The sequence below is a fragment of the Actinosynnema sp. NPDC049800 genome, assembly GCF_040656635.1.
GTDB lineage: Bacteria > Actinomycetota > Actinomycetes > Mycobacteriales > Pseudonocardiaceae > Actinosynnema.
Map to the genome: position 1 here is coordinate 1 of NZ_JBFAMT010000041.1, position 57,671 is coordinate 57,671.

At 75.6% G+C, this 57,671-nt stretch carries 36 protein-coding genes (1 of these 36 running past the window's edge); 16 read left to right on the top strand and 20 right to left on the bottom strand.

The window, feature by feature from the left end:
* The first annotated feature begins 268 nt into the window (after positions 1-268).
* The 6 genes from AB0I91_RS32320 to AB0I91_RS32345 all read left to right on the top strand — a co-directional run bounded on the left by AB0I91_RS32320 (position 269) and on the right by AB0I91_RS32345 (position 4,731).
* Positions 269-1,042 carry an ATP-binding cassette domain-containing protein gene (locus AB0I91_RS32320; RefSeq protein ID WP_498783247.1) on the top strand — a complete coding sequence of 258 codons (774 nt, stop codon included), beginning with the start codon at positions 269-271 and terminating at the stop codon, positions 1,040-1,042.
* Between the two features lie 178 nt (positions 1,043-1,220).
* The gene (locus AB0I91_RS32325) at positions 1,221-2,432 is read left to right on the top strand and encodes an MFS transporter (RefSeq protein WP_499640347.1); all 1,212 of its coding nucleotides are present in this window, start codon (positions 1,221-1,223) and stop codon (positions 2,430-2,432) included.
* Between the two features lie 117 nt (positions 2,433-2,549).
* Positions 2,550-2,930, top strand: coding sequence for a YbaB/EbfC family nucleoid-associated protein (locus AB0I91_RS32330; protein ID WP_498783243.1), 381 nt, complete (start codon positions 2,550-2,552; stop codon positions 2,928-2,930).
* Positions 2,927-3,250, top strand: a complete 324-nt coding sequence (locus AB0I91_RS32335; RefSeq protein ID WP_499618251.1) for a hypothetical protein — start codon at positions 2,927-2,929, stop codon at positions 3,248-3,250. The genes AB0I91_RS32330 and AB0I91_RS32335 overlap by 4 nt, the downstream gene beginning before the upstream one ends.
* Positions 3,247-4,173: a WXG100-like domain-containing protein gene (locus AB0I91_RS32340; protein WP_499640349.1), complete on the top strand. Its 927-nt coding sequence runs from the start codon at positions 3,247-3,249 to the stop codon at positions 4,171-4,173. The genes AB0I91_RS32335 and AB0I91_RS32340 overlap by 4 nt, the downstream gene beginning before the upstream one ends.
* Before the next feature lie 42 nt (positions 4,174-4,215).
* Positions 4,216-4,731 (top strand): hypothetical protein, encoded by a 516-nt coding sequence (locus AB0I91_RS32345; RefSeq protein WP_498783237.1) that lies wholly within the window; start codon positions 4,216-4,218, stop codon positions 4,729-4,731.
* A 199-nt stretch (positions 4,732-4,930) separates the two neighbouring features.
* Here AB0I91_RS32345 and AB0I91_RS32350 read toward each other — a convergent pair whose 3' ends face one another.
* The 12 genes from AB0I91_RS32350 to AB0I91_RS32405 form a co-directional block, all read right to left on the bottom strand.
* Complete coding sequence (locus tag AB0I91_RS32350; RefSeq protein WP_499640352.1) at positions 4,931-7,129, bottom strand: non-ribosomal peptide synthetase; 2,199 nt, start codon at positions 7,127-7,129, stop codon at positions 4,931-4,933.
* Positions 7,126-8,436, bottom strand: a complete 1,311-nt coding sequence (gene glyA / locus AB0I91_RS32355) for a serine hydroxymethyltransferase (RefSeq protein WP_498783234.1) — start codon at positions 8,434-8,436, stop codon at positions 7,126-7,128. Before glyA ends, AB0I91_RS32350 begins: the two co-directional genes overlap by 4 nt.
* Entirely contained in the window at positions 8,433-9,119 is a 687-nt protein-coding gene (locus tag AB0I91_RS32360; protein WP_499640354.1) for a thioesterase II family protein, read from the bottom strand. The genes glyA and AB0I91_RS32360 overlap by 4 nt, the downstream gene beginning before the upstream one ends.
* Positions 9,120-9,135: 16 nt before the next feature.
* Entirely contained in the window at positions 9,136-10,365 is a 1,230-nt protein-coding gene (locus AB0I91_RS32365) for a condensation domain-containing protein (RefSeq protein ID WP_499640356.1), read from the bottom strand.
* Positions 10,366-10,367: 2 nt separating this feature from the next.
* Positions 10,368-11,198, bottom strand: a complete 831-nt coding sequence (locus AB0I91_RS32370) for an SDR family oxidoreductase (protein WP_499618263.1) — start codon at positions 11,196-11,198, stop codon at positions 10,368-10,370.
* Positions 11,195-12,421, bottom strand: coding sequence for an MFS transporter (locus tag AB0I91_RS32375; protein ID WP_498783227.1), 1,227 nt, complete (start codon positions 12,419-12,421; stop codon positions 11,195-11,197). Before AB0I91_RS32375 ends, AB0I91_RS32370 begins: the two co-directional genes overlap by 4 nt.
* Entirely contained in the window at positions 12,418-15,390 is a 2,973-nt protein-coding gene (locus AB0I91_RS32380) for a condensation domain-containing protein (protein WP_499640358.1), read from the bottom strand. The genes AB0I91_RS32375 and AB0I91_RS32380 overlap by 4 nt, the downstream gene beginning before the upstream one ends.
* Complete coding sequence (locus tag AB0I91_RS32385) at positions 15,387-16,478, bottom strand: MupA/Atu3671 family FMN-dependent luciferase-like monooxygenase (RefSeq protein WP_499618268.1); 1,092 nt, start codon at positions 16,476-16,478, stop codon at positions 15,387-15,389. The genes AB0I91_RS32380 and AB0I91_RS32385 overlap by 4 nt, the downstream gene beginning before the upstream one ends.
* Complete coding sequence (locus AB0I91_RS32390) at positions 16,475-19,387, bottom strand: type I polyketide synthase (protein WP_499618270.1); 2,913 nt, start codon at positions 19,385-19,387, stop codon at positions 16,475-16,477. Before AB0I91_RS32390 ends, AB0I91_RS32385 begins: the two co-directional genes overlap by 4 nt.
* Positions 19,384-22,323, bottom strand: a complete 2,940-nt coding sequence (locus AB0I91_RS32395; RefSeq protein ID WP_499640360.1) for an amino acid adenylation domain-containing protein — start codon at positions 22,321-22,323, stop codon at positions 19,384-19,386. The genes AB0I91_RS32390 and AB0I91_RS32395 overlap by 4 nt, the downstream gene beginning before the upstream one ends.
* Positions 22,320-25,256 (bottom strand): non-ribosomal peptide synthetase, encoded by a 2,937-nt coding sequence (locus AB0I91_RS32400; protein WP_499640362.1) that lies wholly within the window; start codon positions 25,254-25,256, stop codon positions 22,320-22,322. The genes AB0I91_RS32395 and AB0I91_RS32400 overlap by 4 nt, the downstream gene beginning before the upstream one ends.
* Positions 25,257-25,333: 77 nt before the next feature.
* Positions 25,334-25,576, bottom strand: a complete 243-nt coding sequence (locus AB0I91_RS32405; RefSeq protein ID WP_498783216.1) for a phosphopantetheine-binding protein — start codon at positions 25,574-25,576, stop codon at positions 25,334-25,336.
* 288 nt (positions 25,577-25,864) lie between these two features.
* On the opposite strand from AB0I91_RS32405, the gene AB0I91_RS32410 reads away from it, so the two are divergent.
* Positions 25,865-27,346 (top strand): amino acid adenylation domain-containing protein, encoded by a 1,482-nt coding sequence (locus AB0I91_RS32410; RefSeq protein ID WP_499640364.1) that lies wholly within the window; start codon positions 25,865-25,867, stop codon positions 27,344-27,346.
* A gap of 210 nt (positions 27,347-27,556) precedes the next feature.
* Here AB0I91_RS32410 and AB0I91_RS32415 read toward each other — a convergent pair whose 3' ends face one another.
* Positions 27,557-28,129 carry an LOG family protein gene (locus tag AB0I91_RS32415; RefSeq protein WP_498783213.1) on the bottom strand — a complete coding sequence of 191 codons (573 nt, stop codon included), beginning with the start codon at positions 28,127-28,129 and terminating at the stop codon, positions 27,557-27,559.
* Between the two features lie 17 nt (positions 28,130-28,146).
* Positions 28,147-29,442: a Zn-dependent hydrolase gene (locus tag AB0I91_RS32420; RefSeq protein ID WP_498783211.1), complete on the bottom strand. Its 1,296-nt coding sequence runs from the start codon at positions 29,440-29,442 to the stop codon at positions 28,147-28,149.
* Between the two features lie 208 nt (positions 29,443-29,650).
* Between AB0I91_RS32420 and AB0I91_RS32425 the strand changes: the two genes are divergently transcribed.
* The 5 genes from AB0I91_RS32425 to AB0I91_RS32445 are packed head-to-tail and all read left to right on the top strand — an operon-like array spanning position 29,651 to position 34,705.
* Positions 29,651-29,848, top strand: a complete 198-nt coding sequence (locus tag AB0I91_RS32425) for an MbtH family protein (RefSeq protein WP_230572455.1) — start codon at positions 29,651-29,653, stop codon at positions 29,846-29,848.
* Positions 29,849-29,851: 3 nt separating this feature from the next.
* On the top strand, positions 29,852-30,889 hold the full coding sequence (locus AB0I91_RS32430) for a cysteine synthase family protein (protein ID WP_499640366.1): 1,038 nt from the start codon (positions 29,852-29,854) through the stop codon (positions 30,887-30,889).
* Positions 30,889-32,424: an argininosuccinate lyase gene (locus tag AB0I91_RS32435; RefSeq protein ID WP_498783208.1), complete on the top strand. Its 1,536-nt coding sequence runs from the start codon at positions 30,889-30,891 to the stop codon at positions 32,422-32,424. The genes AB0I91_RS32430 and AB0I91_RS32435 overlap by 1 nt, the downstream gene beginning before the upstream one ends.
* Complete coding sequence (locus AB0I91_RS32440; protein WP_499640368.1) at positions 32,421-33,623, top strand: ATP-grasp domain-containing protein; 1,203 nt, start codon at positions 32,421-32,423, stop codon at positions 33,621-33,623. The genes AB0I91_RS32435 and AB0I91_RS32440 overlap by 4 nt, the downstream gene beginning before the upstream one ends.
* A 14-nt stretch (positions 33,624-33,637) precedes the next feature.
* On the top strand, positions 33,638-34,705 hold the full coding sequence (locus AB0I91_RS32445; protein WP_499640370.1) for a GntG family PLP-dependent aldolase: 1,068 nt from the start codon (positions 33,638-33,640) through the stop codon (positions 34,703-34,705).
* A 118-nt stretch (positions 34,706-34,823) separates the two neighbouring features.
* On the opposite strand, the gene AB0I91_RS32450 is transcribed toward AB0I91_RS32445, so the two are convergent.
* The 6 genes from AB0I91_RS32450 to AB0I91_RS32475 form a co-directional block, all read right to left on the bottom strand.
* Positions 34,824-36,047, bottom strand: coding sequence for an MFS transporter (locus AB0I91_RS32450; protein WP_498783202.1), 1,224 nt, complete (start codon positions 36,045-36,047; stop codon positions 34,824-34,826).
* Positions 36,040-45,093, bottom strand: coding sequence for an amino acid adenylation domain-containing protein (locus AB0I91_RS32455; protein WP_499640372.1), 9,054 nt, complete (start codon positions 45,091-45,093; stop codon positions 36,040-36,042). Before AB0I91_RS32455 ends, AB0I91_RS32450 begins: the two co-directional genes overlap by 8 nt.
* Positions 45,094-45,118: 25 nt before the next feature.
* A complete protein-coding gene (locus AB0I91_RS32460) occupies positions 45,119-48,373 on the bottom strand; it encodes an amino acid adenylation domain-containing protein (protein ID WP_499640374.1) in 3,255 nt (1,084 codons plus the stop codon).
* Positions 48,373-50,754 carry a lantibiotic dehydratase gene (locus AB0I91_RS32465; RefSeq protein ID WP_499640376.1) on the bottom strand — a complete coding sequence of 794 codons (2,382 nt, stop codon included), beginning with the start codon at positions 50,752-50,754 and terminating at the stop codon, positions 48,373-48,375. The genes AB0I91_RS32460 and AB0I91_RS32465 overlap by 1 nt, the downstream gene beginning before the upstream one ends.
* Positions 50,751-52,997 (bottom strand): lantibiotic dehydratase, encoded by a 2,247-nt coding sequence (locus tag AB0I91_RS32470; protein WP_499640378.1) that lies wholly within the window; start codon positions 52,995-52,997, stop codon positions 50,751-50,753. Before AB0I91_RS32470 ends, AB0I91_RS32465 begins: the two co-directional genes overlap by 4 nt.
* A gap of 102 nt (positions 52,998-53,099) precedes the next feature.
* Entirely contained in the window at positions 53,100-53,330 is a 231-nt protein-coding gene (locus tag AB0I91_RS32475; RefSeq protein WP_498783193.1) for a phosphopantetheine-binding protein, read from the bottom strand.
* 187 nt (positions 53,331-53,517) lie between these two features.
* On the opposite strand from AB0I91_RS32475, the gene AB0I91_RS32480 reads away from it, so the two are divergent.
* The 4 genes from AB0I91_RS32480 to AB0I91_RS32495 all read left to right on the top strand — a co-directional run.
* Complete coding sequence (locus AB0I91_RS32480) at positions 53,518-55,668, top strand: AfsR/SARP family transcriptional regulator (protein ID WP_499640380.1); 2,151 nt, start codon at positions 53,518-53,520, stop codon at positions 55,666-55,668.
* An 86-nt stretch (positions 55,669-55,754) separates the two neighbouring features.
* On the top strand, positions 55,755-56,366 hold the full coding sequence (locus tag AB0I91_RS32485; RefSeq protein WP_498783189.1) for an LOG family protein: 612 nt from the start codon (positions 55,755-55,757) through the stop codon (positions 56,364-56,366).
* Between the two features lie 64 nt (positions 56,367-56,430).
* Positions 56,431-57,396, top strand: a complete 966-nt coding sequence (locus tag AB0I91_RS32490) for a GHMP family kinase ATP-binding protein (protein ID WP_499617918.1) — start codon at positions 56,431-56,433, stop codon at positions 57,394-57,396.
* 152 nt (positions 57,397-57,548) lie between these two features.
* Positions 57,549-57,671, top strand: partial view of a hypothetical protein gene (locus AB0I91_RS32495; protein ID WP_499617919.1) — the 5' portion only. It continues 147 nt past the right edge of the window; only the first 123 of its 270 coding nucleotides appear in the window; the start codon lies at positions 57,549-57,551; the stop codon falls past the right edge of the window.

A 57,671-nucleotide genomic window follows, 5' to 3' on the forward strand; every position in this document is an offset into this window, starting at 1 on the left:
AACAGCGCGTCGTGCAGCGACAACCCCGTCGCCTTTCCATTCCGTCGGCGCGGCAGGGGCCAGGCGGCGAGGGAACCGACGGCGGAGTGGTCACTAACCGGCGCTCTACGGCGCGTCCCTCAGTCATCGCTTCACGGTTCCGGGGAAGCCGGGGGCGGCAGTGTCATGGGAGCCCTCGAAGGGCGGCCACACCGGGCCGTCACCCCGACTTCCGCCTGGTTCCTACCACAAGCGCCACCCAGGCGCCCGCACGGAAGAGGGTGCACTAGTGACCACACCGGTGTTGCAGGCCCGCGGGCTGGTGAAGCGCTACGGCCGCGTGACCGCGCTGTCGGGCTCGGACCTGGAGTTGCTGCCCGGCGAGATCCTGGCCGTCATCGGGGACAACGGGGCCGGGAAGTCCAGCCTGATCAAGGCGCTGTCCGGCGCGGTCGTGCCGGACGAGGGCGAGATCCTGGTGGACGGCGCACCGGTGGCGTTCACCTCGCCGATCGACGCGCGGGACGCCGGCATCGAGACCGTGCACCAGTCGTTGGCCGTCTCGCCGTCGCTGGACATCGCGAGCAACCTGTTCCTGGGTCGTGAACGCCGCCGCAAGGGCGTGCTCGGCACGGTGTTCCGCATGCTCGACCGCAACGGCATGCGCGAGGAGGCACGGCGGCAGCTCGACGCGCTGGGCATCATGACGATCCAGAACCCCGGCCAGGCCGTGGAGACGTTGTCCGGCGGGCAGCGGCAGGCCGTCGCGGTGGCCCGGGCCGCCGCCTTCGGCAGCAAGGTCGTCATCATGGACGAGCCGACGGCGGCGCTTGGCGTGCGCGAGTCGCGCGCCGTGCTGGACCTGATCCTCCACGTCCGCGACCGCGGCCTGCCGGTCATCCTGATCAGCCACAACATGCCGCACGTCTTCGAGGTCGCCGACCGGATCCACATCCAGCGCCTCGGCCGCCGCAAGGCCGTGGTCGACCCGAAGACCATCTCCATGGCCGACGCGGTCGCCATCATGACGGGAGCGATGGAGCCGCCTGACCAGGCTGCGTGACGTAGTTCGACCCTGACGCCGCCGCGTCCGCGCGGCGGCGTCCCCTCCTGCGCCAGGACTCACCGGGCGAGCGTGCGTCATCAGCTGCCGGGGTTCTCCGAACGTGGCCGGCGATTCGGTCGTTGTGACCGATCCGCGGTTCCGCGAATTGTCGGTGGGTGCCGGCAACGTGCGGTCCATGCCCCGGCTTGTGCCCGCGCTGCTGCGCGACCCGGCGTTCCGCTGGTACTTCATCGCCCGGACCTCCTCCCACTTCGGTGACGGCCTCATCGGCATGGCGCTGGTGTTCGGCTCGTTGCGGCTCGGCGCGTCGCTGACCGAGGTCGGGCTGGTGCTGCTCGTCGGCCGGTTGCCGGTGGTGGTGTTCACGCTCGTCGGCGGGGTGGTGGGCGACCTGGTGTCGCGTCGGGCCGTCATGCTCGCCGCCGACGTCGTCCGCTGCGCCTCCCAGGGCTTGACGGCCGTGCTGCTGATCACCGGTGCGGGGACGCTGTGGCACCTGGCCGCGTTGCAAGCGGTGGCGGGCACGGCGAACGCCTTCTTCGCCCCCGCCGCGGCGGGCTTGGTCGTCGACGTGGTGCCCCAAGAGCGGCGGCGTCAGGCCAACGCCTTGGTCAACGCCGCCCAGAACGCCGCGACGCTCCTCGCCCCGGTGGTGTCCGCGGTGCTGGGAGCGGGCGTGTCCTTCGCCGTGGACGCGGCCACGTTCGCGGTCAGCGCCGCCGCGCTCGTCGCGCTGAAGGTCCCGGACCGGCCGGTGCCCCCACGACCCGCGCTGCTCGACGCCGCGCGGCACGGGTGGCGCGACTTCCGCGCCCGCCCCTGGTTGCAGGCCATCACGATCCAGGTCGCCGTCATCAACGGGGCGTGCATCTCCCCGTTCCTGGTCCTCGCTCCCGTCCTCGCCGATCAACAACTGGGTGGTGCGCTGGCATGGGGGTTCATCGCCAACGGCTACGCCGTCGGCGCGTTGCTGGGCAGCGTCCTTGCCCTGCGTTGGCGACCGCGACGCCCGCTGGTGGTGGCCTGCGCCATCCCGGTCGCCTTGGCCCCGCTGCTGGCCCTGCTCGCCGCGGGGGCGCCGGTACCCGTGCTCGTCGCGGCGGCCGTTCCCGCCGGGGTGCAGGCCGGCCTCTACGCGGTGCTGACCCAGACCGCGCGGCAGGTGCACGTGCCCGCCGACCTCGTCGCCAGGGCCACCGGCTTCTCCTCCGTCGTCGGCCTGGCCGCCGCGCCCGTGGGCATGGCCCTGGCCGGACCGGCGGCCGAGCTCGTCGGCACGGACGCCGTCCTCCTCGCCGGCGCGGCGATCGCTGTGCTGAGCGCGCCGCTGGCGCTCACCGTGCGCTCCGTCCGGCAGCTGCCGGCCGAGCCCGAACCCGCCCGCTGACCAGGACGGCGGGACGGGCACGCGAGGCGAAGCGCCGTGGCCGGAACCGGTCAGGGGCAGTCCGTGCGCAGTGGTGTGGCCGGATACTCCGATCAGAGTCGATCACGGGGGGTGGGCATGGACGCGTTGCTGCCTTCCTCGGCCAACTCCGGGTACGTGCGGTTGGCCGAGGAGTTCCGCAGGATCCGGGAGGTGCGCGCGCGGAGCCGGGCGACGGCCTGGTCGGACGACGGGTTGGTCGAGGCGACGGTCGACGCGGGCGGGCGGCTGATCGGCCTCCGCCTGGACCCGCGGGTCCACCGCGATCCGGACTCGGCCGCGTTGGCGCGGACCGTGCTGCAGACCGTGCAGGCGGCGAACCGGGAGGCCACCCGGGCCGCGTTCGAGGTGGTGTCCCGGTTCCTGCCCGCCGATGCCGACCCCGACACCGCCGACCTGAGGTTCGACCTCGCGTTGGCCGAACTGGATCGCCGGATACGACAGGGGGAGCAGCGATGACCTCATCGGCCGACGGCGCGCAGATGGAGACCGCGGGCGTGGAGCAGGCGATGTCCCGGATGGACACGGCCGGGCAGGGCGCGGTCACGGCCTGGTCGAGCGCCGCGACCACCATCGGCAGCCTGGAGGGCCAGTTGGGCCGGGGCGTGCTCGGGCAGGCGTTCATGGGCAGGTACCGCGTCGGCGCCGAGCAGGTCGCGCGTGACGTCTCCCGGCACGTGCCCGCGTCGGAGAGGCTGGCGGGTGCGGGACTGGCGAGCACCGCGGACTACGTGCAGGCCGACACCACCGGCCGCGACCGGTTCGAGGGACTGGCATGACCACCCCGGAGCCGAGCGGTCCACTGTGGGCGGAGGTCAAGGCGCGCTACGACCCCTGGCCGCCCGACGACGAAGTGGTGGCGCAGCAGCTCGGCGCGGCCTGGCGCGGGGCAGCGGGCGCCGTCACCGACGCCGGCGCGGAGGTGACCACCTCGGGACGGGCCGCGCACGCGTCCTGGCAGGACACCGGCGGGGAGACGGTGGAGGGGCAGGCGGCGGCGGTCGGCTCGACCTTCGAGCAGCTCGGGCAGCGGCAGCTCCAGCAGGCGGTGCTGGCCGAGGACTACGCCACCAGCCTGATCCGGACCAAGCAGGGCATCCACGACGTGGTCGCCGCGTACTCGCCGTTGTACGAGGCCGCCCTGATCAGCCCGCACGACCCCGGCGACATGATGGTCGTCGACTACGTCAACCGGATCGTCGACGCCGCCGGCGAGGCGATCCTCCGGCTGCTGACGATCGAGTCCCACGGGCCCGGCATCGACCCCGAAGGCCGGCTGCCGACCCCCGAGTCGCTGGCCACCGGCGGGCCGATCATCGGCGGCGACCTGAACTTCTACTTCGATCACGGCACCTGGAAGGCGTTCGACGGCACGGTCGAGGGCGAGTACTCCGCCGGTCTGCACCTCACCGGCGCGATCAACCAGCCCAGGTCCGAGGACCCGTTGATCGACCTGGAAGCGCAGTTCGGCGTGCAGGTGAGCGGCCCGGAGCTGGAGCACTCGCTCGGACCGCTCACCGTCTCCGCCCAGCCCGAGGTCTACGTCGGGCCGGGCGCCAAGTTCGCGCTCGACGTGATCAACGAGAACGGCAAGGTCGGCCTGGGCTTCAAGGTCGGCGCCTCCGCGATCGCCGGCGGCGCGCTGAACGGCGAGCTCGCGCTCGACTTCGGGGAGATCGGACGGAGCCTCTTCCCGTTCTGACCCGCGGCGGCCGGAACCGACTCGACCCGAACGGAGTGACCCGTGAACGGAGAACTGTCGCTGCCCATCGCGTTCCGGCTCCCGCCGGGCTGGCTGCCGGTGCCGCCCGACGAGGTCGGCGCCGGTGGGGCGGCGTTCGTCGCGATCGCCACCGCGACCCACGGCTCCGGTTTCACCGCCACGATCGTCATCGACGAACCCGACGCGGGGTGGACGCCCGCCGAGCTGGCCGACCTGTCCGCCGCCGCCCTGCCGACCGCGACCGTCACCGACCGCGTCGACGGGACCGGTCCCCACGGTCCGCGGCTCACCCAGTCGCTGCGCCTCACGACCACCGCCGGGCAGGAGGTCGTCCGGGTGGAGGAGTACCTGACCCTGCCGGACGCGGCGGACCCCGGCCGGCGCGGCGTCGTGCGGTTGAGGTGCACGGCCACCCGTGACCAGGCCGACGACGCCACCGCCGACCTGGCCGAACTGGTGGCCGGCCTGCGCCCGACCGAGGTCCCGCCGGTGCCGGCGCCGCTCCCGGGCCCGGCGAGGACCGCGCCGGAAGCCTGACCCCCGCCCGCGCGGGAAGCCTGACCGTGACCGCGCGGAGAAGCCTCACGCGGCTCAGCGCCGGTGATTCCGGAAAGGCATTTGGTGGGCGTCGGTCGGACCTTTGCTCTGTTAGTGGGATCCGGTGTCGCCCACTGATTCCGGTCGCGGGCGAGAAGCGTGATCGGCTGCCCATCGAGCGCCACCGACCGGCGGCCCGTCACCCCCGGCCGTCGCGCTCGGGCAGGGAGCGGAGGTGGTCGGCCAGGGACGCGACGGTCGAGTGGGCGAACAGGTCGACCATGGTCAGGTCCGGGTGGATCTCCCGCGCCACGCGCAGCGCCTTCATCGAATCACCGCCCAGCGCGAAGAAGTCGGCGTCCCGGCCCACCTCGGCCAGGCCGAGCGCGTCCCGCCACACCTCGGCGACGCGCCGCTCGACCGGGTCGGCGGGCGCGACCGCGCCCACGGGCCACACCGGTGCCGGCAGCGCCCGTCGGTCCACCTTGCCGTTCGGGCTCAACGGCAGCCGGTCCACGGGCACGACCAGCGCGGGCACCAGCCGGCGCGGCAGCACCTCGGCGAGGGCCGCGCGCACGTCGTCAGAGGAGAACCGGGCCACCGCGTAGGCCACGAGCCGCCGGTCGCCGGACGGGTCCGCCGCCGCCGTCACCACGACCTCCCTCGTGGACAGCACCTGCCTCAGCGCGGCCTCCACCTCGCCCAGCTCGACCCGCACGCCGTTCAGCTTCACCTGGAAGTCCAAGCGGCCCAACAGCTCCAGCTGACCGTCCGCCCGGTACCGCACCAGGTCTCCGGTCCGGTAGAGGCGCTCGTCGCGCACGGGTCCGTAGCTCCACGTCACGAACCGCCGCGCGGTCTGCTCCGGCGGGCCGAGGTACCCGCGCGCCAGGCCCGCGCCCGCGAGGTGCAGCTCGCCCGGCACGCCGACCGGCACCGGCCGCATCGCCCGGTCCAGCACGTAGACGCGCTGGTTGGCCATCGGTCGCCCGTACGGGATCGACGTCCACGCCGGGTCCACCTCGCCCACCTCGTACACCGTTGAGTGGATCGACGCCTCGGTGGCGCCGCCCAGGACCGCGATCCGCACGTCGGGCGCGAACCGCCGCAGCCGGTCGGGCAGCGTCACGGCCACCCAGTCGCCGCCCAGCATGGCCACCCGGAGGTGGGGCAGCGGGCGGTCCAGCCGGTCCAGCACCAGCTCCAGCAGGGCGGGCGCGGAGTTCCACACCGTGATCGGCCGGTCGGCCAGTTCCGCCGCCCACCGCGCCGGGTCGGGACCGGTCAGCACCACCGCGCCGCCGGCGATCGTGATGCCGAGCAGCTCGTAGACGGACATGTCGAAGCTCGGCGACGACAGGCCGAGCACCCGGTCGTCCGGGCCGACGCCGAAACGCGTGTTGAGGTCCACGAGGTTGTTCAGCACGCCCCGGTGCCGCAACGCGATGCCCTTCGGGCCGCCGGTGGAACCGGAGGTGTAGATGACGTAGCAGAGGTCGTCGGGTCCCGCGCCGACGTCCGGGTCGTGCTCCGGCTGCTCCCGCAGCACGGCCGCGTCCCGGTCCAGCAGCACGACGGGCGTGTCGTCGGGCAGGTTCGCGGCCAGGTCCGCGCGGCCGACCAGGACGGCCAGCCCCGCGCCGCGCCGCATCAGGTCCAGCCGGGCGGGCGGGTAGTCGGGGTCGAGCGGCACGTACGCGCCACCGGCCTTCAGCACGCCGAGCACGGCGGGCAGCAGGTCGGGCGACCGGTCCAGGCAGATCCCCACCCGAACCCCCGGCCCGACGCCCAGCTCGCGCAACCGGTGCGCCAGCCGGTTCGCCGAGCGGTTGACCTCGGCGAAGGTCCACGTCCGGTTGCCGCGCACCACCGCGACCGCGTCGGGCGCGGCCCGCACCCGGTCCTCGAAGTGCCCGTGCAGGCAGCCGTCGGCGGGCAGGGCGACCGCGGTGTCGTTCCACTCGACCAGCAGCCGGTGCTCTTCCTCGGGCGTGAGCAGCGACAGGTCCGGTCGTCCCCGCCGGGTCGACGCCATCGCGAAGTGGCCGAGCAGCCGCCGCACGGTGTCCGCGTCGAACAGGTCGGGGTCGTACCGGGCGGTGACGCCGCCGTCGACGACGACGGTCAGCTCGCGGTCCACCCCGTCGTCCTCGACGAGCAACGCCGTGGGGCACGGCCCGGTCGCCGGGCGCGGCACTCCGGACCCGTCCACCGCCACCGCGCCCCGAGGACCGTCGAACACCACCACGTCCTGGTCGGTGTACCGGGCGAGCAGCAGTGCGAACGCGGCCATCAGCGCCTCCACCGGGTGCTCGCCGGGCAGGTCCGCCCGCAGCACGGCCGAGCGCCGCGCGGACCGGGGGCCGCGCGGCCGGTCGGTGGGCAGGGACGTGGTCATGCGGGCACCTCCGACAACTCGAACGGGACGGGGAACTCCGCGCACAGCCACGCCACCCGGGCCCGCACCCGGTCGCGCACCGCCGGGTCGAGGTCGTAGCGGCGGTCGTCCAGCGGGCGCACCGCGCGCAGCACCGCGTCCACCAGGTCGGCGCACTCCTCCGCCTCGCCCGGCCCCATGCCGCGCCGGGCCACGACGTTCGTGCCCAGCCGCAACCCGCTCGCGACCAGAGGCGGCCGGTCATCGCCGGTGACGCGGTTGCGGTTGGCGAGGATCCCGCATTCCTCCAGGGCGCGTTCGGCCACCACACCGGTCACCCCGCGCGGGCGCAGGTCCAGCACCACCATGTGGGTGTCGGTGCCGCCGGTCAGCACGCGGTGCCCGAGCCGGGAGAGCCGGGCGGCGAGCGCGGCGGCGTCGGCGACGACGCGGCGCGCCCACTCGCGGAACTCCGCGCGGCCCGCCAGGTCCAGCGCCCGCGCCTTCGCGGCGATCGCGCCGGGGTTCGGGGTGCCCTGCGTGCGCGGGAACACGCTGCGCTGCATCAGGCCCGCCAACGTCGTCGTGCCGTCCGGCGCCGGGGCGCGGTGCTCGGCGCCGATGAGGATCAGCCCGCCGCGCGGTCCGCCGAGCTGCTTGTAGGTGCTCGTCGTGGTCACGTGCGCCGTGTCGATCGGACTGGGGTGCTCGCCGGCCACCACCAGGCCCGCGACGTGCGAGATGTCCGCCAGCAGGTACGCGCCCACCGAGTCGGCGATCTCCCGGAACCGCCGGTAGTCCAGCGCCCGCGGGTGCGCGCTCGCGCCGGCCACGACGACGCCGGGCCGGTGCCGTCGGGCGAGGTCGGCGACCTGGTCGTAGTCGACCCGCCCGGCCGCGTCCACGCCGTAGCCGACGGCCCGGAAGTGGGTGCCGGTCACGGACGCGGCCGAACCGTGGGTGAGGTGCCCGCCCGCGTCGAGGTCCATGCCCAGCAGCACCCCGCCCGGCGGCAGGAGGCCGACCAGCGCGCTGAGGTTCGCCGACGAGCACGAGTGCGGCTGCACGTTGGCGTACCGCGCGCCGAACGCCGCCTTGGCCCGGCGCACGGCCAACCGCTCCACCACGTCGAACCACGCCGCCCCGGGGTGGTAGCGCGCGCCCGGGTACCCCTCCGCGGTCACGTTGTTCAGCGCCGCGCCCGCCGCCGCCAGCACCGACGGGTGGGCCAGGCTCGCGTGCGCCACCAGCGCCAGGGTGTCCCGCTGCCCGCGGGCGTCCGCGGCCAGCGCGCCCGCGAGCTCCGGGTCGTCGCGTTCCAGCGTCACAGCACGGCCCCGATCGTCTTCCACAGCAACGGCCACGCCTCGGTGAAGTACATGTGCCCGCCGGGCAGCTGCACCAGTGTGAACCGGTCGGTCGTGCGGTCGGCCCACTCCCGGATGTCCGCCACGGACACCATCACGTCGTCCTCGCCGCGCAGGGCGGTGATCGGCAGCGGCAACCGGGCCCCGGTCGGGTGGAACCGCTCCAGCAGCAGCATGTCCGCCCGCAGCACGGGCAGCAGCAACTCGCGCAGGTCGGGGTCCCGCAACGCCTCGTGGTCGTAGCCGATCATGTCCCGCACCCCGGCGGCCAGCCGGTCGTCGTCCACCTCGGACACGCGGATGCGGCCGGCCACGCGTTGCGGTGTCAGCGCGCCGCTGACCAGCAGGTGGGCGGGCGGCCTGCCGCGCGCGACGAGCACGTGCGCGGCCTCGTGCGCGAGCACCGCGCCGAAGCTGTGGCCGAACAGGGCGAACGGCGCGTCGCCCGCCTGCGCCAGGACGCGGTCGGCGACGTCCTCGGCCGCGTCCGCCATGGTGGCGTGGAAGTCCTCGACGAACAGCTCCTCGCGACCGGGCAGTTGGATCGGGGCGACGCGGATCGACTCGAACGGGTGGTCGCGCCACGGTCGGTACACACTCGCCCCGGCGCCGGCGTGCGGCAGGCACATGATCGTGGTCGGCATGGCGAATCCCCTCGCGTCAGCTCGTGGTCGTCTCGGCCAGGGCCCGCCGGAAGGCCGCGGCCAGGTCGGGCAGGCGGGTCGCCCACCACGACCGGGACACCGCCTGCACCTGGCCGCGCCACCGCTCGCCCTCGTCGCGCAGCTCCAGCAGCAGTTCCGTTTGCAGCCCCCGCTGCGGCACCGGCACCGACCGCAGCACCGCGGGCCCCGCCCGGTGCCGGGCCCTGGTCCAGCTCTGGAAGGCGAACGACGCCTGGTACACCGGCATCCGCCTGCCCCGGCCCGGCCGCGCCGCCGCCACGATCCGGTCGAACGGCAGGTCGGCGTGCCCGAGCGCGCCCACCAGGGCCGTCCACACCCGCGTCACCGCGCCCGGTCCGCGCGGGTCGCGGACCCGGATCGGCAGCATGTTCAGCGCGCACCCCACCTCGTCCTCCGCGCCGGGCGGGCGCACCGCGACGGCCGTGCCGACGCAGAAGTCGGCCACCCCGGTCAGCTCGGCCAACGCCCGGCCGTACGCGGCGAGCAGCACCGCGAACGGCGAGCAGGACAGCCGCCGCGCCGCCTCGCGCACCGGCGCCGGCTCGCACGTCAGCGGCGCCTCGACCAGCCGGTCCTCGGCCAGGTCGCGCAGGCCGAGCCCCACCCCGCCGTCCGGCAGGTCGCCCGCGCCGGCCAGCGCCTCGCGCCAGTACGCGGCGAGCCGTTCGGCGCGCGCGTCGTCCGGGTCGGCGGCGGGCAGCCCAGGGCGTTGCGGCAACGCGGGCACGCCACCGGCCAGCGCCACCCCGTACGCCCGCGCCAGGTCGGCGGTGAACACCTCCTCGGACAACCCGTCGAACACGGCGTGGTGCACGGCCAGGTGCAGGTCCGCCCCGGGAACAGGCACGGCCCCCTGCCCGTCGGGCACCAGCGCGGCCCGGAACACCCGGCCCGCCGCCAGGTCGAACGGCCGGGCGGCCAGCTCGCCGCACGCCCGGTCGGGCGTGGTCCCGGCGGGCAGCACGCGCAGCACGTCCCGCGGCACGTCCCGCTCCTCGCGCACCAGGTCGCCGCCGGCCACCGCGAACGCGGTGCGCAACGCCGGGTGCCGGGCGACGACGGCCCGGACCGCCGCCCGCAGCTCCGCCTCCCGCACCGGACCGTCCACCCGCACCCGGCCGAACGCGATCGCCGCGGGCGCGCCCGGTCGGACCCGCTCGGCGAACCAGAACCTCCGCTCCGCGGCGGACGCGCGCTCGGCCACGGCTACCTCGCCGAGTAGCCGGCGTCGACGGTCACCACGGTCCCGGTCACGTGTCGCGTCTCGTCCGAGGCCAGCCACACCGCCGCCGCGGCCACGTCCGCCGGGTCGACCAGGGTGTTCATCGGCTGGTCGGCCAGGAACGCGGCCTCGTGCTCGGACACCGGCACGTCCAGGCTGCGCGCGATCTCCGACAGCATGCGGCCCTCCACGTCGGGGTCGTCGCGGACGTTGCCGGGGCACACGGCGTTGACCCGCACCCGCAGCGGCGCGAAGTCCAGCGCGGTCGCCTTCGTCAGGCCGACCAGGCCGTGCTTGGCCGCGACGTACCCGGCGAAGTGCCGGTAGCCGACCAGCCCGGCGGTGGAGGCGACGTTGACCACGCTGCCCGACCGCCGCTCCAGCATGGCCGGCGCGAACGCCGCGGTGACGCGCCAGGCGCCGCTCAGGTCCACGTCGAGCATCAGCAGCCACTCGTCCTCGGCGATCTCGTGCGCGGGCCTGCCCGACGGCGCGGCGACGCCCGCGTTGTTGACCACCGCGTCGACCGCGCCGAACCGGTCCAGCGCCGCGTCCGCCAGCCGGCGCACGGCGGCCAGGTCGCGCACGTCGGCGATCGACACCTGCACCTCGGCGCCGCGCTCGCGGCACAGCTCGGCGGTGTGCTCCAGCTGGCTCTCGGAGCCCAGCGGGTAGGGCACGCCCGGCACGTCGCGCGCCACGTCCACCAGCACCAGGTCCGCGCCCTCGGCCGCGAACGCCGTCGCGCACGCCCGGCCGACACCGCGCGCCGCCCCGGTCACGACCGCGACCTTGCCCGACAACCGCCCCGTCACCGCCGCGCCCCCTCGTCCACCCCGTGCACGTCCAACCGGCGCAGCGCGGGCAACCGCAGCGCCACCGCCACCAGCACCAGGTAGACCGCCGCGAACCCGGCCAGCGTCCAGCGCAGTCCCACGCCCTCCACCGACCACCCGGCCGTCAGCACGCCGACCGGCACCGCGGCGAAGGCCGCCGCTCCCGTCAGCCCGAACACCCGGCCGTGCAACGCCTCGGGCACCCGCTCCTGCATCACGGTCGTCAGCAGCGGGTTGAGCGGGCCGCTCGCCAGCCCCACCAGGAACGCCAGCACCGCCATCAGCGGCACGCCGGGCAGCAGCACCATCACCACCCGCAGCGCGGCCACCACCGCGAAGCAGCCGACGAACGTCGCGTACCGGTGCCGCAGCGGGCCGCGACTGGCCGGCGCGTACCCGAACGTGCCCACGACCGCGCCCAGCCCGCCCGCCGCCAGCAGCCAGCCCAGGGCGCGCACGTCGTGGGCCACCTCCGTGGCGTAGACGGGCAGCAGCACGGGCGCGAACGCGTCGTCCACGAAGTTGGTCACCACCACCACGGCCAGGATCGCGCCGATCACCGGGGTCGCGGCCACGAACGCGAAGCCCTCGCGGACCTGCCGGGCGAACCCGAGCCGCTCCTGCGCGGCCGGCGCGGTGGCGGGCACGCCGACCAACGTCACCAGGGCCGCCAGCAGGACGCACCCGGCGTCCAGGTAGAGCGTCGGCGCGGGGCCGACCGCCGCGACCAGCGCGGCGGCCAGCGGCGGGCCGAGGAGCAGCGCCAGCCGCTGCGCCGACTGGTGCACGGTGTTGGCGGTCTCCCGCCGCACCCGGGCCGCGTCCGCCAGCGGCGCGAGCTGGCTCAGCCGGGCGGTGCCGGCGGGCGTCGCGGCCACCGCCCGGCCGAACAGCAGGGCCAGCAGCACCGGCAGCGGCAGGCCGACCGTGCCGTGCAGCAGCGGGACGGCCGCGGTGGCCACGGCGGCCAGCAGGTCGGACACCACACCCACGCGACGGCCGCCGAACCGGTCGACCAGCACGCCGCCGACCGCGCCCGCGAACACCAGCGGGAGGGTGTTGGCGAACCCGGCCAGCCCGGTCTGCCCCGCGCTGCCCGTCTCCTCCAGCACGTACAGCGGCACCGCGACCAACGAGACCGCGTTGCCGAACCACGACAGGTAGTTGGCGCTCAGCAGCGCCACCAACGGCCGCCGGCTCACCGCGCGCCCCGCCGGGCCCGGCTCAGCTCGGCGAACAGCCGGTCCATCCGGGTGTCGGGGATCCCGGTCTCGCCCGGCACGTCGTCGTCGGGCGACACCACGTCCCGGAACGCGGCCGCGGTCCGGTCGGCGACCTCGCGCACGACCGCCTCCGGCACGGCGCGCGGGCTGAACTGCCAGCGGAGCACCAGGTTCCCCGACTCCAGCGCCGCGACGACGTCCAGCTCGGTCGGCCGGGTGAAGTCGTCGTTGTCGGAGGGCCCCAGTTCCGCGACCCGGGTCAGGTACCCCGCACCGGGGCCGGTGAGCGCGCCCAGGTAGTTGAAGCTCACCACGGGCGTCACGTCCGCGAGCACTGGGTCGGGCCCGGCCCGCAGCAGCCCGAACCCCTTTCCGCCGTCGGGCACCGTGCGCAGCGCCGCACCGACCGCGGCCAGGTCGTCGGCCGGGTCGCCACCGGTCACCGGCAGCACCACGGGGTACGAGCAGGCGTGGAAGCCCACCGCGCGGTCGGCGTCCCACTCCGGCAACGCGGCCGGCGTCTCCCGGCCGGGCCCCACCACCATGAGCACGACCCGCTCGGTCCACGGCCGCAAGGCGCGCGCCACCGCCGTCGCCGCCTCCGCGCGGTACGTGCCCGGTCCGGGCAGCGGCACGACGGTCTCCAGCTCGACCACGTCACCCTGCCTCGTGGGCTCGCCGGTGCCCCAGGTGAACGGCGTGACGGCCTCCTGCTGCGCCCGCCAGTACCCCTCCTGCGGCCGTGCGGACACCTCGCGCAACGCGGCGGAGTGCGCCGCCGGCGCGACGGGCTCGGGCACGAGCGCGCCACCGGCGTAGGCGCGGGCCAGGTCGTCCACGACCACGGCCCACGACAGGCCGTCGATCACCAGGTGGGCCGCGGTCAGCACGACCCGGTCCGGCCCGAGCGCGCACGCGGCGAACAGCGGACCCTCCGCCACGTCGAAGCCCGCGCGCTGCGCCGCCGCGACCTCTTCCGGCGTCCCGCCGGCGGACACCCGCCAGTCCCAGCGGTCACCCGTGCGGACGACCCACTCCTCGCCCTCGCGGGTGAAGCGCGAGAGGAGGCCGGGGTGCGCGGCGACCACGGCGGCGACCGCGTCCCGCAGCCGTGCGTGGTCCAGCGGCTCGGGCGCCGCCAGCACCGCGGTGTGCGCCCAGCGCTCGACCCGGGGCAGCCCGGCCCGCAGCAGCAGGTCCTGCTCGGGTCCGGCGGGCGCGACGTCGGCGGCGGGGCGCGGGGCCTCACCCTTCGCGGCTTCCGGCAACGCGGCCAGACCGCCCAGCGTCGGCCGGGAGAACACGTCGCGCACGGTCGCCGCGAACCCGGCGGCCCGCAGCCGGTCCACCAACCGGACGGCCAGCACCGACGTCCCGCCGTGCTCGAAGAACACGTCCTCCGGCGCGGCGTCGGCCCGGCCGAGCACCTCCTGCCACGCCCGCCGCGCCAGCTCCAGCCGATCGGTGTCCGCGGCGACGGCCCGCGTCGGGACGGCCAGCACCGGGGGCGGCGGCGCGGCGACCACCGCCCGCGACCGCAGCGGCGTGCCGGGCTCGTCGACGAACACCTCGACCAGGCGCAGCAGCCGGCGGGTCAGCCGGTCCACGGTGGCCGCGTCGAACAGGGCGGTGCGGTACTCGAACCGCCCGTAGAGCACGTCGCCCGCCTGCCACCAGCCGACCGTGATGTCCATCGGCGACACGCCGTCCTTGACGCCGTTGGCGTACACCTCGGCGCCGGGCACCTGGAAGATCGTGTCGTCGAAGTCCAGCACCAGGTGCATCGTCTGCAACAGGGGGTAGCGGGTCGCCGAGCGGTCCGGCGACACCGCGGCCACGATCTCGGCGAACGGCACCTCCCGGTGCTCGGCGACGGCCGCCGAACCGGCCGCGGTCGCGGCCAGCACGTCGTCCGGGGTCGGGCGCTCGGGCAACCGCACCCGCACCGGCACGTTTGTCAGCAGGAAGCCGATGAGGTCCTGGGTCTCCGGCCGACCGCGGGTGACGCTGGGCAGCCCGATGGACAGGTCCCGCTGACCGGTCTCCTCGAACAGCAGCGCCGCGTAGACGGCGAGCAGCGACGTCGCCAGCGTGGTCCGCCGCGCCCTGGTGTGCCGCAGGAACGCCGCGCCGACCCGTTCGTCGAGCCGGAACTGGTGGTGCGCGCCGGCGTGGTCGTCGGTGTCCGGCGAGCCGTCGTAGGGCAGCGGCAACGAGGTCGGCGCGCCCGCCAGGTAATCGCGCCAGAACTCCCGGTGCCGGCGGCCCGCGTCGCCCGCGAACAGCTCCCGCTGCCAGTGCGCGAAGTCGCCGAACTGCACCGCGAGGTCGGGCACGTCGGGCGCGCGTCCCTCCAGCGCCGCGCGGTAGTGCTCCAGCAGCTCCCGGTTCAGCCGGACGTAGGACCACTGGTCGGTGACCGAGTGGTGCATGGTCTCGCAGACCTGGTGCTCGTCGTCGGACAGGTGCACCACGCCGAGCCGCAGCAGCGGACCGGCGCCGAGGTCGAACGGCGTGCCCACCTGCTCGGCGACGAACTCGGCCAGCCGGCGCTCCCGGTCCGGCGCGCCGCGCAGGTCCAGTTCGCGCACGGCCACCGGCGCGTCCGGGCGCACCCGCAGCTCCGGCCGCCCGTCCCGCACCTCGACCGTGCTGCGCAGCAGCTCGTGCCGGCGGACCACGGCCCGTGCGGCGGCGACCAGGGCCGGCACGTCCAGCCTGCCCCGGAACCGCAGGCCGAAGCTGAGGGAGTACGTGGTGGCGCCCGGGTCCAGCCGGTCGAGCACCCACAGCCGCTCCTGGTCCAGCCCCAGCGGGAACCGCTCGCGCGGGCCGGGACGCGGTGCGAGCGGCGGTCCGGCCTTGGCCGCGGCGAGGCGTCCGGCGAGCGCGGCGCGCTGCGCCGGGGTCAGCCTGGCCAGTCGCGCGTCGATCGCGTCGGTGCTCATGCCGCCTCCTCGTCCGACACCAGTGCGGTCAGCGCGGGCAGCCCCGCCAGCACGTCGGCCGCGGGCAGGCCGAAGTCCACCAGGCACCCCACCTCGTCCGCGCCCGCCGCCGCCAACCCGCGCAGCGTCGACCGGGCCTTGTCGCGGTCGCCCAGCAGCGACAGCGGGCCGTGCAGGTAGCTGCGGAACGCCTCCTCCAGCAACACCTCGTCCGTGGCGCCACCGGTCTGCCTGCGGAACGCGGCCAGGTAGCGGTGCATCGCCGGGCGCAGGAACTCCTCCAGGTCCGGCCGGTCGCTGACGTGCGCGTGGACCATCACCACCACGTCGCCGTCGCCGTCGTGCCCGGCTTCCCGCCACGCCTGCCGATAGCGGGCGACGTTGTCGCGCAACGTCGGTAGGGTCTGGCCCAGCAGCGCGGTCATCACGCCGCAGCCGGTGCGGCCGGCCTCGACGAACGTCGCCGGGTTGCCCGCGGCGGTCAGCCACACCGGCAGGGTCGGCTGCACCGGGCGCGGGCTCACGCGCACCTCGGCGTCGCCGCCCGCGGTGGTGGGCAGGCGCACCACGTCACCGCGCCACAACCGGCGCACCAGGTCCACCGCCTCCGCGGTCACCTCGCGCCGCCGGTCGAAGCCCGACCGGGCCAGCACGAAGTCGTCCGGGTGCCAGCCGCTGGCGAACGAGACGCCGACCCGGCCGCCGGACAGGTTGTCCACCAGCGCCCAGTCCTCGGCCACCCGCACCGGGTGGTGCAGCGGCGCGGCGACGCTGCCGGCGTGCACGCGCAGGCGAGTGGTGCGCGCCGCCACGGCCGCGGCCAGCACCGCCGGGTTCGGCGAGAAGCCGCCGAAGTCCACGAAGTGCCGCTCCGGCAGCCAGACCGCGTGCAGCCCCGCCCGGTCGGCGGCCGTCGCGGCGGTCAGCACCAGGTCGTAGTAGTCGGCCGCGGCCATGCTGTCGGCGCTGGCGAAGAAGTACAGGCTCAACCGCTTCGGCAGCGGTCCCGCCTGCGCGCCCAACCTCTCCCGCAGCCGCCGCCGCTGCTCGGGAGACAGGGCGCGCAGCCGTTGCGCCGGTGTGGTCATCGCTGCGCCTCCTCCTCGGCTTCCAGCTCGTCCAGCAGCCTCAGCAGCTCCTCGTCGTCGCGGCCCGCCACGATCTCGCGCACCCGCGCGACGAAGTCGCCCAGCGTCGAGCACTCGTAGAGGTCGTGCAGCCGGACGTCGAGCAGCAGGTCCTCGTTGACCGCCGCGACCAGGTGGGCGGCCTGCAACGACGTGCCGCCCAGCTCGAAGAAGTTGTCCTCCGGCCGCAGCGGCGGTCCGCCGAAGGCGCTGTGCCACAAGGCGATCACCCGGTCCTCCAGGTCGTCGGCGGGCACGGGCGTCACCACCTCGGGCCGCGGGGGCGGTGCGTCCTGCTCGTCGCCCAGCCAGTGCACCCGGTCGGCGAACGGGTAGGTCGGCAGCGGGACCGGGCGGGTCGGCGGCGCGGGCATGGTCGGCGTGAGGCCCGCCGTCCACGTGCGGGCGATGGCCTCGGCGTGCCCGCGCGGCTCGTCGACCGCACCGCGCCCGCCGAACAAGTCCAGCACCAGCGGCGCGAGCCCGGCGGCGCGGGCCGCCTGGCGTGCCAGCCTGCCGACCGCGCCGTCCCGGTCCAGGGCCACCACGACGTCCGGCCGGTGGTCGAGCAGCGCGCGGACGCAGTCGTGGAACCGGACGGTGCGGCGGACCTGCGCACCCCAGTACGCGGGATCGGTGGCCTGGTCGGCGGTGAGCACGTCGCCGGTCGTGTTCGACAGCACCACGTGCCGCGGCGCGGACAGCGGGATGGTCGTCAGGAAGCGGGTGAACTCCTCGGCGGCCTCGGCCATGTCGACGGAGTGGAACGCGTGCCCGGCGGACAGCCGGGTCGCCTGGACGCCCCGTTCCCGGCACCGCCGCACCACGGCCTCGACCGCTGCCGGCCGACCGCCGAGCACGGTGTTGTCGGGCGCGTTGACCACGCACACCTCCACGGCGTGCCCGTCGGCCAAGGCGCGGGCCTCCTCCTCGCCCAACCGCACCGCGACCATCGCGCCGGCGGGAGCCGCTTCCATCACCGCGCCGCGCGCCACGACCGCGCGGGCCGCGTCGGCGAACGAGAACACCCCCGCGTGGGCGGCGGCCACCAGCTCGCCGACGCTGTGGCCGAGCAGCAGGTCCGGCCGCAACCCGCGGTCGGCGAGCGTGCCCAAGGCCGCCCACTGCAAGGCGAACAGCAAGGGCTGGACCACCGCCGTGCGGCCGAACCGGCGGTCGTCCGGCGACCAGTCGGCGAGGTCGTGCAACACCGGGCCGCCGCCTTCGCGCACCGCGTCGGCCGCGAGGTGGAAGGCCCGGCGGAACCCGTCGTGCCGCAGCATCCCGATCCCCGCGACGCGACCACCCTGACCGGGGAGCAGCAGCGCGAAACCGGGCTCCGGCACGGCTTCGCGCACACCGTCCAGTTCGGACAGACGGGTGCGCAACGAGCCGCGATCACCCGCCACGCCCGCCCACCGCCAGGTGAGCTGCCGACGGTGGTGCCACAGCGCGGCGGCGACCTCGGGCAGGGGAGTGGACCCGGTGTCGAGCCACGCGGCCAGCCGACGCCCCTGCTCGCGCAGGGCTTCCTCGGTCGCGGCGGACAGGACGACGGGGGAGAGGTCGGCCGGCTCCGTGCGGGTTTCGGCCGATTCCCGGCTGGGCTCTGCGGTGCCGTCGGTCGGGGGTGTGGCCGACTCTTGATCGGCGGCGGCCGGATCGGCCAGGACGACGTGCGCGTTGGTGCCGCCCAAGCCGAACGAGCTGACCGCCGCCCGGCGCGGCGAGCCCGCGGGCCACGCCACGGCCTCGCGCGGCAGGAAGAGGTCCGGGCCCAGCTCCACGTCGGGACCGTCGCCGGGCTGCCGGGGCGTCGGCGGCACGATGCCGTGGTGCAGCGCCAGCACCGCCTTGACCAGGCCGACGACCCCGGCGGCGGTGTCGGTGTGGCCCACGTTCGCCTTCACCGCGCCCAACGCGCACCGCCCGCCCCGGTACACCTCCGCCAACGCCGACAGCTCCACCCGGTCGCCCAGCGCCGTCCCGGTGCCGTGGGTCTCCACGAACCCGACGTCCGCACCGGTCAGCCCGGCCACCTCCAACGCCTCCCGCAGCACGGCCGCCTGCCCGCGCGGGCTCGGCGCGACCAGGCTCATCCGGTCCGCGCCGTCGTTGTTCACCGCCGTGCCGACGATGTGCGCCAGCACCGGCTCACCCGGCCGCACGTCCGCCGCCCGCCGCAGCACCACCACCCCCGCGCCGCCGGCGGGCACGGTGCCGCCGCTGCCCTCGGTGAACGGGCGGCAGCGCCCGTCCGCCGCCGTGATCCCGCCCTCCACCGGCGTGTAGCGGCCCGCCAACGGCAGCTGCACCGTCACCCCGCCCGCGAGCGCCACGTCGCACTCGTAGGTCAGCAGCGCCCGCACCGCCTGGTGCACCGCCACCAACGAGGTCGAGCACGCGGTCTGCACGGTCATGCTCGGCCCGGTGAAGCCCAACCGGTAGGACAGGCCGGTGGCCAGGAAGTCCCGGTCGTTGCCCAACCGCACCTGCTGCTCCCCGGTCACCCGCACCACGTCCGCGGCGGGCAGCACGTTGCGGTGCAGGTAGGTGTCGGGGCCGCTGCCCGCGAACACGCCCACCACGTCGGACGACCGCGTGGTGTCGATCCCGGCGCGTTCCAACGCCTCCCAGGCCAGCTCCGTCAGCACCCGGTGCTGCGGGTCGGTCGCCGCGGCCTGGGCGGCCGACAGCCCGAACAACCCGTCGTCGAACTCCCGCACGCGCGGCGGCCGCCCGGCCACCGGCACGCCGTCCGGACCGGTCCCGGGCAACGACACCCGGCCCGCCACCAGGTTGTCCCAGAACTGTTCGGGGGAACCGGCGCCGGGCACCCGCACCGCCAGCCCCACCACGGCCACGTTCACGTCCGCTCCCCTCGTCGTGTCCAGCCGGCCACCGCGCGGGCCCGCGCCGCACCGCGCCCCGACCCGGCCTCGGCCGGTCCGCCCCGGCGCAGGTGCGCGGCCAGCGACCGCGCCGTGACGTGCCGGAACAGGTCAGCCACCGCCACCGACGGGTACCGCTCCCGCAACGCCGCCGCCACGCGCAACAACTGCACCGAGCTGCCGCCCAGCTCGAAGAACGTGCTGTCCACATCGGACACCGGTCGGCCGAGCACGCGCGACCACAGCGCCAGCACGTCGGCCGCGTCCCGACCGCCGGGGTGCTCCGGCCGCAGGCGGGACGCCCACTCGGCCACCCGTGCGCGGTCGAGCTTGCCGTGCGGTGTCCGGGGCAGCTCGGGCACCACGTGCCAGGCCACCGGCACCATGGCCGGCGGCAGGAACCGGCGGGCGTGCGCGTCCAGGTCGTCGACCGGGCCGTCCGCCACCACGTACGCCACCAGCGCGGTCCGGTCGAACGCCGGCGCCACGACCGCCGCCCGCACCGCCGGGTGCTCCGCCAGCACGGCCTCCACCTCACCGGGCTCGACCCGCTGCCCCAGCACCTTGACCTGCGCGTCCACCCGCCCGACGAAGCGCAACCCCTCCACGGGGTCGACCAGGACCTCGTCGCCGGTGTCGTAGGCCCGGTCACCGCCGGGACCCGGGCGGAACCGGCGCGCGGTCATCCCGGGTTGCCGCCAGTACCCGGCCGCCACGCCCGCGCCCGACACCAGCAGCCGACCCGGCACGCCCAACGGCCGTGGGCGGTCGCGCGAGTCGACGACCAGGCAGCGCTCACCGGCCAGCGGACGCCCGATGTGCACGGGAACGCCCGGCCGCACCCGCCAGGCGGTGGACCACACCGTGGTCTCGGTGGGGCCGTAGCAGTTCCACACCGGTCCGGGCACCAGGGCGACGAGCGAGGCGGCCAGGTCGTCGGCCAACGGCTCACCGCCCACCAGCAGGACGCCCAGCCCCGACAGGAACGCCCGGCCCGCGGGCTCGTCGGCCAGCAGGCGCGCCACGGTCGGCGTGCACTGGTACAACGCGCCTCGCCCGGCCACCGCGGTCACCCGGCGGTGGTCCGTGATCAGCACCGCGCGCCCGCGCGCGAGCGGCCACAGCAGCTCCAGCACGCTGATGTCGAACGACAGCGCCGTGGCCGCGACCACCACGCCGGGCGCGTCGGGCAGCAGCACGTCCAGCGCGCCGAGGAACGCGGCCACGTTCCCGTGGCGCACCTCCACGCCCTTGGGCCGCCCGGTCGAGCCGGACGTGTAGATCACGTACGCGGGCATCCCGGGGGTGATCCCCGGCAGGTCGGGCCCGTCGGCCGGCTCGTGCCGCACCGGCACCGACGGCACCCCGGGCAGCGCACCGCCCACCACCGCCCGCAGGTCCGCGTCGGCCGCCATGTGCGCCAACCGCTCCGCGGGGTGGTCCGGTGGCAGCGGCACGTACGCCGCGCCGGCGCGCAGCACGCCGAGCACCGCCACCGCCAGCTCCGCCGACCGCGGCACCGAGATCCCGACCCGGTCGCCCGGTCGCACGCCCGTCGACACCAGCGCCCGCGCCAACGCCGCCGAGGCCGCCGACAGTTCCCCGTAGGTCAGCACGGCGCCCGCGTCGTCGCGCACCGCCACGGCGTCCGCCGGCGCGTCGGCCACCGACTCCGTCACCACGCGGGTCGGCCGCGGCGGCGGGCCTTCGCCCAACGCCGCCGCCAGCGCCCGGTCGGCCGGGCCCGCCAGGTCCACCGCGGCGACGGGCCGTCCGTCGAACGCGTCCAGGGCCCGCACCACCGCCTCGGCGAACCGGCCGGCCACCGGCGCGGCCACCACGTCCACGCGGTGCTCGACCACCAGCTCCGGCCCCGGCGCGAGCGTCACCGCCAGGTCGTACTCGGCGTCGTGCGGCGGTGGCGCGGGCGGCTCCTCCCACACCACGCCACCGGCCTCGACCCGTTGCGGCGCACCGGCTTCGGCGCACAGCACCCGGGTCAACGCCCGCCGCGGGCCACCTGCCGACGCCAGGTCCGCGATCTCCTCGAACGGCAGCGCCGCGTGCTCCAGGGCGTCGAGCACCCCGTCCAGCGCACGGTCCAGCACGTCGGTGGTGTCGCCGGTCAGGCGCAGCCGGACCGGCACCGTGTTCTGCAGGCAGCCGACGACCTCGTCATCACCCGGGCCGCGCCCGTCCACCGCGACGGCCACCAGCACGTCGTCGAGGTCGGCGTACCAGCCGAGGGCGAGCCCGAGCGCCGCGAGGACCTGCATGAACGGCGACGCGCCGGATGCGACCGCCCTCGCCCGCAACCGCCCCGCCGACAGCGGCAGCCGGACCACGCCCCGCCGCGGCTCGCCGCCCGTCCCCGTGACGGGCATCGCGGTGTCCTCCGGCGGCAGGTCGGCCAATGCCGCGGCCCAGTGCCGCCGGGCGGCCCCGGTGTCACCCGGCGGGGCGGGCTCGCGCGCCGGCACCTGGCCGCCCGCGTAACCGGCGGCCAGGTGCCGCAGCAGGATCGCGGTCGACGGCTCGTCGAACACCGCGTGGTGCACCGTGACGACCACGTCGGCGCGCGCCGGACCGACGTGCGCCTCGATCGCGCACAAAGGGCCGGTCCCGTGCGTGAACGGCCTCCGCACCGGCGTCACCACGTGGTCGGCCCCGACCGTCCGCACCACCAGCGGCACGTCCGCCACCTCGTGCACGCGCGCCCGCAGCCCGTCCGCTCCGGGGTGCAGCGACGTGCGCAGCGCCGGGTGCGCGGCCAGCACCGCGCGCAACGCCGCGGCCAACTGGTCCGGGTCCAGCGCGCCGTGCGCCACGAAGTGCTTCACCAGCGTCCGGGTGTCGCCGCCGTCGCGCTGGTCCAGCAGGTAGAACCGGGTCTGCGCCGCGGTCGCGGCCTTCACGGCGCGCTCCGCCGCAGCACCCTGGCGAGCCTGCGCACGGTCGAGTGGCGGAAGATGTCGCGCAGCTGCACCGAGTCGAAGCCGGACTCGCGCAGCGCCGTGTTGAGCCGGACCGCGAGCAGCGAGTTGCCGCCCAGCTCGAAGAAGTTGTCGTCCGGCCCGACCGCGGTGCCCATCAGCCGTTCCCAGATCTGCCGGACGCGGGCCTCCACCGCGTCGGACGGCGGTGGTGGCGGCGCGGCGGCGGACGCGGCGGCGCGGGGCGGGGGCAGCCGATCGGGGTCGAGCTTGCCGTTCGCGGTCAGCGGCAGCGCGTCCACCTCGGTGACCGTCGCGGGCACGAGGTAGTCGGGCAGCCGCGCCGCCAGCGAGGCGCGCAGGTCCGGGGCCGGCCGCGTGGTCACCGCGTAGGCGTCGAGCCGGGCCGTCGCGGTGTCGTCGCCGGAGCGGCGCACCACGACCGCCGCGGCCGTCACCCTCGGGTCGGCCAGCAGCGCGAACCGGACCTCGCCCGGCTCGACCCGGTGGCCGCGGATCTTCACCTGCTCGTCGAGGCGGCCCAGGTGCAGCAGCCTGCCGTCCTCCAGGTACCGGCCCCGGTCGCCGCTGCGGTAGCGCCGCGCGCCCGCGTCGGCGGGACCGAACCGGGCCGCGGTCAGCCCCGGCCGGCCCAGGTAGCCCAGCGTCACCCCGGAGCCGCCGACGTGGAGCTCGCCCGCGACGCCGGGCGGGACCGGCCGCCCGCGCCCGTCGAGCACGTCCAGCTCCCACCCCGGCAGCGGCCGGCCCACCGGTGCCGGTCCGGCCAGCGCGTCCGCGCGGGTCACGTCGTGCCACGTGCAGTGCACCGTGGTCTCGGTGATGCCGTACATGTTCACCACCCGGCACCGCCGCCGCGGGTAGGCGTCCAGCCACGGCAGCAGCACGCGCGCGTCCAGCGCCTCGCCGCCGAACACCAGCAACCGCACCGACAGGTCGCCGGGACCGGGCGGCAGCTGCGCGAACGCCGACGGCGTCTGGTTGAGCACCGTCACCCGCTCCCGCGCCAGCAGGTCGTGGAACGCCGCCGGGTCGCGCGCCGTCCAGTGCGGCACCACGACCAGCCGTCCCCCGGTGAGCAGGCAGCCCCACAGCTCCCACACGGAGAAGTCGAACGCGGGGGAGTGGAACAGCGTCCACACGTCGTCCGGGCCCAGCCCGAACTCCTCGGACGTGGCCGCGAGCAGCGCCACGACGTTGCGGTGCGTGGCCACGACGCCCTTGGGCCGGCCGGTCGAGCCCGACGTGTAGATGACGTAGGCGGGATCGGTGTGCCGCGACCCCGGCAGCTCCGCGACGCCGCGCGAGTCGACCGGGACCGCGGTCGCGCCGGGCACGCCCGCGGTGTCGCCGATCACCACCCGCACCCCGCTGTCGGACACGGCGAACGCGGTGCGCCCGGCCGGGTGGCCGGGGTCCAGCGGCACGTACGCGGCGCCCGCCTTCAGCACGGCCAGCAGCGCGACCACCAGCCGCGGGTCGCGGTCCAGTCGGACGCCGACCCGGTCGCCCGGCGCGACACCCGCCCCGACCAGTGCCCGGGCCAGGCCGGTGGCCCGGTCGTCCAGCTCCGCGTAGGTCAGCGAACCGCCCTCGCCGGTCACCGCGACCCGGTCCGGCCCCGACCGGACGCGCGCGGCGAACAGCTCCGGGATCGTGGCCGCGGGCACCGCGCGCGGCTGCGACCGGCCCAGCGCCAGGGTCGCGGCCAGGTCGGGCTCGGCCATGGTCGGCACGGCGTGCACCGGCGTGCCGGGGTCGTCGGCGAACGCCCGCAGCACCACGGCCAGTTGCCGGCAGAACCGCTCGGCCGCGGCCCGGCGCAGCACCGCGGTCTGGAACCGCAGCAGGCCGTGCGCGCCGCCGTCCGGCTCGTCGGCCACGTACAGGGTCAGCGGGAACTGCGCCGCGCCCAGGTCCACGTCGGTGCCCCCGGCCCGCGGCACGACCACGCACCGCGGCGCGTGGGCCGACACGGCCGACAGCGGGAGGTCCGCGGTCCGGTAGGAGGCCAGGCAGCGCTCGTGCGCGCCGCGCAGCAGGGTCGCCAGGTCGACGTCCTCGTCCACCGGGATCGGCACGGCCACGGTCGCGCCGAAGTAGCCGATGGTGTCGGCGTGCCGGGCCGACCGGCGCGACACGTTGGTGCCCAGCACGGGCGCCCGCGCGCCGCTGTTGCGGGCCAGCACGACGGCCGCCGCGGCGAGCACCGCGCTGTGCGGCGTGACGCCCAGCGCGGCGGCGTTGCGGCGCACCGCCTGCCACGTCCGCGCGGGCAGGCGCAGGTCGGCCCGGTCGCCCGAGGTGCGGCCCGCGCCGGGGTCGCCCTGGCCCCACTCCAGCGAGAAGTCCGGGTCCGCGTCGCGCAACGACTCGCGCACGGCCGCCACGCGTGCCGGGTCGGGCGGCACGGACACCCGCTCGGCCCACGCGCGGTAGCCCTCCACCGGCTCCGGCCGCTGCCCGTCGAGCAGCCAGCGCGCCATCAGCTCGGTCGACCGCTCGTCGGTGACCAGGTGGTGCGCCACCAGCACCAGCTCCGCGGCGCGGTCCGGGTGTCGCAGCAGGACGGCGCGCAGCAGCGGCCCGCGGTGCGGCGCGAACGGCCGGGAGCACTCGCGGCGCACCGCGTCCGGCCCCGCCGCCGAACGCACGTGCAGCACCGGCTGCCGCGCGGGCACCCAGTGGCCGCCCTCGGCGTCGAACGCCACCCGTGCGGCCAGGAGCGGGTTGGCGGCGACCATCGCCGCCAGCCGCCGGGACAGCTCGGCGGCGTCGAGGTCGGCGGGCACCCGGTGCACCGAGGCGGCGTGGTAGGTGGCGACGTGGTCGGCGTTCTGGTCGGCGACGTAGAGCTCGGTCTGGTTGGGCGTGAGCGGCCAGCGGTCGGACATGGCGATCCCCCGACGATGACGAGACCGGTGCCGTGCGGGACGGGAGGGGCAGGACGGGGCGGGGCGGGACGCTCGGCTCAGCCGCGCGGCCCGGCGGGTTCCGCGCCGGTCACCAGCAGCCGCAGCGCGTCGAGCCCGTCCGCCTGGAGCACGTCGAGGTAGTCCAGGTCGCGCCCGGTCGCCTCGAACACCCGCGTGGCCAGCAGCACGGCCTTGAACGAGTCCCCGCCCGCCTCGATGAACCCCACCGCGGGATCGGTCGCCGGTCCGAGGACCTCCCGCCACAGGTCGAGCAGGAGTTCGTCACGGTCGAGCGCCACTATCGCATCCCCCTCGATCGGCACAAGACGATCCGGAAAGGGCTCACCGCAAATTCGACCGAGCCGGTCCCCGAACCGTCCGACAGTCAATTTCCCCATTCAGTCGGACCGTACCACAACGGATCGGGAGGGGAAGGGGTCCACGCGCCCAAGATCAATTCGGTGCACGTCGGGCGATCGGTCTCGACCGCGTTCCCGGGAATACGCCGTCCGGGTCCGCCGGCAATTTGTGGTTCACTGGCGGTCGGAGAAACCCGAAACGGACCGCGGTGGACCGGGAGGGCGCCAATGGGCGTGGTGTCGTTGTGGGACTTGTTCACCTCGAGCGCCGCCACGCACCGCGGGTTCGTGGCGCTCGAAGCGGAGGGCCGCAGGCTCACCTACGCGGAGTTGGCGCGGGCCGCCGAGCGGGTGGCGGGTCTGGTCGGGCGGGCCAACGGCGGACCGCCCGCGCGCCTGGGCCTGCTCGCCGCGCGCGGCGTGGTGGCGTTCACCGGCTACCTGGCGGCCGTGCGCCTGGGCGCGGCCGTGGTGCCGCTCAACCCGGCGTTCCCGCGGGCGCGCAACGAGCTGTTCGCGCGTGCGGCCGGCGTCGACCTCGTGCTCGCCGACGCGGCCGACACCGCGCAGCTCAGCGCCCTGGGCGGTGGTCTGGCCCTCACCCCGGACGAGGCGCTGACCGGTCCGGTCGCCCCGGCGCCTGCCCGCGACGACCCGGACCCGCTGGTCTACGTGGTGTCGACCTCGGGCTCGACGGGCCGGCCCAAGGGCGTGCCGATCCGGTGGCGCAACCTGCTGCCCTGGCTCCGGTTCAACGGGCCGCGGCGCGGCATGGCGGCGGGCGACCGGGTGTCGCAGACCTTCGACCTCACCTTCGACCCGTCCGTCGCGGACATGTGGCTGGCGTGGACGGCCGGCGCGACGCTGGTCGTGCCCGAGCCGCACGAGGTGCTCAAACCGGTCGGGTACGTGCGCGACCGCCGCATCACGCACTGGTGGTCGGTGCCGTCGACGATCGCCGTCGCGGAACGGCTGGAAGGGCTCGAACCGGGCAGCATGCCGACGTTGCGGCGCAGCGTGTTCGGCGGGGACCGGCTGCTGCCCGGCCAGGCCGCGCGGTGGCGGCGGGCCGCGCCGAACAGCCGCCTGCTGAACTCCTACGGCCCCAGCGAGGTGACGATCTCCGTCAGCAGGCACGAGCTCACCGGGGACGAGGACGGGCTGCCCACGGTGCCGATCGGCCGGATCTACCCGCACATGGAGCACGTCGTGCTGGACGAGGACGGCCGGCCGGCGCCGGTGGGCGAGCTGTGCGTGCGCGGGCCGCAGCGGTTCGACGGCTACCTCGACCCGGCGGACAACGCGGGCCGGTTCACGGCCTGGGAGGGCGGCCGCGCGCGGGTGTTCGAGGACCGCGTGCCGACCGACCGGCATTGGTACCGGACCGGCGACCGGGTCGCCGAGGAGAATGGCCGGCTGCTATTCCTTGGTCGCGTGGACAACCAGGTGAAAATTCGTGGTTACCGCATTGAGCCGGGTGAGGTGGAATCTGTTCTGTGTCGTCACCCGGATGTCCGCGAAGCGGTGGTGAATGCGGTCACGCAAAGCGATCGGACGGATCTCGTCGCCCGTTACACGGGTAATCCGGTGCCGGTGAGTCACCTGATCGACCTAGTGCGCGAGCACCTGCCCCCCTACATGCTCCCGCACCGCTTCGAGCACTGCGACGAGCTGCCGCTGAGCCCGAACGGAAAAATCCTCCGGACGTGACACGCGTCGGATCCGCGCGCGACACGGACCGGTAGCGCGGAGATCGTGCCGCGGTTCCCCGGCCGGGGAGGGCCGGGCGGCCACCGTGGCGCGGTCGAGGCACCGCACCGACCGCGGGCCGGTGGCGGAGGGTCGACCGGCTCCGATCGGGGCCGAGGCGACGGCCCGGAACCCGGTCGGATCCGGGTCCCGGGCCGTTCGGCGGGGTGGTCAGCGGGCGGCGAGCTCGGCGACCCGTCGTGCGCCGCACAGGTCCAGCGCCTCCTCCGCGGTCGAGGCCAGCCGCACGAGGCCGCGTTCGCCGCCGGAGATGAAGCCCTCGCGGGAGCTGCGGTCCAGCAGCGCGCCCAGCGGGCGGTAGTAGCCGTCCACGTCCAGCAGCACCACGGGCTTGTCGTGCAGGCCGATCTTGACCCACGTCAACGCCTCGAACAGCTCGTCGAAGGTGCCGAAACCGCCGGGCAGCACGATGAACGCGTCCGCCAGCCGGTACATCATGGACTTGCGCTCGTGCATGGTGTCCACGAGGTGGATCTCGTCGATGTCGGTCTTCACCGGGTCGTACTGGGTCAGGTGGTGGGGGATGACGCCGGTGACGTGGGCGCCCGAGGTGAGCGCCCCGTCGGCCACCGCGCCCATCAGCCCGCCCCCGCTGCCGCCGTACACCAGGCCGATGCCGCGCCTGCCCAGCTCGGCGCCCAGCTCGGCCGCGCGGGCCAGGTAGGCGCCGCCGCGACCGGGGTTGGCGCCGCAGAACACCGCGATCCTCTGTGGACTGGTCATGGTCTCCTCCTCGTGGCTCATGGCCGCGCCACCCCGAGCACGGTGCGCAGCAGCGTGTCCGCGCCCGCCACCAGGTGGGTGTCGTCGGTGTCTTCGTGCGGTGCGTGGCTGATCCCGTCCCGGCTCGGCACGAAGATCATCCCGATCGGCGCGAGGGACGCGACCACCTGCGCGTCGTGGCCCGCCCCGCTGTCCAGGGCGGCGTGCCGCAGGCCCAGGCCGTCGGCCGCGTCGGCGATGGCGCGGCTCAGCGCGTCGTCGGTGGCGACCGGCTGGGTGATCCGGGCGGGCAGCACCTCGATCCCGGTGTCGGTCGCCTCGGCGAGCTGCGCCAGTTCGGTGGTGATCGCCAGTTCGGCGGCGCGCAGCCGGTCCGCGCGGCCGTCCCGGATCTCGGCGGTGAGCCGCGCGGTGCCGGGGATCACGTTGGTGGTGCCCGGGTCCACGCTGATCCGGCCCACTGTGGACACCCGGCACAGGTCGCGGGTGCGGGCCAGCTTCTCGATCGCCAGCACCGCCCGCGCGGCCACGGTGAGGGCGTCGCGGCGGGCCCACATCGGCGTGGTGCCGGCGTGGTCCTGGTCGCCGCGCACGGTGATGTCGAGGATGGTGCGGCCGGTGATGGCTTGAACGACCCCGATGGGGACGCCCGCCTGCTCCAGCACGGGGCCCTGCTCGATGTGCAGCTCCAGGTAGCCCGCGACCGACCCGGCGGGCCACGCCGCGTCCGCGATGTTGTCCAGGTCGCCGCCCGCGGCGCGCAGGGCGTCCGGCAGCGCCACGCCGTTCGCGGTCATCCGCCGGGCGTGCTCGGTGTCCACCCGGCCGACCAGGCCGAGGGAACCGAAGAACGGGTAGGGGAAGAACGCGCCCTCCTCGTTGGTGAACGCCACCGCGACCGGCTCGTAGGCCAGCTCGACGTCGTGCGCGGCCAGCACCCGCAACACCTCGCACGCGGCCATCACGCCGTAGGTGCCGTCCAGCCTGCCGCCGTCGACCACCGTGTCGATGTGCGAGCCCATGAGCAGCACCGGCCGGTCCGGGCGAGCGGCGCCGGGCCGCCGCACGACGAGGTTGCCCGCCTCGTCGGTGCGGGCCACCAGCCCGTCGCGGCGGCACTGCTCGGCGAGGTACGCGCGGGCCGCGGTCTCCTCGGGGGTGAGGCCGAGCCGGGTGATCCCCCGCCCCGGCCGGGCGCCGATGCGGGAGATCTCGGCCAGCCGGCGCAGCAGCAGCACACCGTCGACGTGCAACTCGTCATCGGGCCACGGCCACGCGGCCGGGCGCACTGATCCTTCGGCGGGAATGCTCATGGGACTTCGACCTGCCTTCGACGGGGGCCGGACCGGCTGGGTGACACCGTCGCCGGATCCACGGGACTGCCACCACTGAACCGCCCGGTCCTATCGATCCGGCATCGGTGGCCGATCGACGCCGACCGGGCGATAGCGGCGGGATAGGACCGCGGTAAACGGCCGTCGGAACCTGGTGTCCCCGGCACGACGGCGAGAGGCGGAGACCGTGTCCGACAGCGAGGCGACCTTCAAGGTCGTGGTGAACCACGAGGAGCAGTACTCGATCTGGCCGGCCGGTCGGGACGTCCCGGCCGGCTGGCGCGACGGCGGCGCGACGGGCACCCGCGAGGAGTGCCTGGGGCACATCGAGCGGGTGTGGACCGACATGCGCCCGCTCAGCCTGCGCACGCGGTCCGGGGGCTGAGCCGTGCCCGCGTTCGGCGACGTGGTCGAGGCGTACCGGATCCCCGTGGTGGTGCGCCTGACGGACAACCTCTACGCGTTGGCCTACCGGCTGATGAAGATGGTGCCCGCGCGGCACATCATGCGGCAGGCGGCCGACCAGGGCCTGCTGGAGGCGGGCACGACGGTCGTCGAGACCACCTCCGGCACGTTCGGGCTGGCGCTGGCCATGGAGTGCGCGATCACCGGGCGGCCGCTGGTGCTGGTCAGCGACCCGGTGATCGACGCGCCCCTGCAACGCAGGCTCGAAGACCTCGGCGCGACCGTGGACATCGTGCGCGAACGCGCGCCCGGCGGCGGCTACCAGGCCACCCGGCTGGCCAGGGTGGCGGAGCTGATGGCCTCGCTGCCGTCGGCGTTCTGCCCGGAGCAGTACGCCAACCCTGCCAACCCGGCGTCCTACGCGCTGGTGGCCGAGCTGCTCGCCGACCAGCTCGGCCAGGTGGACTGCCTGGTCGGCCCGGTCGGGTCGGGCGGCTCGATGTGCGGCACGGCGAGCGCGCTGCGCGAGGCGTTCCCGGACCTGCGGGCCGTCGGCGTGGACACCCACCGCAGCGTGCTGTTCGGCCAGCCCGACGGGCTGCGGGCGCTGCGCGGGCTGGGCAACAGCCTGGTGCCCGCGAACCTGGACCACCGGCAGTTCGACGAGGTGCACTGGGTCGACGCGGGCCGCGCCTACGCCGCCACCAGGGACCTGCACCGCAGGCACGCCCTGTTCATGGGGCCGACCAGCGGCGCGTCCTACCTGGCCGGCGCGTGGTGGGCGGCGCGCAACCCGGACGCGCTGACCGTCGTGGTGCTGCCCGACGAGGGGTACCGCTACCTCGACACGGTGTACGACGACGGGTGGCTGGCGGCGGGCGGCTGGTCCGCCGACGCGCCCGCCGGCGCGCCGGTGACCGCGAGCACGGCCTCGGACGCGGTGGCCGGCTGGTCCCGGCTGCCGTGGGGACGCCGTTCGCTGGCCGAGGTCGTGGGCGCGGACCTGGCGGGAGTCGCGTGATGGACGTGCCGACCGTCGCGCCGCCGAGGTCCGCGGTGGGCACCGGGCGGGTGGTCGGCGGGCTCGGCGCCCGCTCCGCGCGCATCGTGTTCGGCGCGACCGCGGATGCCGGGATCGACGCCGAACTGCCCTGGGTCAGCACGATCGACCAGGCGCACCTGCTGATGCTCGCCGCGCGCGGGCTGATCGCGCCGGAGTCCGCCGCCGCGCTGCTGGTCGAGATCGACCGGCTGCGCGGTGACGGGTTCGCGCCGCTGCGCGGGCGGCCCGCGGTGCGCGGGGCGTACCTGCTGTACGAGGAGCACCTGATCGGGCTGCTCGGCCCCGCCGTCGGCGGCGTCCTGCACACCGGGCGCTCCCGCAACGACCTGAAGGCCACCGTGCACCAGTTGCGGGCCCGCGAGCAGGTGGCGGCGGTGCTGAGCGGGCTGCTGCGGCTGCAGGCCGTGCTGCTGGCCGCCGCACGGCGGCACCGCAGGACCGTGATGCCCGCGTTCAGCCAGTACCAGCCCGCCGTGCCGGTGAGCTACGGCTGGTACCTGCTGGGCATCGCAGAGGCGCTGGACGAGGACATCACCGGCGTGTGGCACGCCGCCCGGTCGCTGCGCCGGTGCCCGCTGGGCGCGGCGGCGGGCGCGGGCACCGACGTGCCGGTCGACCCGGCGCACACGGCGCGGCTGCTCGGGTTCGACGAGCCGGTGGAGCACGCGGGCTACTCCGTCGCCTCGCGTGACGGGCTGGTCCGGCTGCTGTCGGCGGGCGCGCTGGCCGGGCTGACGCTGTCCCGGCTGGCCGCCGACCTCCAGCTGTGGAGCACGCCCGAGTTCGGCCTGGTCGACTTCCCGGACAGCCTGGTCGGCTCCAGCTCCGCCATGCCGCAGAAGCGCAACCCGTTCCTGCTGGAGCACATCAAGGGCGGCGCCGGCGCGTTGATCGGCGCGTGGACGGCGGCGGCGAGCGTCACGCGCGGGGTGCCGTTCGGCAACTCGGTGGAGGCGACCACGGACGCCGTCGCGCCGGTCTGGCCCGCGTTCGGGCAGCTCGTCGACGTGCTCGGGCTCGCGCTGTCCGTCGTGGCCGGCGCGCGGCCGAGGGCGGGCGCGATGCTCGCCGACGCCGACCGCGGCGGCACGGTGGCGACCGCGCTGGCCAACCGACTGGTCACCGCCGGGGTGCCGTTCCGGGTCGCGCACCGCGCGGTCGGCCGGCTGATCACCGGCCTGGCGGGCGGCGGTCCCGTGTCCGGGTCCGCGATGGTGGCGGCCTCCGCCGACCTCGACCGGGTCCTGTGCGACGAGGGGTTCCCGGTGGACCTGGGCGCGGTGCTCACCGGGTTGGACCCGGCCGCGGTCTGCGCGGCGACCGACTTCGGCGGCGGGCCGGGTCCGCGCTCGTTCGACCGGGCCCACGCGCGGCTGCTGGCCGACTGGCGGGACCGGGTGCGGGACGCGCGGGCCTGGGCCGGCCGGGTGCGGGCCGCGGACGACGAGCGGTCGGCCGCGGTGCACGCGCTGGTCGCCGGGGCGGGGCGGTGAGCGCGGGTCGGCTGGCGCTGGTGGAGAGCAACACCACCGGCACCGGCCGCGACTTCGCGGTGGCCGCCCGCCGGCTCGGCCTGCGCCCGGTGCTGCTCACCAAGGGGGAGCGGCACTACCCGTACGCGGCCGAGCTGGACCTGGACGTGCTGCCGGTGGACACCGCCTCGGCGGAGGCCGTGCGGACCGCGTGCGCGGCGTTGCCGGGATTGCGCGGCGTCACCAGCAGCAGCGAGTACTTCATCGGCGTGGCCGCCGCCGTGGCCCGGGACCTCGGGCTGCCCGGCGTGGACCCGGACGGGATCGCCCTCTGCCGCGACAAGGTGGCCGCCCGGGAGCGGCTGGGCCACCTCGGGGCGCCGGACTTCGCGGGGTGCCGCACGCCCGCCGACGCGGTGGCGGCGGCCCGCGCGTTCGGCCCTGTGGTGGTCAAACCGGGCCGCGGTTCCGGCTCGTGCGGGGTCCGCGCGTGCGCCGACCCCGAGGAGGCCGGGCGCTGGGCCGCCCGGCTGTTCGCCGACGGCGCGGCGGAGGTGCTGGTGGAGCGGGAGATCACCGGTCCCGAGTTCTCGGTGGAGGTGCTGGCGGGCGAGCTCGTCGGCGTGACCGCCAAGCACCTCGGCCCGAAGCCGCACTTCGTCGAGCACGGGCACGACTTCCCCGCGCCCGTGCCCCGGTCGACGTCCGCCGCGCTGGGCTCGGCCGCGCTGGCGGCGCTGGAGGCGTGCGGCCTGCCGGACGGCACCGCGCACGTCGAGTTCCGCTGGGCGGACGGCCGACCGTGGCTGATCGAGGTCAACCCGCGGCTGGCGGGCGGCCTCATCCCCCGCCTCGTGCGGCACGCGTCGGGACGGGACCTGGTGGCGGAGGTGGTCGCCCACGCCGCCGGCCTGGCGCCGCCCTCCCCGTCGGCGCCCGCGGCACCGGCTCACGCCTCGATCCGCTTCCTGGTGCCGCCCGCCGGCGTCGTGACCTCGGTGTCCGGTGTGGACGACGCGCGCCGGGCCCCGGGCGTGACCGAAGCCGTGTGCACGGCGACACCGGGGGAGCGGCTGACCCCCGACCACAGCTTCACCGACCGCCGGGGCCACGTCATCGCCGTGGGCGCGACGGCGGCGCAGGCCATCGCGCGGGCGGGATCGGCGCACGCGCGCATCCGGATCGCGACCGCACCGATCCCGGTGCCGGCCACCCGTTGAGAAGAGGACGTGCCATGCCGAGTTCGATCGTGGAGCTGCGCAGCGACACCTTCACCACCCCGACGTCGGAGATGCTGGCCGCGATGGTCGGCGCGCCGCTGGGCGACGACGTCTACGGCGAGGACCCGACCGTGGCCCGGCTCGAGGAGCGGTCGGCGGACCTGCTCGGCAAGCAGGCCGGTTGCCTGCTGCCCAGCGGCACCATGGCCAACCTGGCCGCGATCATGGCCCACGCGCCGCGCGGCACGGGCGTGCTGGCCGCGCGGGACTCGGACATCTACGCCTACGAGGCCCACGGCGTCTCGGTGCTCGGCGGGCTGGCGCTGCACCCGGTCGAGACCGACGAGCACGGCCGACCGCGGCCGGAGTCCCTGCTCGCCGCGCTGCCGGAGGACGTCGACGACCCGCAGTTCGCGGTGCCGGCCGTGGTGTGCGTGGAGAACACGGCCAACCGGGCGGGCGGCGTCGCGCTGACGGCCGCCGAACTGGCGACCGTGGCCGACTTCGCCACCGCGCACGGGATGAGGTTCCACCTGGACGGCGCGCGGATCTTCAACGCCGCCGTCGCGCTCGGCGTGCCGCCGGCGAACCTGGTCCGGCACGCGGACTCGGTGCAGTTCTGCCTGTCCAAGGGGCTGTCGGCGCCGATCGGGTCGGTGGTGGTGGGTTCGGCGGACTTCGTGGCCGCCGTCCGCCGGCTGCGCAAGATGCTCGGCGGCGGGATGCGCCAGGCGGGCGTGCTGGCGGCGGCCGGCCTCGTCGCGCTCGACACCGGGATCGACCGGCTGGCCGAGGACCACGCCAACGCCCGTGCCCTGGCCGAGGGCCTGGCCGGGGTGCCGGGCGTCGAGGTCGACCAGGTCCGCGTGCGCACCAACATGGTCCGCTTCCGGCTGACCGGCTCGCGCCTGACGCACGCCGCGCTCATCGAGCTGGCCGCCCGCGACGGCGTCCGGCTGGCGGAGCTGGGCCGCGGCACCCTCCGCGCGGTCACCCACCGGGGCGTGGACGCCGCCGACGTGTCGCGCGCGGTGTCCACCATCGCGGCGATCGTGCGGGAGCACTCGCCCGTCGCGGTCTGATCGTGCGCGTGCGAAGAGGCCGGTGGTCCGCAGACCACCGGCCTCTTCGCTGTCACGTCGACGGGGTGTGCGCTGTCGGGTTGCGGGCCGCCGCACGACCGGGCCGGCCCGCTGCCCGTCAGCGCTCCGCGCCCACCGGCACGGGCGGTTCGCCGGCCACCACCGGGGCCTGCCGGGCCGACGCCCGCAGGGTCAGGGCGGCCCCGGCCAGCAGCACCACCGCGCCCACCGCGAACAGCACTTGGTACCCCAGCACGGTGAGCAGGCCGCTGCCCAGCGCGACCGACAGCGCCAACGGCGCGGACACCGCCAGGTCCGCCGCGGAGAACACCCGGCCCTGGAGGTTCTTCGGCGTGTTCGTCTGCAGGTAGGTGATCAGACCCACGCCCGCCAGCGGCAGGCAGACCCCGGCGACCGCCATCGACACCAGCACCACCGGCAGCGACGGCACCACGAGCAGCACCAGGCTCACCGCGTACCCGGCGAGGCCGAGCCGCACCAGCCGCAGCTCGCCGAGGCGTCGGTTCAGCCGCCCCGCGAACGGCCCGATCAGCACCGCCGCCGCGCCCTGCACCACGCCGGTGATGCCGACGAACGCCGGGTCGAGGCCGAGCCCGTCGCCGATCGCCGAGAAGATGCCCGACTCGCCGAACCCGTACGCCAGCGCGGCCACCCCGAACCCGAGCACCAGCCAGCGCATCACGCGGTGGTCGACCACGTACCGGACGCCCTGCGCGATGTCCGCCCCGAACGCCCGGCCGCTGGGCTCCGGCCGCTCCTCCCGCACCCGCATCCGCAGCAGGAACGCCACCGCGGCCAGGAACGTCAACGCGTCCAGCACGATCACCGCGGGCGCGCCGAGCCAGACGAACAGCCCGGCCCCGACCAGGGGCGCGACGATCCGCAGCGCCTCCCTGGTCGAGCGCAGCAACCCGTTGGCCTCGGCCAGCCGGTCGGCGGGCAGCACGTCGGCGATCAGCGCGGACTGCGCCGACCCGATCACCTTGTTCACCGCGCCGTAGGCGAACATCACCAGGTAGACGAGCCACACGTCCTCGGGGCCGTCCACCAGCAGCAGCGGCAGCACCACCACCGCGCCCACCAGGTTCGCGGACACCAGCAGCCGGGACCGGCGCACCCGGTCCACCACCGCGCCGAGCACGGGCGCGGCCAGCGCGGCGGCGGAGAAGAAGAACATCACCAGCCCGGCCTCCGCCGAACTGCCGGTCAGCGTCTTCACCCAGATGGCGAGCGCCAGCCACAGCGCCGAGTCGCCGAGCCCGGACAACGACTGGCCGACCAGGTAGAGCCGGACCACGCGGTCGCGCAGCACGCTAGTCATGGATGATCTCCAAGTCCGCGACGCCCATCTCGGCGTGCACCTCGCGCAGGAACTCGCGCCCCACGTCGCCGTTGGTCATGACCACCAGACCCGCCTCCGTCTCCCAGTCGAACGTGGTCAAGCACTTGTAGCCCGGCGTCTCGCCGCCGTGCCCGATCCGGGTCCGGCCGCCGAGGCGGAACACGAACACGCCGAGCCCGTAGCCGGAACCCATGCCCGGCGTGCCCAGCTGCCCGCCGAGCGAGGCCGGCAGCAGCGACGACCGGCCGTGCGCGGCCCGGTGCACCTCGAGCGTGATCCGGGCCAGGTCGGTCGCGGTGGTCCACAACCCGGCCGCGGCGTGCTCGGGCAGCACCCGCCACCCGCCGGGGTACGCCTCGCCGGTCGCCCGGTGCCCGCTGGCCACGTCGGCCCGACCGGCCACGAACTCCGCCCCGTAACCGCTGGCGCGCAGCCCGAGCGGGGCGAGCACCAGGTCGTGGGCCGCCACCGCGAACGACGTGCCGGTGACGTCCTCGACGAGCTGCTGGAGCACGGTGTAGTGGCTGCCCGAGTAGCGGTACCGCTCGCCGGGCGGCAGCTCGCCGCGCACCGCGGGCGTGTCGACCCGCGCGGAACCGGTCAGCACCTCCGCCAGCGGCGGCACCGGCCCGTCCGGCGGGTAGCCCGAGTAGTCGTGGAACGTCAGCCCGCCGGTGTGGTCGAGCAGTTGCCGCACGGTCACCCGCGACCCGACCCGCCAGCCGCGCAGGTGCGCGTCGGCCGGCGCGTCCAGCTCGACCAGCCCCGCGTCGACGAGCCGGAGCACGGTCAGCGCGGCGACCTGCTTGCTCGCCGAGCCCGCCTGGAACACCGTGCCGGGCGTGATCGGCGCGGACTCGCCGCGCCGCAGCACGCCGTGCGCGAACGCCCGCACCGGTTCGCCGTCCACCACCACGGCGGCGCTCAAGCCGGGCAGCGCCCGACGGGCGGCGGGCACCAGCAGCACCGGCGCGCCCGGGAACACCCGGGTCGCCACCGGGTCGGCCGGCGGCGCCGGCAGGGTCGCCAGCAGCCGCAGGTGGTCGAGCACCGCGTCCGCGAGGCGGCGCACGGTCGCCCCGTCGTGCCGGGCGGTGGAGAACTTCCACGTCACGTGCAGGCCGTCCGCGTCCAGCGCGGCGTCCACTTCGAGCAGGTACGGCCGCACGCCCTCGGGCGAGCGCGCCACCCCGGTCGGCCCGTCGACCGGCCGCAGGAACTCGCGCGTCCCCCCGGTGTGCCGACCGTGGTAGTTCAGCACGAGCTGCGCGGCCTGCCGCCCGCCGGACAGCCCGTAGCCGATGCCGTGGTCGGGCACGCCGTGCAGCTGCTCGGCGGCCACGGCCAGGTCGGTCGCGGCGTCGCCCGTCAGCTCGACCAGCACCGGCTGCACCGCGGTGAACCAGCCGACCGTGCGGGACAGGTCCACGTCGGCGAACAGCGGCTCGCGACCGTGGCGCTCGACGTCGACCAGGGCGGTCCGCCGTCCCGTCCAGTCGGCCAGGGCTCGGGACACCGAGGCCAGCAGCAGGTCTTCCACCCGGTGCGGCGAGCCGGTCACCAGCCCGGCCGGCACGCGGGTGGTGATCTCGACCGCCGACCCCTCGCTGTGGGCGCCGGTCACGTGGTCGACGGGCAGGTCGGCGGCGGCGGAGAAGTCCAACCCCCGCCAGTACGCGGCCTCGCCCGCGAACTCGTCGCCGGTGGCGTGCGCGGCCAACCTGGACGCCCAGTGCTGCACCGACGTGGTCTTGGCGGGCAGGGCGACCGGCTCGCCGTCGCGCACCTGCCGGTACGCGGTGGTGAGGTCGTCGAGCAGGACGCCCCACGACACGGTGTCCACGGCCAGGTGGTGGATCACCAGCAGCAGCCGGTCACCGTCCTCCCCGCGGCACAGCACCGCCCGCAGCAGCGGACCGCCGGCGAGGCTCAGCCCGCGGTGGGCCTCGTCCGCCGCGTCGGCCAGCTCGTCGTCGGCGACCACCCGCACCTCGGGCGCGTCGGTCACGTCGGCGAGCCGCTGCTCCCAGCCGTGCTCGCCGCGCGTGAGCCGCAGCCGCAGCGCGTCGTGGTGCCCGACGAGCACCGCCAGCGCGGACCGCAGCACGTCGGGGTCCAGGCGTTCGTCGGTGGCCAGCAGGGCGCTCTGGTTGTAGTGGTCGTGCGGCCAGTCCAGTTCGGTGAACCAGCGCTGGACCGGGGTCTGCGCCACCGGCCCGGTGATCACGCCCTGGTCCGCGTGCACCGCGACGGCGGCCCGCGCGTCCAGGTCGTCCACGGCGAGGCCGGCGATCGTGGGGTGGTCCATCAGGCGGCGCGGGCTGATCGGGATGCCCGCCTGCCGCGCCCGGGACACGATCCGGATCGCCAGCACCGAGTCGCCGCCGAGGTCGAACAGGTTGTCGTGCACGCCGACCCGGTCCACGCCGAGCACGTCGGCCCAGATGTCGGCCATCGTCTGCTCCCGGCCGCTGCGCGGCGGCAGGAACCCGGCGGGCGCGGTCGTCACGGCCGTCGGCGCGGTGCCCACCACGCTCGGGGCGAGCAGGGCCGGCAACTCGCCCAAGGTCCGCTCGTCCTCGGCGACCAGGGCCCGCAGCACCACCAGGCAGTCCTCGGCGAGCCGCCGGGCGGTTCCCGGGCGGTACCGGTCGCGCTGGTGGTTGAGCTGCAGTTGCAGGCCGTCGCGCAGGATGGCGTCCAGCACCAGCGGGTAGCCGGTGTCCAGGGCCTCGGTGGACGCGATCGCCGCCACGCCGGGCGGCAGGGCCTGCGTGCCGTAGCGCTCGTTGTGGAACACCACGATGCTGTCGAACAGCCGCCGGGACCGGTCGGCCGGGTCGGCCTGCCTGCGGACCTCGGTCATCGTGCAGTGCTCGTGCTCGCGCAGCCGCACCAACTGCTCGTGCACGCCGCGCAGCCAGCCGCCGACCGGGGCCGCGCCGTCCAGGCCGACCCGCACCGGCAGGGTGTTCATGACCATGCCGACGACGTCCTGCACCTCGGGCGCGGACCGGCCGGTCACGGTGGACCCGAACAGCACGTCCGACCGGCCGCCGTGGTGGCCCAGCACCAACGCCCACGCGGCGTGCACCAGCGCGCCCGCCGTGACGCGATGGCGTCGGGTCGCCCGGTGCACGGCGGCCACGAGGTCCGCCGGCGCGTCGACGACCACGATGCCGTTGCCGATCCGGCCGTCCTCGTTCTCGTCCTCGGCCCGACCCGCCTCGACCGGATCGGCCGCGGGCAGCGGGGTCGGCTCGGTGAACCCGGCGAGCACGCCCGCCCAGTGCCGGGCGTCCGCGTCGCGGTCACGGCCGGCGAGCCAGGCCAGGTAGTCGCGGTAGGGCGTCGGCTCGGGCAGTTCCGGTGGCGCGTCGCCCTCGCCCAGTGCCCGGTACGCGGCGTGCGCCTCGCGGAACACCGCCGTCGCGCTCCAGCCGTCCAGCACGATGTGGTGCGTGCGCCACAGCAGTTCCGCGCTCCGGTCGCCGGTGCGGACGAGGGTGAGCCGCATCGGCGGCGCCGCGGACAGGTCGAACGGCGTGCGTTGCTGCGCGGTCATCAGCTCGCGGAGCCGGTCGGGGCGCTCGTCGGCGGGCAGGCCGCGCCAGTCGAGCACGGACAGCTGCACGTCCTCGGCGCGCAGCACCACCTGGTGCGGTTCGGCCAGGCCCTGCCAGACGAACGCGGTGCGCAGCGCGGCGTGCCGCCGTGCGACCAGCCGCCAGGCCCGTTCCCAGCGCTCCGAGTCCGCGTCTTCGTCCAGGTGGAAGCCGAACACCTGCACGTACGCGCTGTCCTCGCCGATGGAGTGCACCAGGATGCCGGTCTGGAGGGCGGACAGCGGATAGGCATCGGCCACCGCGTCGGCGCCGAAGCGGGCGTGCAGCTGCGCCAGCACGTCGTCGTCGGGTCCGGTCGTGTCGGCCGGGGCGGCTCCGGTGGCGGCCACGCTCGCGACGGAGGCCAGTGCGGCGATCGTCGGGTGGCTGAACACGTGACCGGGCCGCAGCCGGAGACCGGCGTCCCGGGCCCGCGCCACCACCTGCATGGCGAGGATGGAGTCGCCGCCCCACTCCACGAAGTCGTCGTGCGGCCCGATGTCGGGCACGCCGAGCACGTCGGACCAGATCGCGGTCAGGATGCGCTCCGCCTCGGCGGACCGCGACCCGACCGGCGCCGCGGCCGGTTCGACCGGCGTTGCCACGACCGGCGCTGCGGCCGGCTCGAAGCGCGTCGCCCCCACCGGGGCCGCGGACGACACGAGCACCTCGTCCGGTGACGCCCCGGCCGCCAGTCGGGCCAGCACCTCTCCGTATTCGGCGAGCAGCGCCGCGCTGTCCGCCGCGGTCACCCGCTCGGGGTCGGCGAACAACGACACCTCGACCGCGTCGCGGTCCGCGATGTCCAGCACCAGCGGGTGACCGGACCGGCCGTGGTCGTGCGCGACCGCGCTCAGCACCGCGCCCGGCAGCCGCACCTGTCCGGTGGGGACGTTGTCGAACACCACGATGCTGTCGAACAACGACCGCCCGGCCGGCACGCCGCAGTGCCGCCGCACCTCGCCCGGCACGCTGTGCTCGAAGGGCCGCAGCGCCCACTGCTCGGCGCGCAGCCGGTGCAGCCAGTCGCCGGTGGTCTCGCCGGGGGTGAACCGGACTCGGGTCGGCACGGTGTTCATCAACATGCCGACCACGCGGTCCAGGTCCGGCAGGTCCGCCGACCGCCCGGCGACCACCGTGCCGAAGACGACGTCGCGCCGACCGCTGTTGCGGGCCAGCACCAGGCCCCACGCGCCCTGCATCAACCCACCGAGCGTGCCGCGGTGGCGACGGGCCAGCGCCCGCAGCGCCGCACTGTCCTCATCGGACAGCACGACCCGGTCCTCGCGCGGTGCCGGCCGCTTCGTGGTCGCGGGTTCGGGCCCGACCGCCGGGATCGGCGTCGGTTCGGTGAAGCCCGCCAGGGCGTCGCGCCAATAAGCGGATTCCTCGGCCCGGTCGCGACCGGCCAGCCAGGCGAGGTGGCGCAGCGAGTCCACCGGCTCGGGCAGCTCGGGCGCCGGCGCGCCGACCGCGAACGCGCGGTAGAGCGCGACCAGCTCGCCCAGCACGATCGGCATGCTCCAGCCGTCCAGCAGGGCGTGGTGCAGCACCCAGACCACGTGGTGCGCCTGCTCGGCCACGCGGACCAGGTGCACCCGCACCGGCGGCCGGTCCTCGGCGAACCCGCGCGAGCGCTCGGCGCGCAGCAGCCCGGCGAGCCGTTCGGCCGGTGGCTCGGGGTGGGGGTCCCGCCAGTCGTGGCGCTCCACCGCCAGGACCGCGTGCGGGTGGATCACCTGCACGGGGTGCGGCAGGTCGCGCCAGTGCAACGAGGTCCGCAGCGCCGCGTGCCGATCGGCGACCGCCCGCCACGCCCGCGCCATCGCGTCGTGGTCGAGGTCGCCGTCGAAGGTGAGCACGAACTGCTCCAGGTAGTCGCCGGACTCCGGGTCGGCCACCGCGCTGAGCAACATCCCGGCCTGCAACGGCGACAACCGGTGCACCGCACCGAGCTTCGCCAACGCCGCCACACCGGGCACTGGGCCCAGCCCCGTCAACGCCGCCGCACCGCGCACCGCGTCCAGCCCGGCCACCGCCGTCGCATCCGGCCCGGTCGCCGCCGCATCCGGCACCGCATCCGGCCCAGTCGACGCCGCCGCACCGGGCACCGGGCCGTTCCCGACCGCCGCGTTTCCGGCATCGACCGCGTCACCGGCAGTGATCACGTCACCGGGGCCGACCGCGCCGGCCAGTTCGGCGATCGTCTGGTGGCGGAAGAGCGCGCTCACCGACATCGCCAGGCCGACCCGCCGCGCCCGGGCCGCGACCCGGATCGCCAGCACCGAATCGCCGCCCACCTCGAAGAAGTTCTCCCGCACCCCGACCGACCGGCCCAGCACCTCCCGCCACACGGCGACCAGCAGGTGCTCCACGGGAGTGCTCGGCGCGTCGTCGGCGGCGCGGGTGGCGGCGGCCGAACCCGGTGCCGGCAGCGCGGTGCGGTCCACCTTGCCCGCGCTGGTCAACGGCATCCGGTCGAGCACGACGAACACCGACGGCACCATGTAGTCCGGCAGCACCTCGGCCACGAACGCGCGCAGCTCGGCCGGCGTCGGGGGAGCGGCCCGGTCCGCCGCGACCAGGTAGCCGACCAGCCGCTTGTGCCCACCCGCCCCGGTGACGGCCGCGGCCACCGCGTCCACCACGCCGGGGTGCAGGCCCAAGCGCGCCTCGACCTCGCCCAGCTCGATGCGGTACCCGCGCACCTTCACCTGGAAGTCGGTGCGCCCCAGGAAGTCCAGCTCGCCGTCCGGCCGGTAGCGGGCCAGGTCGCCGGTGCGGTACAGCCGGTCGCCGGGCTCGCCGAACGGGTCGGGCACGAACTTCTCCGCGGTCAGCGCGGCCCGGTGCAGGTAACCGCGGGCCACGCCGATGCCGCCGATGTACAGCTCGCCGACCACGCCGACCGGCATCGGGTTCAGGCCGCTGTCCAGCACGTACATCCGGATGTTGTCGATCGGCCTGCCGATGGGCACCGACCGCGACGGGTCGAAGTCGTCCTCGACCACGTGCACCGAGCAGCCGACCACGGTCTCGGTCGGGCCGTACTCGTTGATGATCCGGGCGTTCGGCGCGACCTGCCTCCAGCCCGCCACGGTCTCCGGCCGGACCTCGTCCGCGCCGACCACGAACGTGCGCACGGAACGCACCGAACCCGGGTCGAGCATCCCGCGCAGCACGTCCAGGTGCCCGGGGGTGATCTTGAGCAGGCTGAAGTCGCCCGGGTCGGCCAGCACGCCCGCCAGCGTCTCCAGGCTGCGGTCCGGCGGCAGCAGCGTCACGCACCGGCCGCCGACCAGCGGCAGCCAGAAGTTCGGCACCGACAGGTCGAACGCGATGGAGCCGAGCATCGGCGCGCCGCGCTCGCCCTCCAGCCCGTAGCCGGTGATCGCCCAGTGCAGGTAGTTGACCACGCCGACGTGCGGCACCAGCACGCCCTTGGGCTTGCCCGTCGAGCCGGACGTGTACATGACGTAGAGCAGGTTCCCGGCGTCGGACAACGGCTCCGGCGCGCTGCGCGGTCGGGCGTCGATCTCCGGCCAGTCGGCGTCCACCAGCACGAACCGGCCCGCGAACGCCTCCGGCACGGCCGAGCGCAGCGCGGCCGTGGTGACCACGATCGGCGCGGCGGTGTCGGTGAGGATCCACTCCAGCCGGGCGCTGGGCAACGCGGCGTCCAGCGGCACGTAGGCCGCACCCGCCTTCAGGATGCCCAGCAGCGCCACGAACATCTCGGTCGAGTGGCCGACGCACGCCGCCACCAGGGACTCCCGGCCGACGCCCATCGCCCGCAGGTGGTGCGCGAGCTGGTTGGCCCGCTCGTCCAGCTCCCGGTACGTCACCGTACCGCCGTCCACGGCACGGACCGCGACCCGGTCGGGCTCCTCCCGGGCCCACCGCTCGAACAGCCCGTGCACGGTGGCGTCGTCGGGGAACACCGCGTCGGTGTCGTTCCACCCCCGCAGGGCGCGGTCGCGCTCGGCCGGGGTGAGCACGTCCAGCTCCGCCAGCGGGCGGTCCGGCGTGGCGACGGCGCGGCCGATCAGCTCGGCCAGGTGGTCCAGCAACCGCCGCGCGGTCGCGTCCTCGTACAGGCCGCGCGCGTAGGTCAGGACCAGCTCGACGCAGTCCGGCCGGGTGATCGCGAACAGGGTCAGGTCCACCTTGGCGTGGCCGTCGTCCACCGGGACCGGCTCGACCGCCAGCCCGGCGAACCGCCACGGCGTGGCACCGGCCTCGAACGCCTGGAACAGCACCTGGAACACGGGGTTGTGCTCGGCGCTGCGCTCCACCCGCAGGTCGGCGACCACCTGGTCGAACGGCACGTCGGAGTGGGCCAGCGCGTCGAGCACCGAGCGGTTCACCCGGCGCACCGACTCGGCCGCGGTCGGGTCGCCGGACAGGTCGACGGGGATGGCCACGGTGTTGGCGAACAACCCGACCAGCGGCTCGGTCTGCGGCGTCGGCCGGCCCGCGACCAGCGAGCCGATCGCGAACCTCGGCTGCCCGGTGTAGCGGTGCAGCAGCCCGGCGAACAGCGCCAGCACCGTGCTGAACACGGTCGTGCCCGAGGCGGCGGCCAGCCGGTGCACGCCCGCGGAGGTCTCGGCGGAGAGCCGGGCGCGGATCGTCGCGCCGCGGTGGTCCGCGACGTCGCGGGCCCGGTCGGTCGGCAGCTCCAGCACGGGCGCGGCGCCGTCCAGCGCGGTGCGCCAGTGGTCGAGCTGGCGGCGGCCCAGCGGCCCGGCCACCCGTTCGGCCTGCCACCGCGCGTAGTCCGCGTAACGGACGTCCAGCTCGGGCAGCGAGGGCTCGGCACCGGTGTGGAACGCCTCGTAGAACGCGGTCAGCTCGCGGGCCAGGATGCCGCCGGACCACTCGTCGACCAGCAGGTGGTGCGCCCGGATCACCAGCAGGTGCTCCTCGGCGTCCCCGGAGACCGGCACCAGCACCGCGCCGAACAGCGGCCCGGCGGCCAGGTCGAACGGGACGCGGGCGAGCGCTGCGGCCAGGGCGAGCGCGCCGTCCAGGTCGTGCGGCTCCTCGACCCGCAGCAGGTCCGCCGACACGTCGCCGAGCACCTGCACGGGGCCGTTCTCGCCCTCCGGGTAGGCGCTGCGCAGCACCTCGTGCCGGTGGGCCAGGGCGGCGAACGCGGCGGCCAGCGCGCCGCGGTCCACCACACCGCGCAGCCACATCGACCACTGGACGCCGTACACGGCGTTGTCGGTCAGGAGTTGGTTGGCCAGCCACATCCCGTGCTGCACCGGGGAGAGGGCGGTCGGCCCGTCACCGGTGAGCCTGCGGATCTCCGGCCGGTCCGGCGCGCCGGCCGACGCACGGCCGCGCAACCGCTGCTCGATCAACCGCTGCTTCGCCGTGCTCATCTCGCCCGGCCGCACTGCTTCGGTGGTCATCGTGGTTCCCGTCGGTCTCGTGCGGTCAGGGGGTCAGGAGTCGTTCCGCGTCGTGGTCGCTCAACGCGTCCACGTCGGCGAGCACCAGGTCGGTGACCCGTTCGGCCACCGCGGCGACGGTGCGCCGCTCGAACAGCAGCACCGGTGACAGCGCCACGCCGAACGCGCGGCTCATCGCGTTGGTCACCCGGATCGCGAGCAGCGAGTGCCCGCCGAGCGCGAAGAAGTCGTCGGTCGCGCCCACCCGCGGCCGGCCCAGCGCCTCGGCCCACAGCTCGGCCACGGCGAGCTCGGCGCTGTCGCGCGGCTCGACGAACTCCGCCGCCGGCACGTCGGCCTGCTCGGGCGCGGGCAGCGCCCGGCGGTCGAGCTTCCCGTTGGGCAGCAACGGGAGGGCGTCCAGCACCACCAGCGCGCCGGGCACCGCGTACCCGGTGAGCCGGTCGGCGGCGAACGCGCGCAGCTCGGCCGTGCCCACGGCGGCGCCGGGCGCGGGCACCACGTAGCCGACCACGGTCGGACCGGCGGCGGTGGCGCGCACGGCGGCCACGGCGTCGGCGATCCCGGGGTGCTCGCGCAGCACGGCCTCGATCTCGCCCAGTTCGATGCGCACACCGCGCACCTTCACCTGGTCGTCGGCGCGGCCGAGGAACTCCGCGGACCCGTCCGGCCGCAGCCTGCCCACGTCGCCGGTGCGGTAGAGCCGCTGTCCGGGCCGTTCGAAGTGCGGCACGAACGACTCGGCGGTGCGCCGCGGGTCGTGCAGGTAGCCCCGGGCCAGCCCGACACCGCCCAGGTACAGCTCGCCGGGCACGCCGACCGGCACCGGCCGCAGGTGCTCGTCCAGGACGTGCACCTCGTTGTTGTCCAGCGGCACGCCCAGCGACACGGCGCCGGCGGCGGCGTCCGGGCCCACGTCGTCGGGACCGCAGACGTGGAAGGTCGAGTCGATCGACACCTCGGTGGCGCCCCAGGTGTTGTCCAGGCTGATCGACCGGCCCGCCGCGGCCGTGACGTCGAGGAACCGGCGCACCAGGTCCGGGCGCAGCGCCTCGCCGCTGGACAGCACGCTGCGCAGCGACGGCCAGCCGGCCAGGTCGGCGGGGGTGACCGCCTCGACGAAGAACTCCAGCATGCTGGGCACGAACTGGACGTGCGCCGCGTCGTGCCGGACGCCGGCGGCCACGATCGCCCGCGGGTCGCGGTGCAGCCCGGGGCCGAGCAACGCCACCACACCGCCGGTCAGCAGCGGCCAGAACACCTCCACGGCGGCGTCGTCGAAGGTCAGCGTGGTCTTGTGCAGCACCGTCCCGCCGGGCCGCAGGCCGTGCCGCCGCTGCATCCACAGCATCCGGTTGACCCAGCCCTCGTGCGTGCTGGCCACGCGCTTCGGCTCGCCGGTCGACCCGGACGTGCAGTACACCGAGCACAGGTCGAGCGGGTGCACGTCGGGCAGCGCGACGTGCGGACCGGGGTCGACCAGCTCGTCCGGGGTCGCGGTCGGCACGCCCGCGTCGGGCAGGCCGTGATCCGACAGGCACAGCCGGGCGCGGGCGCCGGTGAGCAGCTTGGCCACCCGCGCGGGCGGCGTGTCGGTCTCCAGGGGCAGGAACGACGCCCCGGCCTTGAGCACGCCCAGCAGCGCGGGCACGAGGTCAGCCGTGCGGTCCATGCGCACGCCCACCACGTCGTCCACCCGCACGCCGCGGGCGACCAGCGCCCGCCCGATCGCGTCGGACCGGTCGGCCAGTTCCCGGTAGGACAGCCGTTCGCCGTCCGCCGTGATCACGGCCAAGGCGTCGGGGGTGCGGGCGGCCTGGTCGGTGAACAGCTCGTGCAGGGTGCGGGCGGGGAAGGGCACGGGCTCGGGCACGGTGACCGCGCGCAGCCCGGCCGCCTCCTCGGGCGAGGACAGCGCGGCCTCGTCGACGCGCTGCTCCGGCCGGTGCGCCAGGTCCGCCAGCAGGGTGTCGAACTGGCGGGCCCAGCGCCGCACGGTGTCCGCCCGGTAGAGCGCGGCGTCACCGGTGACGCGGCAGTCGATCCTGCCGTCGGCCCAGGTGGTGAAGGCGATCTCGACGTCGTAGCGCGCCGTCTTCCCGGCCACGGGCACCGCGCCGGTCGTCACGCCGGCCAGCTCGGGCAGCCGAACCGCGCCGGGCTGGATGTCCACCAGCACGCCGAACAGCGGGGTGCGCGAGAGGTCCCGCTCCGGCGCCAGCTCCTCCACGAGCAGGTCGAACGGCACGTGCCGGTGGGCGTAGGCCTCGATCATCCGGCGGCGGACCCGCCCGACCAGCTCGGCGAACGGCGGGTTGCCGGTCAGGTCGTTGCGCAGCACCAACATGGCCAGGAACGGCCCGATCAGGTTCTTGCGCACGGCCTGGTCGCGTTCGGCGAGCGAGGTGCCGGTGACCACGTCGCCGCGCCCGGACACCCGGTGGCAGAACACCTGGGCGGCGGCCAGCAGCACCGAGAACAGGGTCGCCCGCCGGGAGCGCGCCACCCCGGCGAGCGCCTCGGCGGCGCGCGGGGACAGGGTGAACGAGGCGGTCGTGCCGCGACCCGAGCGGCGGGCGGGCCGCGCCCGGTCCGGTGGCAGCTCGAACGCGGGCGCGTCGGCCAGCTCGGCGCGCCAGAACGCCAGGCCGCGGGCCAGCCGGTCACCGACCGCGAGCTGCTCGTCGGCGGCCAGCGCGACCTCGCGGAACTGCGCGGGCGGCGCGGGCAGCTCCGGGTCGACGCCCGCGTGGTGCGCGTCGTACAGCGCGGCCAGCTCGTCCTGGAACACCGCCGCCGACCAGCCGTCGAACGCGATGTGGTGCACGCTCACGCACAGCACGTGCTCCTCGGCGGAGAGCCGGAACAGCCGGGCCCGGATGGGCAACCCGCCCGCCAGGTCGAACGCCACGCGCAGCTCGGCGTCCACGGCCGGGCCGAGCTCGCTGCCCTCGGGCAGCGCGGTCACCGCCAGGTCGAACGCGCCGGCCGGCCGGACGACCGCGACCGGCTCGTCGTGCACCGTGACCACGGAGGTGCGCAGGACCTCGTGGCGGGCGACGATCCCGGTCAGCGCCGAGCGCAGCGCGGGCACGTCCAGCGGCCCGGAGAACCGCAGCACCAACGGCACCAGCAGCTCTTCGCCAGTGGGGTCGAGCTGGTGGGTGAACCACAGCCGCCGCTGGTTGCGGGGCAGCGCACCCGCCGCCGGGCCGCCCGCTGGCGGGTCGGCGATCACGGGGTCGGCGATCACGGGGTGGGCCATCACCTGGTCGGCCATCACGGTCCCTCCGTCCGGAATCGGTCGCCGTCGGTGGAAGGTCCGCCGCCGGTCAGGTCGAACGCGGCCAGCCGCAGCTCGGAGGTGTAGCGCTGCCCCGCCCCGTCGCGCAGCCACAGCCCGTTGTGCCGCGGCAGCATCTCGGAGACGGTCAGCACCGAGCCCGTCTCCGCCGCCCGCCGGGCGAACTTCGCCAGCAGGTTCACGTAGACCGGGCTGTCGAAGTCGATGTAGACCGGCTTGGCGCCCTTCACCGGCGTCACGAAGACCTGCTCCGGCAGCCCCAGCTCGCGCCGCCACCGCCGGGCCAGCACGAACCTCAGCGCCTCGTCCTTGCACTTGGCGAACGGCACCGACGCGCTCGGCACCCGCCACTTCTCCCGGCTGAGCACCACCTTGTCGACGGTGACGCGCGGCGTGTGCGGGCGGTCGTCGAACAGGCTGAACCGGTCGATCACCGCGTCCATCAGGATCTCGGAGAACGCGTCCAGCACGTCGAACACCTCGCCGGTGGGCAGGCGCAGCGCCAGTCCGCCCGCCACCCGCACCACCGCGACGTCGCGCGCGGCGACCAGGCCGGGCCGGTCGGCGTGCACGGTGTGGTGCGTGGTTTCCAGCAGGAAGTCGCGGTCCCGCACGAACCCGGGGTGCGTGCGGATCGACAGGCGCGGCAGGCTGCCCTTGGGCAGCACGGGCAACAGCCTCGGCCGGGGGAACTCCTCGTCGGTCTGCGCGAGCAGCGCGGGCAGGTCGGGGTGCTGGCTGACGAGGCAGTTGCTGCGCTGGGCGTTGATCGCCATGTGCGCCTCGCCGAGCACCAGCTCGAACTCGCCGCGGTTGATCGCGTCGGCGTCCCGGGCGGCCACCATGAGATCCGGGCTGAAGTGCCGGGCGGCCGACCACCCCGGCCCGCCGGCGGCGAACGCCGCGCCCACGGCGGGCAGCAGGTCGGCGAACGCCCGGCGCACCCGCCGTTCGCCCTCGGGCAGCCGCAGTACCTCGGCCCACCGGCGGCGGAACTCCGCGGCGGTGGCGTCGGCCGCGCGGTTGATCGCCGAGCGCAGCGGCACCAGCGACTTCACCCAGAACGCCGCGAAGTCGACCGGGGCGGCGGTGTCGAACGACCGGTGCACCTCGTCCAGCGCGGGCCGCACGCCCGCGGAGACCTCGGCGCAGAACCACCGCGCGCTGTCCGCGAGCAGCCGCACCGGTTCCGCCGCGGCCAGCACGGTCGTGCCGATGGTCAGGTCGGCGTCCCGGCGGGAGTCGGCGTAGACCAGCGTCCGGCCGCCGTAGGCCTGGCCCGCGTTGCGGGTGGACGGCCCGGAGGTCAGCTCGGTGAACGTGGCGTCCAGGTCGAGCAGGGCGGCGGTGACCTCGTCGGCCCCGGCGTCGACCTTGGCCTGCAACCCGGCCCGCCCGGCGTCCAGCCGGTCCAGCAGCCGCGCGGCGGACTCCCGCAGCGCGTCGTCGGACACGCCCTCGACGAACGCCCGCAGCTCGCGCAGGGGCCACTTGGACACCGGCACGTCCAGCTTCCAGCTCACCCAGCGGCGCTTGGCGAAGCCGTCCAGCACCGCGACCACCGAGTCCACAGTGGACGCTTCGGTGAGCAGGGCGGGCATGTCGCGGACCCGGGTGCGCCCGTCGCACAGGCGCAGCACGGACGCCTCGGCCGCGCTCAACGCGACCGGCTTGCCACCGGGCGGCGACACCACGTCCCCGTCCAGCTTCAGGAAGGCGTTGCGCCGCGGGCGCAGCCAGGTCCGCAGGCCGGGCAACGCCTGCACCACGTCGGCGAGCCGGTCGACCGCCCACGGCTCGAAGTAGACCTCCATGCTCCGGGTGAGACCGGGCCCCGGCCGCAGCCGGGTGTCCGCCTCGGCGACCGCGGTCGCCCACAGCACCGGACCGAAGAACCCGATCGAGTCGTTCTTCACGCAGTAGCGCTGCCAGTAGGACGCGATCAGCTCCTCCCTGGCACGGTGCTTGGCGTTGCGCGGCTCCTCGTCGGACCGCCAGCGCAGCAACGGCGCGAGGGCGCCGTCGATCAGCCGGTGGTTCTGCCAGGCCACCGCGCGGCGGAACTCGCCGCCGGCGGCCACCCGCTGCAACTCCACCCCGCCGGCGCGGGCGGCGGTGTCGAACGCGGCGCGGTACCCGCTCCACCGCGGGTCGTCCGGCGCGGCGTCGGCCAGGTCGTCGGCGCGGTCGAGCAGCGCCGGCGCCCGCAGCCGCAGCACGCCGTCGGCGGGGAAACCCGCGCCGCGCGCGATCACGTGCGGCGACCAGCGCCAGCCGCCGCCGAGCGTCAGGTGGTCCGGTCGGGCGAGCGGGACGTCGTCCGCGATCGCGCCCGGAGCCGGCAGCACTGTGGTCACGGGGCCTCCTGTCCATCGGGCGCGCCGAGCCGGTCGACCATCGCGAAGCGCAGCTCGGACGTGCAGCGGTCGCCGTTCTGGTCCACCAGCCACAGGTGGTCCAGGTCGGGCAGCAGTTCGGTGAAGCCGAGGAGCTGGTCGGGTGCGGCGCCGCGCAGCATCTTGGCCAGCACGTTCACCAGCACCGGGCTGTCGAAGTCGACGTACACCGGCTTGTCGGTGGAGCCCGCCTTGGCGAACACCCGCGGCGGCAGGCCGGCGGCCTCCCGCCAGGCGCGGGCCGCGACGAACCGGCGGGCCTCGTCCTTCTCGGACGCGAACGGCACCTCGGCCGCCGGGAAGCGCCACGTCTCGCGCTGCACCACGGCGCGGTCCACGACCACCCTCGGCACGTGCGCGTGCCCGGCGAACAGGCTGTGCGCGTTGAGCACCACGTCCATCAGGACCTCGGAGAACACGTCGAGCAGGTCGTGCCGCGTGCCGTCCGGCAGCACCGCGACCAGGCCGTCGTGGTCCTCGTGCACGGTGATCGCGCTGCTGGGGAGCAGCCCCGGCCGGTCGGCGGGGACGGTGTGGTGGTGGAACTCGACCAGCCGGTCGGCGTCGCGGGTGAGCGCGGACTGGGTGCGGGTGGACCGGCGGACCGGGCCGCTGCGCGGTGGGGCGGGCAGCAGCCGCGGTCGCGGGAAGTCCGCGTCGACGTGCCGCAGCAGGTCGGCAGGCTCCGGGTGCTGGGTGACGAAGCAGTTGCTGCGCTGGCTGTTCATCGCCAGGTGGATCTCGCCGACGACCACCTGGAAGTCGCCGCGGCGCACCGCGTCCAGGTCGGTCGCCGAGATCATCAGGTCGGGGCTGAGGTAGCGCGCGGCGCTCCAGCCCGGTCCCGGCACGTCGAACGCGGCGCGCACCGCGGGCAGCAGTTCGGCGTGCGAGCGGCGCACCTCGGTCGCGCCCGGCGGCGGGCGGAGGACGTCCGCCCAGCGCGCCGCGTACTCGACGCGGGCCGCGTCCACCGCCGCCGTCACGTCCCGGCGCAGCGGGCCCAGGGCCGCCGCCCACAGGTCGGACAGGGCGCACGGCCCGCCGACGCGGCGGTAGACCTCCAGCAGCGTGGCGCGCGCCGTGTCGGCGGCCTGCGCGCACAACCAGCGGCAGCCCCGGGCCAGCAGCTCCACCGGCTCGACCGCGGCCATCAGGTCCTGGCCGAACACGGCGTCCAGGTCGCGGGCGCAGTCCTGGTACATCAGCGTGCGGCCGCCGTAGGCCTGACCGCCGTGACGCCGCCCGTCCGCGCCGGTCAGCTCGTGGAACACCCGGTCGGCCGCGGTCAGCGCCTCGGTCAACGCGGTCGCGTCGCCCGCTCGGGCGACGGCCTCCCGGCACGCCTCCAGCCGGTCCAGCGGTGCCAGGCAGGCGTCGCGCAGCTCTTCGTCGTCCACCGGCTCCAGCACCGCGCGCAGTGCCCGTTCGGGGAACGGCGTCACCGGCAGGTCGATCTTCCAGGTGATCCACCGCCGGCGGGCGAAGTCGGCCAGCACCTCGGCGACCTCGTCACCGCCGAGGTCTCGGGCCCGCGCCACCCCGTCGCAGGCGCGCAGCACCCGTGCCTGGAGGGGGTTCAGGTCGACCGGGGCGCCCATCGGCAGTTCGACCCGATCGCCGACCAGCCGCAGGTAGGGCATCCGCCGGGGCGCGAGCCAGGGCCGCAGCCCCGGCGTGGCGCCGACGACCTCGGCCAGCCGGTCGACCGCCCAGCTCTCGAAGAACACGGTGGACCGGCGCACCAGCCGGTCGCCGACGACGACCTCGCTGTGCGGACGGTCGTCCCACCGGGCCCAGCCGACCGGTCCGAAGAAGCCGATCGAGTCGTTCTTCAGGCAGTAGCGCTGCCAGTAGGAGGCGATCAGCTCCTCGCGCTGCCGGTTCTTGGAGTTGCGCGACTCGGTGGCCGGGCGGCGCAGGAACGGTTCGACGGCCAGCGGGAGCAGGCTGTGGTTCTGCCAGGTCACCGCGTGCTGGAACAGCGGGGACGCGGCGATGTCGCGCAGCCGTTGCCCCATCGCGGTGGTGGCGGCCTCGAACCGCTCGCGGAACCGCTGCCACGCGGCGGGGTCGTCCCCGGCGGCGACCGCTTCGTCGGCGTGCCCGCCCAGTTCGGGGTCGGCCAGGTCGAGCACGCCGGAAGCGGCGAAGCCCGCCCCGCGCACGATCAGCTCCGGCCACCACCGGAAGCCGTCGGTCACGGGCGCCGCTCGTGAGGCCGCGGGTCGTGGTGCTGGCGATTGGGGTGCCGCGGGTTGTGGGGCCGGCGGGCGCCGGCCCGTGACGACGGAGGTCATCGGCGCTTACCCGAGGTCCGCGACGGCGCCGGCGCAGCTCGCCGGCGTCGGGTACATGAAGATGACCACGGGGTCCAGGTCGAGGCCGACGTCCTGGCCGATCCGCTGGATCGCGTCGATCGCCAGCAGGGAATCACCGCCGGCCTCGAAGAAATCGGTGTCCTCGCCGAGCTCGCTGTTCTTCAGCACGTCCCGGAAGACCTCCAGGACGGTTGTGCCGATCGTTTCGACGGACATCCCGCCACCTCCTGCATAGGGTCCCACCTGGCATCTTGATGAGCGGAACGCTAAGAAGGCGGCTTATCGCGGTGCTATCGCGAGGGCAACAGGTCGACCCTTAAGTGCGCGATAGCGGCGGGATAAAAAGGGCGACGAAGGTCAGTCCGCAAGCAGCTCGGTGAAATCGACCCGGGGGTTCGCAGACATGATTTTCCGGATTCTCGGCCCGCTGGACGCGGCCGGCCTGGCGTTCCCGCCGCGTCAGCGGGCGGTGCTGGCCATGCTGCTGTTGCAGGCCAACCGGGTCGTCGCGGTGGACCGGCTGGTGGACGCCGTGTGGGACACCAGGCCGCCGTCCACGGCGCGTGAGCAGATCCAGATCTGCGTGTCCGCGATCCGGCGCGCGCTGCACGGCGCGGGACTGCCGGACGTCGTGGTCCGCCAGACCCCCGGCTACCTGATCCGCTGCCGGGAGGACCAGCTCGACCTGCTGGCGTTCGACGCGTTGGTGACCCGCGCCCGCCTCGCCGCCGCCGGTGACGATCCCCGGGCCGCCGTGGCGGACTTCCGGGAGGCGCTGGCGCTGTGGCGCGGACGGCCGCTGGACGGCGTGAACGGCACGCTGGTCGACGCGGCCCGGACCGCGCTCGCCGACCGGCGGATCTCGGTGGTGGAGGAGCACGTCGACGTCCAGCTACCGCTCGGCCCCCGGCCGGACCTGATCGGGGAACTGGCGGAACTGGTGGCCGCCAACCCGTTCCGGGAGCGGCTGCGCGCGCAGATGATGACGGCCCTGCACGGGGCCGGCCGGCGAGCCGAGGCCCTGGACGTCTATCAGGACGGCCGCCGACTGCTGGTCGACGAGCTCGGCCTGGAGCCGGGGGAGGAGCTGTCCCGCGTCCAACGGGCGATCCTCGCCGGCGCCGACCCCGCCGCCCACCCCGACCGGACCCCCACCGCCGCCCCCGCGATGTCCAATCGCAGCGCCCCCGCCAGCCTCACCCCCGCCGCCCGTCCAGACTCGGGCACCCGCTCCGGCTCCGGCGTCGGCTCCAGTTCCGGTGTCCGCTCCGGCCCGGGTGCAGGTCCCGACTCGCGTGCCCGTCCCGCCTTGGACGCTCGCTCGGGCTCCGGCTCCTCTCCCGGCCCTGGTCCCGGCTCGATGCGGGGCCTTGATCCAGGCCCCGGCCCCAGCCCCAACCCCGGTCCTGGCCCCGGCGCCGTCACCCGCCGCGCCGTGCCGCACCTGCTGCCACCGACCAGCCGCGACTTCACCGGCCGCACCGACCTCCTCACCCGCGTCCGCGACCTGCTCGCCCCACCCACCACCGACCCGGGCACCCGCGTGGTGGCCGTGGGCGGCCGGGCCTGGAGCGGCAAGACGGCACTCGCCGTGCACACGGCCCACGGGTTGCGCGAGGACTACCCCGACGGCCAGCTGTTCGTCCGGCTCCACGGCGCGGGCGCCGACCCCGTCGACCCGGCCCACGCGCTCGCCCGCTTCCTGCGCGCCCTGGGCGTGCCCGAGCCGTCGATCCCCCCGAGCACCGACGAGCGCACCGACCTCTACCGCGACCTGACCGCCGACCGCAGGGTGCTGGTCGTGCTGGACGACGCGGCGGACGAACGGCAGGTCGCACCGCTCCTCCCGGGCAGCCCGACCTGCGCCGTCATCGTCACCAGCAGGCGCGGGCTGACCACGCTCGTGGGCGCCTGGCACGTCACGACCGGCCCGCTGAGCGCCGGCGAAGGCGCACGCCTGGTCACCGCCGTGATCGGCGCGGAACGCGCGGGAGCGCAGCAGGACGACGTCCTGCGGTTGGCCGAGGAGTGCCGCGGCGACCCGCTCGCGCTGCGCCTGGCCGGCGCGCGCCTGGCGGCCCGCCCGCACTGGCCCGTCGCGACCCAGACCGCCCGCCTCACCGCGGGCGACGGCTGGCGCGAGCTCGCCCGGGACGTCGAAGAGGCGCTGAAAACCCCGCACGCCCGCCTGAGCCCGGTGGCCCGCCGCCTGCTGCGCCGGATCGGCGTGCTCGGACCCGGACCGGTCGAGTTCCCCGGCACGCTGTGCGCCGCGCTGCTGGACACCCACCCCGACGAGGCCGACGACGCGCTCGCCGAACTGGTCGACGCCGGCCTGTTCGAGCTGGAACGCGCCCCCGACGGCGGCCTGACCTGCCACGTCGGCGGCCTGGTCGTGGCGTTCGCGCGGCAACGGCCGGCCGAGGGCGCGCGGCCACGACGGGTGCACGCGCCCCGTCGCGCGCAAGACCGGGGGATGGGCGTGGTGCTCGCCCTTCCCGCCGCGCGCGCCTCCGAGCCGCGCGCACTGCGCACCGCGACCTCGGGCCGGTGACCGCCGTGCCCGGCGATAGGACATCGATGGCGGCGACGTCTTCGCTTCGGCGGGACGGCGGCCCACAGGAGAGGACGGTGGTGGCGATGCCGGATCGAGCCGGTGTTGCGGTGCTGACGGCCGAGGTGCTGGACCTGTCCCTGCGCCCGCCGGTGCGCCGGGTCGGGGTGCTGTGCGGCACGGAGGAGGGCGCGGGCGGGCAGTACCTGTCCTTCGCCGCCGAGCTGGGCGCGCGGTTCGGCGCCGTCGGGCTCGGGGTGGTGTGCGGCGGCGCCCCGGTCGGCGTGCTCGGCCGGTTGGTGCGCACCGCGCACGCCGCGGGCAGTCCGGTGAACAACGTGGTGCCGCTGTCCTCGCTGGGCGGCGGTGTGCCGAAGGTCGGCGGCACGGTGCTGCAAGCCGTCCGCACCGAGGACGAGCGGATCAAGCTGGTGCACCGGCTCGCCGACGGCTTCGTCGTGCTGCCGGGCGGCGTGGAGGTCCTGCGCGAGCTGGCCGAGCTGATGGCGCTGGAGCAGGCGCGCGGCCTGGCCCGGCCGATCGTGCTGGTCAACCGGCGGGGCTTCTTCGACCCGCTGGTGGCGCTGCTGGCGCAGGCGGAGGCGGACGACTTCGCCACCAGCGCCCAGGTGAGGATGCTCGACGTGGCCGACACCGCCGACGACGTGCTGCGCCTGCTCGGCAGGCCCACGCCGTGACCGACTTCGACCGGGCACGACCGACCGACATGACGACGAACCGAGCACAGGGTGGTGATGGGTCGTGACCAAGGGGATGACGGCGACGCGGAGGGGCACGTCGGTCGAGGTGCGGCAGGGCACCGGGGTGTCCTTCGGCACCTTCGGCGAGCTGTTGCAGGGCGCGCTGCCCGGGTCGGGTGAGGACTTCCTGGTGACGCTGCCGATCGCCCGCTGGTCCACCGCGCGGATCACGCTGTTCCCGGACTCGTCCGAGCTGCGCGTGTCGCCCGAGCACAAGCGGAAGTCCGCGTTCGTCGCGCGGTCGGCCCTGGACCGGTTCGGCGCGGGTCGGTTCGGCGGCACGCTGGAGATCGCCAGCGACCTGCCCGAGGGCAAGGGCATGGCCAGTTCCTCGGCCGACCTCGTGGCCACCGTGCGGGCGGTCGGCGACGCGCTGGGACGCGTCGTGGGACCGAGGGAGACCGAACTGCTGCTGCGCGGCGTCGAGCCGACCGACGGCCTGATGCACCCCGGCATCGTCGCGTTCCACCACCGCCGCGTGGCGCTGTGCCGGGCGCTGGGCGCGCCGCCGCCGCTGACCGTGATCGGCGTGGACGAGGGCGGCCAGGTGGACACCGTGGACTTCAACACCACCCGTCCGGCGATCACCGCCGCCGAGCGCCGCGAGTACGGCGTGCTGCTCGACGACGTCGCCGCGGCACTGGCGCGGGGCGACCTGGCGGCGGTCGGAAGGGTGGCCACCCGCAGCGCCGAGCTGAACCAGCGCCGCTGCCACAAGCGCCTGCTCGAACCGCTGACCGCGATCAGCCGGGACGCGGACGCCCTCGGCGTGGTCGTCGCGCACAGCGGCACGATGGTCGGCGTGCTGGTGTCGCGCACCGACCCGGACCACGACGCGAAAGTCGACGAGATTCGCGCGGCTTGTCGGGAACTGGGCGCCCCGGTATCGGTGGATCGCACCACGGGAACAGGTCCAGCCGCGCCCCACAACACATTCGCGAAAGGGGCGGCAACTACGGCCGCCTAGATGGACGTGCAGGTCAAGGTGGGTTTGAGCGGCTTCTGGGTGATCTCTATTCAGCCGCGATAATGCCTCCATCGCGGCACGATAAGGCCGCGATGGTGAGCATTCCTAACGTCGGTTCCAACAGCAGGAACCGACCGGGAAGAGGCCCCGAAATGAACATCACCAAGACCTTCGCCACCGCCACCGCGATCGCCGCGATCGTGCTCTTCCCGGTCCTCGGCGCCACCGCCGCCCACGCCGACGACACGCCCTGGGGCCCGACGACGACCGCCTCC

Excerpts from the sequence above, each read along its gene's own strand:
- AB0I91_RS32455 (WP_499640372.1), bottom strand. The coding sequence starts at position 45,093 with ATGACCACCGAAGCAGTGCGGCCGGGCGAGATGAGCACGGCGAAGCAG.
- AB0I91_RS32325 (WP_499640347.1), top strand. The coding sequence starts at position 1,221 with ATGCCCCGGCTTGTGCCCGCGCTGCTGCGCGACCCGGCGTTCCGCTGG.
- AB0I91_RS32475 (WP_498783193.1), bottom strand. The coding sequence starts at position 53,330 with ATGTCCGTCGAAACGATCGGCACAACCGTCCTGGAGGTCTTCCGGGAC.
- AB0I91_RS32340 (WP_499640349.1), top strand. The coding sequence starts at position 3,247 with ATGACCACCCCGGAGCCGAGCGGTCCACTGTGGGCGGAGGTCAAGGCG.
- AB0I91_RS32335 (WP_499618251.1), top strand. The coding sequence starts at position 2,927 with ATGACCTCATCGGCCGACGGCGCGCAGATGGAGACCGCGGGCGTGGAG.
- AB0I91_RS32385 (WP_499618268.1), bottom strand. The coding sequence starts at position 16,478 with ATGACCACACCGGCGCAACGGCTGCGCGCCCTGTCTCCCGAGCAGCGG.
- AB0I91_RS32445 (WP_499640370.1), top strand. The coding sequence starts at position 33,638 with ATGCCGAGTTCGATCGTGGAGCTGCGCAGCGACACCTTCACCACCCCG.
- AB0I91_RS32350 (WP_499640352.1), bottom strand. The coding sequence starts at position 7,129 with ATGACCACGTCCCTGCCCACCGACCGGCCGCGCGGCCCCCGGTCCGCG.
- AB0I91_RS32400 (WP_499640362.1), bottom strand. The coding sequence starts at position 25,256 with ATGTCCGACCGCTGGCCGCTCACGCCCAACCAGACCGAGCTCTACGTC.
- AB0I91_RS32415 (WP_498783213.1), bottom strand. The coding sequence starts at position 28,129 with ATGACCAGTCCACAGAGGATCGCGGTGTTCTGCGGCGCCAACCCCGGT.
- AB0I91_RS32450 (WP_498783202.1), bottom strand. The coding sequence starts at position 36,047 with ATGACTAGCGTGCTGCGCGACCGCGTGGTCCGGCTCTACCTGGTCGGC.
- AB0I91_RS32460 (WP_499640374.1), bottom strand. The coding sequence starts at position 48,373 with ATGGCCGACCAGGTGATGGCCCACCCCGTGATCGCCGACCCCGTGATC.
- AB0I91_RS32485 (WP_498783189.1), top strand. The coding sequence starts at position 55,755 with ATGCCGGATCGAGCCGGTGTTGCGGTGCTGACGGCCGAGGTGCTGGAC.
- AB0I91_RS32360 (WP_499640354.1), bottom strand. The coding sequence starts at position 9,119 with ATGCCGACCACGATCATGTGCCTGCCGCACGCCGGCGCCGGGGCGAGT.
- AB0I91_RS32420 (WP_498783211.1), bottom strand. The coding sequence starts at position 29,442 with ATGAGCATTCCCGCCGAAGGATCAGTGCGCCCGGCCGCGTGGCCGTGG.
- AB0I91_RS32410 (WP_499640364.1), top strand. The coding sequence starts at position 25,865 with ATGGGCGTGGTGTCGTTGTGGGACTTGTTCACCTCGAGCGCCGCCACG.
- AB0I91_RS32380 (WP_499640358.1), bottom strand. The coding sequence starts at position 15,390 with ATGAGCACCGACGCGATCGACGCGCGACTGGCCAGGCTGACCCCGGCG.
- AB0I91_RS32480 (WP_499640380.1), top strand. The coding sequence starts at position 53,518 with ATGATTTTCCGGATTCTCGGCCCGCTGGACGCGGCCGGCCTGGCGTTC.
- AB0I91_RS32330 (WP_498783243.1), top strand. The coding sequence starts at position 2,550 with ATGGACGCGTTGCTGCCTTCCTCGGCCAACTCCGGGTACGTGCGGTTG.
- AB0I91_RS32435 (WP_498783208.1), top strand. The coding sequence starts at position 30,889 with ATGGACGTGCCGACCGTCGCGCCGCCGAGGTCCGCGGTGGGCACCGGG.